Origin of the sequence: Acinetobacter sp. 22301, assembly GCF_052045285.1 — a bacterium.
GTDB classification, from domain to species: domain Bacteria; phylum Pseudomonadota; class Gammaproteobacteria; order Pseudomonadales; family Moraxellaceae; genus Acinetobacter; species Acinetobacter pittii.
In genome coordinates this window covers 115,344-173,014 of sequence record NZ_JBQEOR010000008.1, presented here as the reverse complement: position 1 = coordinate 173,014, position 57,671 = coordinate 115,344, and the positions used below count along the sequence as shown (strand labels likewise).

At 37.2% G+C, this 57,671-nt stretch carries 47 protein-coding genes and 1 riboswitch (2 of these 48 cut by a window edge); of the genes, 40 read left to right on the top strand and 7 right to left on the bottom strand.

All coding sequences use genetic code 11. The features are described 5' to 3' along the window. Window positions 1-313, bottom strand: partial view of an aromatic amino acid DMT transporter YddG gene (gene yddG, locus ACTJJH_RS13365; RefSeq protein ID WP_440601274.1) — the 5' end (the start) only. Its footprint begins 620 nt before the window's first position; the window shows 313 of its 933 coding nt (coding positions 1-313); the start codon lies at window positions 311-313; the stop codon falls past the left edge of the window. Window positions 314-515: 202 nt separating this feature from the next. Here yddG and ACTJJH_RS13360 point away from each other — a divergent pair, with 202 nt between their 5' ends. The 5 genes from ACTJJH_RS13360 to uca all read left to right on the top strand — a co-directional run bounded on the left by ACTJJH_RS13360 (window position 516) and on the right by uca (window position 8,194). Beyond that, entirely contained in the window at window positions 516-1,466 is a 951-nt protein-coding gene (locus ACTJJH_RS13360) for a 3-hydroxyacyl-CoA dehydrogenase NAD-binding domain-containing protein (RefSeq protein ID WP_440601273.1), read from the top strand. A 236-nt stretch (window positions 1,467-1,702) separates the two neighbouring features. Further along, window positions 1,703-2,866: a zinc-dependent alcohol dehydrogenase gene (locus ACTJJH_RS13355; RefSeq protein WP_017402877.1), complete on the top strand. Its 1,164-nt coding sequence runs from the start codon at window positions 1,703-1,705 to the stop codon at window positions 2,864-2,866. Between the two features lie 186 nt (window positions 2,867-3,052). Beyond that, a riboswitch (guanidine-I (ykkC/yxkD leader) is annotated at window positions 3,053-3,148 on the top strand. Window positions 3,149-3,176: 28 nt separating this feature from the next. Then, window positions 3,177-3,917, top strand: coding sequence for an urea amidolyase associated protein UAAP1 (locus ACTJJH_RS13350; protein WP_440601272.1), 741 nt, complete (start codon window positions 3,177-3,179; stop codon window positions 3,915-3,917). 15 nt (window positions 3,918-3,932) lie between these two features. Beyond that, window positions 3,933-4,586 carry an urea amidolyase associated protein UAAP2 gene (locus ACTJJH_RS13345; protein WP_000217380.1) on the top strand — a complete coding sequence of 218 codons (654 nt, stop codon included), beginning with the start codon at window positions 3,933-3,935 and terminating at the stop codon, window positions 4,584-4,586. 2 nt (window positions 4,587-4,588) lie between these two features. Then, a complete protein-coding gene (uca, locus tag ACTJJH_RS13340; protein WP_440601271.1) occupies window positions 4,589-8,194 on the top strand; it encodes an urea carboxylase in 3,606 nt (1,201 codons plus the stop codon). A 39-nt stretch (window positions 8,195-8,233) separates the two neighbouring features. On the opposite strand, the gene ACTJJH_RS13335 is transcribed toward uca, so the two are convergent. Further along, window positions 8,234-8,770: an NAD(P)H-dependent oxidoreductase gene (locus tag ACTJJH_RS13335; RefSeq protein ID WP_440601270.1), complete on the bottom strand. Its 537-nt coding sequence runs from the start codon at window positions 8,768-8,770 to the stop codon at window positions 8,234-8,236. A 92-nt stretch (window positions 8,771-8,862) separates the two neighbouring features. Between ACTJJH_RS13335 and ACTJJH_RS13330 the strand changes: the two genes are divergently transcribed. Next, window positions 8,863-9,234 (top strand): winged helix-turn-helix transcriptional regulator, encoded by a 372-nt coding sequence (locus ACTJJH_RS13330; protein WP_017481483.1) that lies wholly within the window; start codon window positions 8,863-8,865, stop codon window positions 9,232-9,234. Between the two features lie 10 nt (window positions 9,235-9,244). Here ACTJJH_RS13330 and ACTJJH_RS13325 read toward each other — a convergent pair whose 3' ends face one another. Next, the gene (locus ACTJJH_RS13325; protein WP_440601269.1) at window positions 9,245-11,104 is read right to left on the bottom strand and encodes an AAA family ATPase; all 1,860 of its coding nucleotides are present in this window, start codon (window positions 11,102-11,104) and stop codon (window positions 9,245-9,247) included. Between the two features lie 291 nt (window positions 11,105-11,395). On the opposite strand from ACTJJH_RS13325, the gene ACTJJH_RS13320 reads away from it, so the two are divergent. From ACTJJH_RS13320 to ACTJJH_RS13305, 4 genes are read left to right on the top strand one after another with little or no spacing between them, the layout of a single operon-like run. Next, entirely contained in the window at window positions 11,396-11,521 is a 126-nt protein-coding gene (locus tag ACTJJH_RS13320; RefSeq protein ID WP_033850399.1) for a hypothetical protein, read from the top strand. Between the two features lie 4 nt (window positions 11,522-11,525). Further along, a complete protein-coding gene (locus ACTJJH_RS13315) occupies window positions 11,526-11,960 on the top strand; it encodes a CopG family ribbon-helix-helix protein (protein WP_001118705.1) in 435 nt (144 codons plus the stop codon). A 12-nt stretch (window positions 11,961-11,972) separates the two neighbouring features. Then, window positions 11,973-13,784: an allophanate hydrolase gene (gene atzF, locus ACTJJH_RS13310; protein ID WP_440601268.1), complete on the top strand. Its 1,812-nt coding sequence runs from the start codon at window positions 11,973-11,975 to the stop codon at window positions 13,782-13,784. Continuing rightward, window positions 13,781-14,803, top strand: a complete 1,023-nt coding sequence (locus ACTJJH_RS13305; RefSeq protein ID WP_440601267.1) for an ABC transporter substrate-binding protein — start codon at window positions 13,781-13,783, stop codon at window positions 14,801-14,803. Before atzF ends, ACTJJH_RS13305 begins: the two co-directional genes overlap by 4 nt. A gap of 51 nt (window positions 14,804-14,854) precedes the next feature. On the opposite strand, the gene ACTJJH_RS13300 is transcribed toward ACTJJH_RS13305, so the two are convergent. The 4 genes from ACTJJH_RS13300 to ACTJJH_RS13285 all read right to left on the bottom strand — a co-directional run bounded on the left by ACTJJH_RS13300 (window position 14,855) and on the right by ACTJJH_RS13285 (window position 18,510). After that, window positions 14,855-15,736 carry an ABC transporter ATP-binding protein gene (locus ACTJJH_RS13300; RefSeq protein ID WP_001000088.1) on the bottom strand — a complete coding sequence of 294 codons (882 nt, stop codon included), beginning with the start codon at window positions 15,734-15,736 and terminating at the stop codon, window positions 14,855-14,857. Beyond that, window positions 15,736-16,680: an ABC transporter permease gene (locus ACTJJH_RS13295; RefSeq protein WP_440207063.1), complete on the bottom strand. Its 945-nt coding sequence runs from the start codon at window positions 16,678-16,680 to the stop codon at window positions 15,736-15,738. The genes ACTJJH_RS13300 and ACTJJH_RS13295 overlap by 1 nt, the downstream gene beginning before the upstream one ends. Window positions 16,681-16,775: 95 nt before the next feature. Beyond that, window positions 16,776-17,177 carry a hypothetical protein gene (locus ACTJJH_RS13290; protein ID WP_440207064.1) on the bottom strand — a complete coding sequence of 134 codons (402 nt, stop codon included), beginning with the start codon at window positions 17,175-17,177 and terminating at the stop codon, window positions 16,776-16,778. Further along, window positions 17,170-18,510: an MFS transporter gene (locus tag ACTJJH_RS13285; RefSeq protein ID WP_440601266.1), complete on the bottom strand. Its 1,341-nt coding sequence runs from the start codon at window positions 18,508-18,510 to the stop codon at window positions 17,170-17,172. The genes ACTJJH_RS13290 and ACTJJH_RS13285 overlap by 8 nt, the downstream gene beginning before the upstream one ends. A gap of 98 nt (window positions 18,511-18,608) precedes the next feature. Here ACTJJH_RS13285 and ACTJJH_RS13280 point away from each other — a divergent pair, with 98 nt between their 5' ends. From ACTJJH_RS13280 to ACTJJH_RS13135, 30 genes are all read left to right on the top strand, one after another. Next, window positions 18,609-19,505 (top strand): LysR family transcriptional regulator, encoded by an 897-nt coding sequence (locus tag ACTJJH_RS13280; protein WP_440601265.1) that lies wholly within the window; start codon window positions 18,609-18,611, stop codon window positions 19,503-19,505. Window positions 19,506-19,611: 106 nt separating this feature from the next. Then, window positions 19,612-22,443: a DUF2345 domain-containing protein gene (locus ACTJJH_RS13275; protein WP_440601264.1), complete on the top strand. Its 2,832-nt coding sequence runs from the start codon at window positions 19,612-19,614 to the stop codon at window positions 22,441-22,443. Further along, window positions 22,443-24,131, top strand: a complete 1,689-nt coding sequence (locus tag ACTJJH_RS13270) for a polymorphic toxin type 15 domain-containing protein (protein ID WP_202732639.1) — start codon at window positions 22,443-22,445, stop codon at window positions 24,129-24,131. The genes ACTJJH_RS13275 and ACTJJH_RS13270 overlap by 1 nt, the downstream gene beginning before the upstream one ends. Then, window positions 24,131-24,832 (top strand): GAD-like domain-containing protein, encoded by a 702-nt coding sequence (locus ACTJJH_RS13265; RefSeq protein ID WP_202732638.1) that lies wholly within the window; start codon window positions 24,131-24,133, stop codon window positions 24,830-24,832. The genes ACTJJH_RS13270 and ACTJJH_RS13265 overlap by 1 nt, the downstream gene beginning before the upstream one ends. 226 nt (window positions 24,833-25,058) lie before the next feature. After that, window positions 25,059-25,763, top strand: a complete 705-nt coding sequence (locus ACTJJH_RS13260; RefSeq protein ID WP_202732637.1) for a GAD-like domain-containing protein — start codon at window positions 25,059-25,061, stop codon at window positions 25,761-25,763. A gap of 273 nt (window positions 25,764-26,036) precedes the next feature. After that, window positions 26,037-27,020 carry a PoNe immunity protein domain-containing protein gene (locus ACTJJH_RS13255; protein ID WP_202732636.1) on the top strand — a complete coding sequence of 328 codons (984 nt, stop codon included), beginning with the start codon at window positions 26,037-26,039 and terminating at the stop codon, window positions 27,018-27,020. 270 nt (window positions 27,021-27,290) lie between these two features. Continuing rightward, a complete protein-coding gene (locus ACTJJH_RS13250) occupies window positions 27,291-27,881 on the top strand; it encodes a PoNe immunity protein domain-containing protein (RefSeq protein WP_250629476.1) in 591 nt (196 codons plus the stop codon). Window positions 27,882-28,095: 214 nt separating this feature from the next. Further along, on the top strand, window positions 28,096-30,723 hold the full coding sequence (locus tag ACTJJH_RS13245; RefSeq protein ID WP_440601263.1) for a type VI secretion system Vgr family protein: 2,628 nt from the start codon (window positions 28,096-28,098) through the stop codon (window positions 30,721-30,723). 1 nt (window position 30,724) lies between these two features. Further along, the gene (locus tag ACTJJH_RS13240; protein WP_440601262.1) at window positions 30,725-31,645 is read left to right on the top strand and encodes a hypothetical protein; all 921 of its coding nucleotides are present in this window, start codon (window positions 30,725-30,727) and stop codon (window positions 31,643-31,645) included. Beyond that, complete coding sequence (locus ACTJJH_RS13235; RefSeq protein WP_282497087.1) at window positions 31,638-34,391, top strand: T6SS effector BTH_I2691 family protein; 2,754 nt, start codon at window positions 31,638-31,640, stop codon at window positions 34,389-34,391. The genes ACTJJH_RS13240 and ACTJJH_RS13235 overlap by 8 nt, the downstream gene beginning before the upstream one ends. Window positions 34,392-34,401: 10 nt before the next feature. Continuing rightward, window positions 34,402-35,136, top strand: coding sequence for a putative type VI secretion system effector (locus ACTJJH_RS13230; RefSeq protein ID WP_081399337.1), 735 nt, complete (start codon window positions 34,402-34,404; stop codon window positions 35,134-35,136). Between the two features lie 51 nt (window positions 35,137-35,187). Then, entirely contained in the window at window positions 35,188-35,964 is a 777-nt protein-coding gene (locus tag ACTJJH_RS13225) for a putative type VI secretion system effector (protein WP_005304004.1), read from the top strand. Window positions 35,965-35,980: 16 nt separating this feature from the next. Further along, window positions 35,981-36,886 carry a tetratricopeptide repeat protein gene (locus ACTJJH_RS13220; protein WP_005304006.1) on the top strand — a complete coding sequence of 302 codons (906 nt, stop codon included), beginning with the start codon at window positions 35,981-35,983 and terminating at the stop codon, window positions 36,884-36,886. A gap of 689 nt (window positions 36,887-37,575) precedes the next feature. Then, window positions 37,576-38,265: a hypothetical protein gene (locus ACTJJH_RS13215; protein ID WP_416698022.1), complete on the top strand. Its 690-nt coding sequence runs from the start codon at window positions 37,576-37,578 to the stop codon at window positions 38,263-38,265. Between the two features lie 16 nt (window positions 38,266-38,281). After that, the gene (tssB, locus tag ACTJJH_RS13210) at window positions 38,282-38,785 is read left to right on the top strand and encodes a type VI secretion system contractile sheath small subunit (RefSeq protein WP_005041656.1); all 504 of its coding nucleotides are present in this window, start codon (window positions 38,282-38,284) and stop codon (window positions 38,783-38,785) included. Continuing rightward, a complete protein-coding gene (tssC, locus tag ACTJJH_RS13205) occupies window positions 38,778-40,259 on the top strand; it encodes a type VI secretion system contractile sheath large subunit (RefSeq protein ID WP_262729724.1) in 1,482 nt (493 codons plus the stop codon). The genes tssB and tssC overlap by 8 nt, the downstream gene beginning before the upstream one ends. A gap of 49 nt (window positions 40,260-40,308) precedes the next feature. Then, window positions 40,309-40,812, top strand: a complete 504-nt coding sequence (locus tag ACTJJH_RS13200; protein ID WP_000653195.1) for an Hcp family type VI secretion system effector — start codon at window positions 40,309-40,311, stop codon at window positions 40,810-40,812. 78 nt (window positions 40,813-40,890) lie between these two features. After that, window positions 40,891-41,367 carry a type VI secretion system baseplate subunit TssE gene (gene tssE, locus ACTJJH_RS13195; RefSeq protein ID WP_002048404.1) on the top strand — a complete coding sequence of 159 codons (477 nt, stop codon included), beginning with the start codon at window positions 40,891-40,893 and terminating at the stop codon, window positions 41,365-41,367. Between the two features lie 16 nt (window positions 41,368-41,383). Next, window positions 41,384-43,195, top strand: coding sequence for a type VI secretion system baseplate subunit TssF (gene tssF / locus ACTJJH_RS13190; RefSeq protein ID WP_440601261.1), 1,812 nt, complete (start codon window positions 41,384-41,386; stop codon window positions 43,193-43,195). Next, window positions 43,159-44,157 (top strand): type VI secretion system baseplate subunit TssG, encoded by a 999-nt coding sequence (gene tssG / locus ACTJJH_RS13185; protein ID WP_032003317.1) that lies wholly within the window; start codon window positions 43,159-43,161, stop codon window positions 44,155-44,157. The genes tssF and tssG overlap by 37 nt, the downstream gene beginning before the upstream one ends. Then, window positions 44,154-45,563: a hypothetical protein gene (locus ACTJJH_RS13180; RefSeq protein WP_262439731.1), complete on the top strand. Its 1,410-nt coding sequence runs from the start codon at window positions 44,154-44,156 to the stop codon at window positions 45,561-45,563. The genes tssG and ACTJJH_RS13180 overlap by 4 nt, the downstream gene beginning before the upstream one ends. Window positions 45,564-45,593: 30 nt before the next feature. Then, window positions 45,594-49,415, top strand: a complete 3,822-nt coding sequence (gene tssM, locus ACTJJH_RS13175) for a type VI secretion system membrane subunit TssM (protein ID WP_440601260.1) — start codon at window positions 45,594-45,596, stop codon at window positions 49,413-49,415. Window positions 49,416-49,452: 37 nt separating this feature from the next. Further along, window positions 49,453-50,412 (top strand): type VI secretion system-associated protein TagF, encoded by a 960-nt coding sequence (tagF, locus tag ACTJJH_RS13170; protein ID WP_014206363.1) that lies wholly within the window; start codon window positions 49,453-49,455, stop codon window positions 50,410-50,412. Between the two features lie 2 nt (window positions 50,413-50,414). Then, window positions 50,415-51,182 carry an OmpA family protein gene (locus tag ACTJJH_RS13165; RefSeq protein ID WP_017402891.1) on the top strand — a complete coding sequence of 256 codons (768 nt, stop codon included), beginning with the start codon at window positions 50,415-50,417 and terminating at the stop codon, window positions 51,180-51,182. Window positions 51,183-51,198: 16 nt separating this feature from the next. After that, window positions 51,199-51,462, top strand: coding sequence for a PAAR domain-containing protein (locus ACTJJH_RS13160; RefSeq protein WP_004793184.1), 264 nt, complete (start codon window positions 51,199-51,201; stop codon window positions 51,460-51,462). Window positions 51,463-51,610: 148 nt separating this feature from the next. Next, window positions 51,611-54,292, top strand: a complete 2,682-nt coding sequence (gene tssH / locus ACTJJH_RS13155) for a type VI secretion system ATPase TssH (protein ID WP_440601259.1) — start codon at window positions 51,611-51,613, stop codon at window positions 54,290-54,292. 22 nt (window positions 54,293-54,314) lie between these two features. Continuing rightward, window positions 54,315-55,409, top strand: coding sequence for a type VI secretion system protein TssA (tssA, locus tag ACTJJH_RS13150; protein ID WP_017481494.1), 1,095 nt, complete (start codon window positions 54,315-54,317; stop codon window positions 55,407-55,409). 16 nt (window positions 55,410-55,425) lie between these two features. Next, window positions 55,426-56,790: a type VI secretion system baseplate subunit TssK gene (gene tssK, locus ACTJJH_RS13145; RefSeq protein WP_005076735.1), complete on the top strand. Its 1,365-nt coding sequence runs from the start codon at window positions 55,426-55,428 to the stop codon at window positions 56,788-56,790. A gap of 17 nt (window positions 56,791-56,807) precedes the next feature. Beyond that, window positions 56,808-57,614: a type IVB secretion system protein IcmH/DotU gene (icmH, locus tag ACTJJH_RS13140; RefSeq protein WP_017481495.1), complete on the top strand. Its 807-nt coding sequence runs from the start codon at window positions 56,808-56,810 to the stop codon at window positions 57,612-57,614. Window positions 57,615-57,626: 12 nt separating this feature from the next. Next, window positions 57,627-57,671, top strand: the beginning of a protein-coding gene (locus ACTJJH_RS13135) for a hypothetical protein (protein ID WP_440601258.1). It continues 579 nt past the right edge of the window; the window shows 45 of its 624 coding nt (coding positions 1-45); the start codon lies at window positions 57,627-57,629; its stop codon lies off the right edge, out of view.

Below are 57,671 nucleotides of genomic sequence, written 5' to 3'. Positions count from 1 at the left end.
AACTCGGCCACAGATAGTTAACAATGCTGATTTCAATTGCTTGCCGTGCTGTCTGAGAATAAGCAATCGCAAATGAAAAGCACACCTCATAAGCCACGAATAGAATTGTGCCAAATATTAAGTATTTTTTAGAGATCTGCTTAAAATCTGGAACTTTGAAAATAGCAAGCAACAGTAGCGCACTTAAAGAATAAATAAAGGTAACACCTAGCTCAGGCCCAATGGCGGCACTGACTTGCTTCATCAGACCGACCAGAGATGCCCACATGAGAATGGCACTTAAACCAATCAATGTTGCTAGATTTTTTGACATAAATTCAGTAAATAACGTTTAAAAAATGGTAAAAGATGAAGCTATATAGATGAAAGGAATCAATTTTCAAGCTAAGGAATATAGGACAAATTATATAAAATATAAACAATTAAATTTATTGATTGGTTGAATCTGCTATGTTTATTTAGCATTCATATGAGTAAAGAAATTTCGGATAAAACAACATTTGTACGAGGAAAATATGGAAGTCATTAAAACGGTTGGTGTTGTTGGAGCGGGTGTAATAGGTGCAAGTTGGACGGCCTTATTTTTATATAAAGGATTTAAAGTTAAGGTCTATGACCCATATCCTATAGATGAAGCGGTCTTTAAAAAAAGAATTTCTGCAAATTTAAATGATTTATTGGCTTTAGACCAAAACGCGGAACACACATATTCTCAGCAAGATGTACTGCTTCATCTGGAAATTTTTAATCACTTAAAAGATGCAGTTTCAGATGTAGATTTTATTCAAGAAAATGCCCCTGAACGTCTCGATGTAAAACAACAGCTGTATCAAGAAATCACAGCATATTGTCCTGAACATACCATTATTGCTTCAAGTTCATCGGGCTTAAAAGTGTCTGATTTTCAAAAAGAGGCCAAACATCCTGAACGTATTTTATTAGGTCATCCTTTTAATCCGCCTCATCTTTTACCTTTGGTCGAGATCGTTGGCGGTAATTTGACAGCTCCTCAAATTTTAAAACAGGCTTCTGAGTTCTATAAACAACTGGGCAAAAATCCAATTGTTTTAAATAAAGAAGTAAAAGGGCATGTCGCAAACCGTTTGCAGGCTGCGCTATGGCGAGAAGCTTTTTCATTGGTTGAACAAGGTGTGTGCTCTGCCGAAGATGTCGATGTCGCGATTACCAGTGGGCCGGGTTTAAGATGGGCACTATTTGGCCCCTACATTAATATGCAGCTTGCCAACCAAAAGGGCTTTAAAGAAGCAATTCATCATTTAGGCCCACCAATGACAGAATGGTGGAATGATATGCATGCATTTCAACATTCAGATGAGACAACAGAGTTGTTGGAAGTAGAAACCAATCAGCTTTTAAATCAATATAAAGATATCGATTTATATCAAACCAGAGACAAAGGTCTGGTCGATATCTTAAAGCTTAGACAAGAACTTAAGTTAGATTAATTCAAACTCTTAAAGTAGAGCCAATCATTTTATTTCAGAGATGATTGGCTTTTTTGTTGGGGCAAATAATAAAAAACTCCCTAGCTGAAACAATCCTATATTCATTAAATGTTACTGAAATCTCTGTCGCGTTGCATTTGAACTATATGCCTTACGTGAAGAGTAAGAATCGTTGCAAACCGTAAAGAAAGCCTCCTCATAATCAAAGGACATCACAGAAAATAGAGGAATATAAAATGCGCGCTCTAACTTACCACGGTGCAGAAGATGTTCGAGTAGAAACAGTAGCAGACCCTATTATTCAAGAACCGGATGACATTATTTTACGAGTGACTGCCACAGCCATTTGTGGCTCTGATTTACATTTATATCGAGGCAAAATCCCTAGAACCGAACAGGGCGATATTTTTGGGCACGAATTTATGGGCGTGGTTGAAGAAGTCGGCCCAGCTGTCACCGCAGTCAAAAAGGGTGATCGAGTGATTGTTCCTTTTGTGATTGCCTGCGGCGAATGTTTCTTTTGCCAGCTAGACCTAACCGCTGCCTGCGAAACAACTAATACAGGGCGCGGCGCAATCATTAATAAAAAGCAGATTCCACCAGGTGCAGCTTTGTTTGGCTATAGCCATCTTTACGGCGGTGTACCGGGCGGGCAAGCGGAATATGTGCGTGTGCCAAAAGCCAATAAAGGCCCTTTTAAAGTGCCAACTTCACTGTCAGATGAAAAAGTACTTTTCTTGACTGATATTTTACCGACTGCTTGGCAAGCAGTGACCAATGCCCAAGTGAAACGTGGCTCAACCGTTGCAATTTATGGTGCTGGTCCAGTCGGACTGTTAAGCGCCGCTTGTGCCAAAATGCTTGGTGCGGAAAAGATATTTATGGTCGATCACAATGACTATCGATTGAACTATGCAGCGGCAACATACGGTGCTATTCCAGTTAATTTTGATGAAGTCGATGCGGCTGAATTTATTATTCAACATACCGACAATTACCGCGGTGTCGATGCTGTGATTGATGCGATTGGCTTCGAGGCAAAAGGCAGTGTGATTGAAACTGTCCTAACCAATTTAAAGCTTGAAGGCTCAAGCGGTGCAGCGCTTCGTCAATGTATTGCCGCAGTTCGTCGTGGAGGTGTGGTGAGTGTACCGGGTGTATATGCAGGCCCAATTCATGGTTTCTTATTTGGCGATGCTTTTGATAAAGGACTGACTTTTAAAATGGGCCAAACCCATGTGCATCAATATTTGCCGCAACTGTTAGAATTGATTGAGCGTGGCGAATTAACACCTGAAACGATTATTACCCATCGAATGAAATTAGAAGATGCCGCAGAGGGTTACCGCATTTTTAATGAAAGAGAAGAGGACTGCCGTAAGGTGATTCTGCTTCCTTAAACTCTCAATCTTATAATTTAGTTTTAAGCCTCTTAGTGAAAGGGGCTTTTTTATTTTGAAATGCACAACTTTTAGTGCAGCTTTTTATTTTTGAACTTAAATGCACCTAAACGGCTCAAGTTTAGTATTACTCTTAACCAGAAACGTAATACTAAGCTGGCATGTCCTTTGCATAGTCTTAAGCAATCAAAAGTGATCTAGGGTTCCGATACTTACAGTATGACTGGACCGAGAGTTCACGGTTCCTAGCGAACTACACGGAGGGATAAAAGCCCGGGAGGAAGTCTAAAACTATCCGACAGGAGTAGCTATGAACACTGCAAGTTATCATAACAATCAGGCGATTTGGACCGAACTTTTACCCGGCGGACATCACTGGTCGGGTCGTATTCAAAAAGGAACTATTCTTAGATTTACATCGCTTGGCGCTCAGGCAAATGTTTCTTTGTTTTCTGTAAATGCTGCCGATGTGCTTGAACGTTTTAACATGCCCGACAGTTTAAAAGGGCAACACACCGCCTATTTAAAAGCTTCCAATGTGCTCTATTCAGACCTTGGCCGTGTGATGGCTTCCATTGTTCATGATGACCATGGTTGGAATGACGCGCTTTGTGGCCCAAGCCGACCTGAGCAAATTGAAAAGCAATTCGGTACGCGTACATTTCAAGATGCCCGCAATGATATGTACCAAAACGGCTTAGACAGCTTACTCATTGAAATGTGTAAATACGGACTTGCCAGTCAAGACCTGAGTGCCGCTGTTAATCTATTTTCTAAAGTTGTGCCAGACGAAAACGGCGCTTTGTCTTATGTCAGTTCTGACAATACTGATCAAAGCATTGAACTGCGCTTTGAAATGGACTGTTTGCTATTTTTATCTGCTGCACCGCATGGTTTAGACACCAGCCTAATCTATCAACCTGCTGATATTCAACTCAGTCTATTTAAAGCCAACTCTCTAACAGACAACGATATTTGTCGTGATGCATGTTCGCAAAATCAGCGTGCCTTTCAAAACACAGCCCGCTACTACGCACTTAGCAATATTTAAATCAGGAGAAGCATCATGACAGTTTTACAATCATTTGAAAAAGCAGTTTTAAATGAAGTTTGTCCTGCGGGTGAAGCGTGGATGTGCGAGGTTAAAAAGGGCCAATATTTTCGAATTATTGATCTGGAGGGAAACCAAGCGGTCGATACTTTGTTTATGAGTGCCGAAAATCCAACTGAGCGTTATAGCGCAATGGATACCTTGGCCATCAATCAACAGATTTATTTAGAAAAGGGCACTAAGCTCTATAGTAACTTTGGCCGTCCAATTGCCGTTATTCATGATGATAACTGCGGGCGCCATGACACCATTGGCGGTGCCTGTTCTTGTGAAAGTAATACGGTTCGCTATGCACATGAAACGTACCCTATGCATAGTTGCCGTAACAATTTTATGTATGCCTTGGCAAAACATCCGATTGCAAAAAAGCATGGCTTAAATGTCCGTCATATTGGCCCAAATATTAACTTTTTTATGAATGTGCCTGTTACGCCAGACGGCCAGCTTAAATTTGATGATGGAATTTCAGGCCCGGGTAAATATGTCGAAGTTCGGGCGGAAATGGATTTAATTGTTTTAATTTCCAATTGTCCTCAGCTCAATAACCCATGTAATGCCTATAACCCAACCAAAATTCAATTGGTTGTCCGTGAAGCGGAAGGGGTGTAAGCATGTTTAAAAAAGTTCTGATTGCTAACCGCGGTGCAATTGCCTGTCGCGTCATTCGCACCCTTAAGAAACTCGGGATCGCTTCGGTTGCAGTTTACTCCGAAGCCGACCGTGATTCTTTACACGTGACTTTGGCCGATGAAGCTTTCTTGATTGGTCCTGCACCTACACATCAAAGTTATTTAAATATTGAAAAAATCCTTGAGGTTGCTAAACAGTCGGGAGCAGAAGCCATTCATCCTGGTTATGGTTTTTTGTCTGAAAATGCCGAGTTTTGTGATTTATGTGAAAGCCAAGGCATTGCCTTTATTGGGCCGACTTCAAGCCAAATGCTCGACTTTGGTTTAAAACATACCGCGCGTGAACTCGCTATTAAAAGCAATGTACCTTTACTTCCGGGTAGTTCACTACTTGCCGATGAAGCCGATGCCTTGTTTGAGGCAGCTCGTATTGGTTATCCAGTCATGCTAAAAAGTACCGCGGGCGGTGGTGGTATTGGTATGCGTCTGGTCTGGAATGAAACTGAATTAAAAAATGCCTACCAAACCGTATCTTATTTAGCGCAGGTCAATTTTAAAGATGCAGGTTTGTACTTAGAGAAATTTGTACAACATGCACGCCATATCGAAGTACAAATTTTTGGTGATGGGCAAGGGCAAGTTTTAGCCTTGGGTGAGCGTGATTGTTCGGTGCAACGCCGTAATCAGAAAGTGATTGAAGAAACACCCGCGCCACACTTAAATGAACAGCAACGTGACTACCTTCAAAAAGTTTCGATTCAACTCATGCAGTCGGTGAACTACCGTTCGGCGGGCACGGTTGAGTTTGTCATGGACACCGAAACCCAAGAATTTTATTTCTTAGAGGTCAACACGCGTTTGCAAGTCGAGCACGGCGTGACCGAGCAAGTGTTTGGTGTCGACTTAGTTGAATGGATGGTTACTTTGGCAAGCGGTGACTGGTCAGCACCAACAGAAAAGTTAGAGCCAACAGGGCACTCCATTCAAGTTCGTCTTTATGCCGAAGATCCAATTAAACAGTTCCAGCCAAGTGCTGGCATACTCACGCATGTTAAATTTGACCCACAAGCCCGAGTCGAAACATGGGTAGAAACAGGGTCAACGGTGTCGTCTTTTTATGACCCAATGATTGCCAAAATTATTGTAACTGCTGCAACACGGGACCAAGCCATAGAGGCAATGGGTGCTAGTCTTGCCAACACGCAAGTCGCAGGCATTGAAACCAATCTGGAATATTTACAAAACATTATTGCTTGCGATGTGTTTGCTTTAGGTACTCAAACCACTCGTTTTTTAAATACCTTTGAATGGAAAACTCAAAAAATTGAGGTGTTGCAGGCTGGCATTCAAACTGCCATTCAAGACGTAACAGGGCGATTAGGTTATTGGGATGTTGGTGTGCCGCCATCAGGTGCCATCGACCCACTCAGTTTAACTGTAGCAAACCTCCTTTTAGCCAATGAGCCAAATACCGCAGGGCTTGAATGCACCTTGCAAGGGCCAACTTTAAAGTTTCACTGCGATAGCCAAATTGTCATTACAGGCGGTGATATGCCGTCAACACTTGATGGTGAACTTGTGCCGATGTGGCAAACCATCAATGTGAAAAAAGGCCAAGTTTTAAAATGTGGCATCATTCGTTCAGGTTGTCGTAGCTATATAGGTGTGAAAGGTGGTTTCGATGTTCCTGAGTATTTAGGGTCACAGGCGACTTTCACTTTAGGGCAGTTTGGTGGCCATGCAGGCCGTAATTTATTAATTGGCGATATGCTGACGATTACTGAATATTCCGCTCAATCGACTACAGCTTTAGCTCAAGCGCAAATTCCTAGCTTTACCCAAAACTGGGAAATTGCCGTGATGTATGGCCCACATGGCGCACCAGATTTTTTCACCAAACAAGATATTGATACGTTCTTTTCTAATGAGTTTGAAATTCACTATAACTCAAGCCGGACAGGCATTCGCTTAATTGGGCCAAAACCTGAGTGGGCACGTGAAGACGGTGGCGAGGCAGGCTTACACCCATCCAATATTCACGACAACGCTTATGCGATTGGGGCAATTGATTTTACTGGCGATATGCCAATTATTTTGGGTCCGGATGGTCCGAGCTTAGGCGGCTTTGTCTGTCCTGCAGTAGTGATTCATTCCGAGCTTTGGAAAATCGGGCAGCTAAAAGCAGGTGATAAAGTTAAATTTGTACCTGTGAGTTACACGCAAGCAAAAGCACTTGATCAAAAATATCATCAAAGCTTAAACACGACCGATACAACTCAGATCGATTTTAACCCAGCCATTCAAGCAGAACCCGATACTTTAAAAGATGCGGTTTTGGCCACTTTAGAAGGTGAAGCTGACTTACCAAGCGTGACCTATCGACCAGCAGGAAATAGCTATTTATTGGTGGAATATGGTGAGTTAGTCCTCGACCTAAACTTACGCTTCCGTATTCATGCGCTCATGCAATGGGTCAAAGATCAAAACATTCGGGGCATTATCGACTTAACACCAGGCATTCGTTCACTGCAAATTCATTTTGATTCAATCCAGCTCGATCAAGTTGAACTTTTACAGAAATTTCAACAAGCAGAAGCCGAATTACCTGACATTCAAAATATGCAGGTGCCTTCACGGACGGTCTATTTGCCTTTGGCTTGGGAAGATTCTCAAACTCAACTTGCCACCGAGCGCTACACACAAATTGTTCGTCCAGATGCGCCGTGGTGCCCAGATAACGTCGAGTTTATCCGCCGTATTAATGGCTTAGCTTCTAAGCAAGCGGTTAAAGATGTGGTCTATAGCGCAAACTATTTGGTGATGGGTTTAGGCGATGTGTATTTAGGTGCACCCGTTGCGACGCCGCTCGATCCACGCCAACGTTTAGTCACCACAAAATATAACCCTGCGCGAACTTGGACACCAGAAAATGCGGTCGGCATTGGCGGGGCGTATATGTGTGTGTACGGTATGGAAGGGCCGGGCGGCTATCAATTCGTTGGTCGTACCACTCAAATGTGGAGTCGTTATCGTAAAAATGCCGACTTCGAAGAAGGTAAACCGTGGTTATTACGCTTTTTTGACCAAGTTAAGTTTTATGAAGTTTCTGAGACTGAACTTTTGCAAATGCGTGAAGACTTTAAGGCAGGCCGTCTACAACTTCGTATTGAAGATGGTGTGCTCAACTTAAAAGAATACAACGAATTTTTAAAAAAACATCAAGACAGCATTCAAGCCTTTAAAGACATGCAACAAGCCAATTTTGAGGCTGAGCGCCGCCGTTGGCACGAAGCGGGCTTGCAAGAATATATCTCTGAAAGCCTTGATGCGGTTGATGAAGGTGAAACCGTGGTGATCCCTGAAGGCGGTTGTGCAGTCGAATCACACATGCCAGGCTCAATCTGGAAAATCGAATGTGCATCGGGAGATATAGTTGAAGAAGGCGCAACCCTTGCGGTAATTGAGGCAATGAAAATTGAAATTCCGATTATTGCGCCGGAACGTATGAAGGTCGAAACCATTACCATTGAAAAAGGTCAAACCGTAAAAACAGGACAAGTGCTATTTACCTTAGCACCTGTCGCTTAAACCAAAAGAGAGCATCAATATTGATGCTCTCTTTTCATATTATGCTTCGGTCAAATGCTTTAATACTTTATGACCATGTTCAACCGCTTTTAACTTAATTGCAGACTCTGGATTGCCCGATAAAGGCGATACGTCATAAAGCAAAAATGTGCCGCTTAACTGCATTTGAGTATATTGAATTGAATGTTGAACCGCTTTTAAAAAGCTATCGATTAAGTTTTCTTGGTTGTTCACCATGTTTGCTTCTTTTTGCCCGACCGTCATACTAATAATGACTTTTTTATCTTTTAATTTGTCGCCCTGAGAGCCATAGGCAAACTGATAAGTAAAGACCTCATCAAACCATAATTTCAAAATTGCCGGCATATTAAACCAGAACATTGGATATTGCAGAATGATTGTATCATGGCGTAGCAACGCTTCTTGTTCAGCGCTGACGTCAATTTTATAGTCTGGATAAAGCTGGAAAATATCTCGGACTTCAAGGTCCGGATAGGTTTTTATAAGTTCATTCACTATCGTTTTATTTGCAATTGATTGAGCGTAGTAGGGATGGGCCAAAATAAGTAAAGCCATAATAATGCCTTGTAGCTATAAAAATCATAGTCACTATAATTTTTATAGTATGGGTGTACAATAACTATCAAAGTTGATAGGTGGCGTTAAAAATGGCAAATACTGAAAATAAATGTGAAATCACCATGAATGGAAAAACCTATCCATGTCATATCAGTATGGCTATGGATTTGGTGGGTGGAAAATGGAAAGGTGTTATTTTGTATTATCTAAAAGATGGGCCAAAACGTTTTAATGAAATCAATCAATTAATGCCCACCATCACAGAAATGACCTTAAGCCTTCAACTTAAACAATTAGAGCAAAGTGGCTTAATCTCTCGAACTGTTTATGGTGAAAAAGCACCGATTAAAGTGGTGTATGAAATGACCGAATTAGGCCAGTCTTTTAAACCTGTTTTAGAGTCTTTATCAGTATGGGCACATACGATGATTGGTTCTACTTATAGTCTAGAGAACAAATAAAAAAGACCGCTTATGCGGTCTTTTTAGAATCTTCATGCAAACTAAAATGTGTTTCGATACGGTTAATGAACTCTAGAAACTCATTGTTTCCATCTACATCTGTGCAACTTTCAATAATTTCCTCACAAGTGGTTGTGTGCCATAATTTCTCAATTAAATTAGTTTTTTTAACTGCAATATATTTTATTAATTCGGTATGTAATAAGACCTTCTGATCAGCATAATCATTAGGTGAAAAAACAACTTCTCCATTTGTTATGCGCGAAATAACATTTTTATGAAGATAATTTTCACATTCTCTTTTTTTCGTTAGATGGAAGACAACATGTGAATATCTTTTTTGAGTCTCTATATTCTTCTGATATTTATCACAGTTCTGCCCATCATTGTCTGAGTCAAAGAATACAGCCCATGGTTTTTGAAGCGTTTCAATTAATTTGTAATTTACCCAATGTTTTAAATTATCGCTGCCACCGCTTATTAATAACTGAATATCCCTCGCTGTAATATAATCTCTTTGAATAAGAGAATTTTCTGCGAATTTTGAAAAGATATGTTTTAGGAATACAACATCTGATACTCCCTCCACAAATATGTAACCTTTGCATTGTGTATCATTTATCGAGCCAAAAGGGTGTATTCCTAGATCATGACTAATCTTATCTAATATTTGGTTTGTATCTGCATGTTCTATGATGTGATTTTTATCAACTTTATTGATATAACGTAAGCTTGCCAGTGGTAATAAACCTGCTAATGCTGGTGTATGAGTTGTAACTAAAATCTGCGTTTTGGGAGATAGAGATAATTCTAATAATGCTTTGATAAGCATTTCTTGATAATTAGGATGTTGTGATGTTTCTGGTTCTTCAATTGCATATATTATTGACCTATTTCTAGCTTCTTTGAATTTTTTTTCAGCCTCAGCTCTGAAGAAATTTAATAAAATTAGTCTACGGACACCACTACCTCTTTTATTAACTGGTATTCCTAACTCTGATGTTAAAGTCATAGAAAAAATTGAATCCCATTTGGGATCTTTAGAAAAATTAGGTATCAAATCCTTGGCTAGGTTTGAATCCATTTCCCCAAGTTTATTTAACGTTCTCTTTGCTACATCTTCTACATTTGTCCGTATATATTCTTGTATTTCAGTTAACTTGGGCTGAATTTCAGAAAGAGCTGCTTTTATTGCTAATTTCATTGGATCTTGAACTTCGCTATCTTGATCGCTACTGTTTCTATCAGACTTAAATAATGCAAATATAGGTAAAAAACTTTTTATATTTTCCCATAAGTTTTTTGCATCTTCTTTGTTCAGTGAAATTTCTTTAGTTTGGAAAGTTAGAGCCTCGGAAGAAAAAAGAAACTTTCTTAAGCAGGTATTAGAGCGCTGGTCATCTACTTGAGTAATATCTAACCCTTTAGTTTTTATTAAGCTTTTTAACTCAGCATTTTTAAGTGTAATTAAACTATTTAGATCAGGATTTGATGGATAATTAGCGATAATTGAAACTTCGGTTGTGATTTTTTGATTTACACGGAAAGTTTTTTTGATCTCTAGAAATGAATCATTATTTAAAAGATATTCACTTTCTAAAGTAGTCTGAGAAGTGGCATCTAAACTTAAACTTTCAGGGAAGTCCTTAAATACACATGTGATAGAAGTATTTTGTTCTTCTGTAGCAAAGATGCACCGATCATTTTTCTCAAAACTTGAATTTTCAAAAAAAATATCTAAGGCTTCAAATATTGTGGACTTACCAGCATCATTTTTTCCTATAATTCCTGTTAAACATTCATCAATTAAAATTGTATGTTTTAAATGATAGCCCCTAAAGTTTTCCAAAACTATTGAAATTAATTCCATATGATTTTGACTTCATTATTTATTGTTAGATTAATCTAGCCTAAAATTTATACTATTTCTATCTAGTTAAATTATTTTATAAAAATTTTATACTTCTAAAATTATATATGCTGTTTAGCTTGATTTATTAATTTAGCCCCATCCCTGTGCATGGGGCTTTTTCTTGCCCAAAAATCACTCACAAATTTCTGCCAACTCTACCAAAACGACGCTTAAAAACTGGCACATTTTCTGCATTCCATATCAGTAATACAAAAACTGAATTTGGTAATACCAAACTAGAGGTGCGATATGAACGATGTAAAACCTGTGGTTCAACCAAAGCCAACTTTAAAAGCCCTTTTAGTCGAATTGCTTAGCGTACGTGCAGGCGTATATATCAAGCAAAACAATCAGCCGCCTAAAACAAAAGGATAAGACTGTGGCAAAACAAAAGTTGGCTCGGATCAGTATTACCGTACCTGAAACGACACTTAACGCACTCGATCAAAAAATTGTCGAGCAGAATTATGAAAGTCGCTCGCAAGCCATTGTCGACATGATTAATAAACACTTAATTGCGGAGCAGGCACAGGCCAATGAAGTCATGGTGGGCACATTAACGCTACTTTATGACGCTAGCCAAATGACCTTACGCAATCAATTGGTCGATTTACAGCAACAGTTTTTAGCACAGGTGATTAGTTCACTTCATATTCAGCTCGACCAACAAAAGATATTGCAAGTCATGTTAATGCAGGGCGCGAGTTCTGAGCTTAGACAAATTAGCCAGCAATTTATTGTGCTTAAAGGTGTGATTAAAGGGCATTTAGAACTGATGGATGCCGTTATGCCGCCTATACAGCAAAATGACTAAATGAGGAGTAGCGTGTTGAAAAATTTATGGACTATTCAAGACTGGAAAACAGCATATCAAAATGGGCAAATCCATCTTGAAGATTTGATTGGCTATGTTGCAGAAATTAAAAATGATGATCATGCATGGATTGAAATTGCATCGAACGAGCAGATTCAATCGCAAATTGATATTTTAAAAGACCAGAGTATTACCGATTTACCACTATACGGTGTGCCATTTGCAGTCAAAGACAACATTGATGTCGCTGGCTTTCACACGACTGCTGCCTGTAAAGAGATTCAATATTTAGCTAAGCAAGACGCTGCCGTAGTTGCCAAGCTAAAAAAAGCAGGGGCGATTGTGGTTGGAAAAACCAACCTCGATCAGTTTGCAACGGGGCTGGTTGGTGTTCGCTCTCCATACGGTCCAGTAAAAAATAGTTTTAACCCTGAATATATTAGTGGAGGTTCAAGCTCAGGTTCATCAGTGGTAGTTGCCAATGGCATTGTGCCTTTTAGTTTGGGGACAGACACGGCGGGGTCAGGGCGTGTTCCTGCGGGCCATAACAATATTGTGGGTCTTAAGCCGACAAAGGGCTGGTTTTCTACCACAGGTTTAATTCCTGCATGTCGAACCATTGATGTCATTTCTATTTTTGCGCTGCACATTGATGATGCTTGGACAGTTGCCAGTTTAATGCAGGGCTATGATGAAATAGATGAATATTCACGAATACATCCAGCCAATGTACCGACTCAATTTTCTAAACAAAAAATTGCTATTCCAGCTCAACTTGAGTTTTATGGAGACATTGAATCTGAAAAAGCCTTTTTAGTGGCAATTGAGCGCGTAAAAAAACTGGGCTATGACGTTGAGAGTATTGATTTCAGTGCATTCAATGAACTTGCTGCCGCACTATATAATGATGCTTGGGTAGCGGAAAGAACAGTCGCCGTTGAACGCATGACAACACGTGGAAAGGCTCATCCTGTTATTGCTCAAATTATTGCGCAGGCAGATAAATTCAAGGCAACAGATGCACTTCAAGCCGAATATAACCGTGCCGTACTGGCTCGAAAAATTAATTTGGCATTACAACCTTTTGATGCATTGATGGTTCCGACAGCACCAATCATTTATACCATTGCAGAAGTTGAAGCCGACCCATTGACTAAAAATGCACACATGGGGGCCTATACTAACTTTGTCAATTTTGCTGATCTTTCGGCTTTAGCTTTACCAAATGTACTCCGTGAAGACGGCCTACCAAGTGGGGTAACCTTTATTGCACCAGCTTGGCACGATCAGGCACTGGCCAATTTTGCTCAGCTCTGGCAAGCCGAAACATCACTGAGTTTAGGTAAATCAACTCAAAATTATCAAAAAAGTCTAGAGATCCAGTCGAATCATTCAGTGCAGTTAGCTGTTGTGGGAGCGCACTTAACAGGCATGCCACTTAATTTTCAGCTCACTAGCCGTAATGCCACTTTGCTTAAGAAAACTCAGACAGCAGACACATATAAACTCTTTGCTTTAAAAAATACCACACCACCAAAACCGGGGCTGCAATGCGATGCAGCAGGGACTTCAATTGAAGTCGAAGTGTGGGATGTTCCCTTAGCAAATTTTGGAGCGATTGTGGCTGAAGTGCCTGCACCACTTGGTATTGGGAACCTTAAACTAAAAGATGGAACATGGGTCAAAGGCTTTATTTGCGAAGCGTATGCCATTCAAGATGCAACCGATATTAGCCATTTTGGAGGCTGGCGAGCTTACATACTGTCACTCAATCAAACCGCTCAAAGTGTTGTTAGTAAAAATGTTGGGGAAGTTTCTATATGATTAAAAAAGCGTTTTTATCCGTATCTATTTTATCGGCAGTTATATTGGGTGGGTGTGACAATACCGCTAAAGTACCCGAGGCCAAACAAGACGCTCAGGGAGCCACCACTACAAAACCAATTACGATTGGCTATAGTGATTGGCCGGGCTGGGTGGCTTGGCAAGTGGCTATTGAGAAAGGCTGGTTAAAAGAAGCAGGGCTAAATGTAGAGTTTAAATGGTTTGATTATTCGACTTCTCTTTCAGCCTTTTCGGCAAATCAGCTCGACGCTGTGTTGGTCACCAATGGCGATAACTTGGTAACTGCTTCTGGCGGTACGCAAGGCATGATGATCATGGCAACGGATTATTCTGCGGGGAATGATGTCATCATTGCAAAAGAGGGTATTAACACCATTCAAGACTTAAAAGGAAAATCAATCGGTGTTGAAAAAGGCTTGGTTGACCATCTTTTATTGGCAACAGCTTTAACCGACTATAATATTAAAGCGAATGAGGTGAAGCTAGTAAACTCAGCCACTAACCAATTACCCCAAGTGTTTAATAGCCCTGATATTTCCGCGATTGCTGTTTGGCAACCTGTTGCAGGTCAGGCATTAAAAGCAGTGGCAGGCTCTAAAATTATCTACACCTCTAAAGACAAGCCAGGTTTAATTTACGACACCTTAACAGTCAACATGAGTCATTTAACTGCTCATCAAGAAGAATGGAAAAAAGTCATTCAGGTGTGGGATAAAACAGTTAAATATATTAATGACCCTGCAACTCATGCCGATGCGGTTAAAATTATGGCAAATCGTTCAGGGGTTGACCCAAAACAATATGAGTTGATGGTTAGCGGTACGCATTTATTAGATATCAATGCCAATAAAAAAGTATTTACTAAATCTGAAGGCTTTGACTCGATTTATGGCTCTAGCTATCACGTCAATAGATTTAATGTCGAAAACGGTATTTATAAAACTGAACAAAATGTAGATGGGCTGATTTATCCAACACTCATAGAACAACTTAAATAAACCCAATCAATAAAAAAGCCCAAGATGAACTTGGGCTTTTTAATGTCTTTCTTATTTTTCTGTACTGACCTGAGTCATACGCGGTATTTTCGGTAAGTCTTGTAAAGCAGGGTCAAGCTCATCTTCTTCGGCGTGAACTAAATAATCTACCCGTGAACGGAGCTGTTTAAACTCAGGTGTGCTCATCAAGTCGAGTGAGCGTGGACGCGGCAAATTAACTTCAATAATTTCCTTAATTTCACCTGGGTTGGCTTTAAGTGCCACAATTCGGTCTGCCAGTAAAATGGCTTCATCCATGTCATGGGTCACAAAAATAATGGTGATATCAATGTTTTGCCATAAATCCATCAAGTGCTTTTGCATTTTTTGACGGGTGTGTGGATCGAGTGCACCAAAAGGTTCATCCATGAGTAAAATTTTAGGTTGATTAACCAAAGCTCTAGCTATCGCAACACGCTGTTTCATGCCACCAGAAAGTTGGTGTGGATACTGATTTTCATATTTTTCTAAACCAATAATATTGATCCATTCACGTGCTTGAGCTTCGGCTGTCATTTGACTAGCGCCGCGCATTTGCGGACCAAACATCACGTTTTCTTTTACAGTTTTCCACGGAAAAAGGGTATAGCCCTGAAACACCATGCCGCGTTCAGGACATGGGCCTGTAATGCATTCGCCGTCTACTAAAACTTCTCCGCTATGGTATGGGTCTAAACCTGCAATAACACGGCTTAATGTCGATTTGCCGCAGCCAGAGGGGCCAATCACACAAATAAATTCTCTTTTATGAATTTTTAAATCGAGCTTATTTAAAACAGTGCGTTCGCTTTGACCATGCTTAAACACTTGGCTCAGTTGTTTAGCTTCTAAAATAACAGGACGTTCATAAATTTTTTGAAAGTATTCATGTGCGTTAAATGTTGAATCGTTCATTATTTTGCTCCTACTTTCCAAGTGAACATCCGCTCACCTAACTTCATTAATAGCCAATCACAGACCAGACCAATCACCCCAATAATCAAAATAGCTGCATAGACATTGTCAAAGTTTTGATAGCGTGCCTGTTGGGTAATAAACCATGTAATACCCGAGGTCGTACCAATCAATTCTGAAACAATTAAATAGGTCCAAGCCCAGCCCAGTAACACACGTAAGTCACGGTAAATATCAGGTAAGGCAGCAGGAATCACCACATGAAATAAACTTTTGAGCTTATTGGTGCCAAGCGTATAGCCAGCTTCAATTAAGCTTCGATCAACCATTCGGGTGGTATTGGCAATAATTAGAATTTGCTGAAAGAGAGTACCAATCACAATAATGGCAATTTTAGGTGCGTCATTAATCCCTAAAATTGCTACAGCAAGTGCGCCAAAGGCGGGAGCGGGTAAGTAACGGAAAAACTCGACAAAAGGTTCCGTCAATAGGGATATACGCTTAGAAAAACCACACAAAATACCCAGTGGAATCCCAATCAGCGAAGAGATAAAAAAGGCTGAAAAAACCAGTTTAATACTGTGCCATAAACTTTGATGAAACCACGGCGAATCAGGTTGTTCTGGTGGTGTGGTAAAGGCGGTGACCAAAGCCTTAGCGACTTCATGGGGAGCGGGTAAATAAATCGGATTGACTAAAATACCTTGTGGTGGTGCAGAATTTCGATTGACTGCATTTTGTGCTTCGAGATAGAACACATTTTTATCAATACGACTTCCCACTTGTAGGTAAGAAAGACTTCCCGAATTCGTGATTTGTACTTGAGGATGCCAAACAAAAGGTAAGTAACTGATTGCGCACCAAAGACATATTGGAATAACGAAAGAACAAATACTGAAAATCAGCTTGTTCTTTCGAGTAAATTCCTTTGCAACATAACCCATATCGAGAGCTCCCCATTATGATCAGTATTACGATTTTCATAAAACGTAATATTGTTAAGCAAAATAGGTGCCATCTTTAAGATACTCTAGATGAGTTAAGAAGATGAGGAAACTAAAGTTTCATGTAAATAAACCCAATAACATCTTTCGCCGTCTACTTTAATGCAGGCCGTCGAAGTGCGTAATGTTTCGGTTTCATCAGTTTGCTGATGTTCCTGATATTGCACCCAACAATAATTTTCAAATTCGTATAAAGCTGTACTCTTAATAATGTCGATTTTTAAAGAAGGTTTTTTTCCGATATTCTGACTAAATAAACTATTCACTTCTGCGAAACCAATGCTGTGACCTTGAACCGTTACCATCTTAAAATTTTGATAAAAGCTATCTAAAAGCGGGCTTAGACTTTGCTCTGCATTTTTTCCTGTAAATACATTTTCTATTAAAATATGTAGGTCAATGACACTTTGAATGGCCTGATCCATTTGTTTAGACATGGGTTTTCTCCTTTAAAACGGGAATGAGTGAAAGTAAGCAGAGCAAAGCTGCAATTAAAAAAGTATGTTGATAGCGAAGCAGGTCGCTTGAGCCAGACATCAAGTTATATATCGAAATGAGAACGACAGTACCAACACTAAATGAAACTTGTCGATTAATATTCCAGAGCACACTTCCTTGTAATAAATCTTGGCCTGAAAAATCAATCAGGGAGCTAATTTGGGCAATATTGGCACTTAGACCGCCACCCATACCCATCAATAAATAAGAAATCACTAAAAAGCTCAAAGGGCTAGTGTTTGAAATACAAAATAAAAGAAATATGCCAAGGCTATGTAGGGTTATTCCAATAATAAGAAGATACTTTTTTCCTAACCGTTGATAGAGCAGGCCACCACTAATCATGGCTGCGAGTGCCCCAGTTGCATAGAGCAACATGAATAAACCAGTTTGTTTTGCATTAAAGCCAAAGTTAAGCTGTAAATTAAAAATATTGAGTAAATTAACGCCAGTAAAAATACCCGGAACAGCGTAATAGACAATAAATGCATTACATAAATTTTTATTTTTTAATAACTGAAGATTAAGAACAGGATGGGAATTTTTTTTCGCATGTCGAATATAAAAAATAAGCATTCCGACTGAAATTAGAAAACTCGTTAGAGCGAATGAGGCGTTATGGTAATCACTATAAAATGAAAAGGAGAGTAATAAAGATAATAGGCTTATATTAAAAATAACCAAGCCTTTTATGTCTGGTTTTTCACTCGATACATTCTCTGTTTTTTTAATCCATAACCATGCTAGAGCCGCTGCCAGTAAAGAAAAAGGAAGGTTTGATAAAAATACCCATCGCCAATTTAATGAATCAATAATCACGCCCCCAATCGCAGGTGAAAAAGCTGGCGCAATTAAAGCAATTGCCATAATTAATGTAGAAATGCGTTGGCGTTCTTGGTTCGGGAATAATGCATATACGAGAGCTTGCCCGACTGGAATTAATAAGCCTCCAGCTACGCCTTGAATAAATCGCCAAAAAATTAAGCTATAAATCGATTCACTAAAGCCAATAAAGCAAATGCTTATCGAAAATAACAGCATCGAATAACACAATAACTTTTGGTTCCCAAGTTTGGTGGCTAACCATAAACTCAGGGGCATAATTAAAATGAGGCCGAGAATATACGCGTTTGTTACCCAAGCGACCATGGATTGGCTAACTGAAAATGACGATGCAATATTGGGTAATGCAATTGCAGACATAAAAATGTTGATGCAATCAATAAAGAACCCAAGTAAAAACACTGTTGCTATTTTATATCGATAAGACATACCTACCTCCGTGCAGGCAGGGTAAGATCCAGCTCTTTTATTGTCGATGCAAGCGAAGTAAAATCATTGTTTGATAATTTTAAACAATTGGCTTAATTGTGCAAAAAAACCTCAAGCAAATTACCAGTTTTTTACAAGTCGTTGATTCTGGTTCTTTTACCAAGGCTGCTGAAATTTTAGGCTTAAGCCGATCAATGGTGAGTATTGATATAAAACAATTAGAAAAGCAGCTCAATACAAGCCTGTTAATTCGCAACACCCGTAATATTGCATTAACTGAAATCGGTCAGCATTTTTATGAGGATTTTAAACAAATCCAACTTCAGATTGATGAGGCATTTGAACGAAGCCAACACTTAGGTACAAGCATTACAGGCACTTTAAGGTTTTCGTCTACCAATGAGTTTGGCCAACGTTTCATTTTGCCTTTACTGCCTGAGTTTTGTCGGCTTTACCCACATTTACGTTTACAGTATTCGTTTAATTCATCTCTCGATGATTTAGTGACTGAAAAATTAGATCTGGTTATTCGACTAGGGAATTTAAAAAACTCATCTCTAAAAACTCGAAAAATTGGAGAATATCCAATTTATCTTGTAGCTACTCGGCAGTTTATAAAAGACTATCCTATAGAAAATATATCTGATTTAGCGAATGTTCCTTGGATTGGCCACACTTTATTAAATTGGCAAGATTCACAATATATTTTGCAAAACACTTTAGGGGAGCAATATTCATTACCTTTTATTCGAAGTCAGTATGAATCAAACTCGGTGACTGCAATTCATCAAATGACTCTTTCATCTTTAGGTGTAGCGATTTGTCCTGCATGGTTAGTTGATGAAGATATTCAACAAAATCGCCTAATTCGGTTATTTCCTGATTTTTCGTTACCGCTACAAAGTATTCAATTACTTTATCCTCATACCTCTAATTTACCGGCCAAAACGAGAGCATTTATAGATTATTTAATAGCCAATCTTTCTTTCAGTTAAACTAAAAAATATGTAAGTCATGGAAGATAAGCTAATTTATATAAATAGACAATTCTGTCTGTTTTTTATAAAATATCGATGATTATGACTCAGTTTTATAATAACGATGTCCCATAAAATATTTCAAATTTTAGATAGTTTAGGTTTGGTCGCACAGAATCGTGTACTTCATGTGCAATTTTCCAACCCATCATTAAACAATCAAGTCTTCTTACAACGCATTGAAGGCGAGCATACGCTCAACCAAGGTAGCGTTGCTGAGTTACTGTGTCTGTCGACAAACGCGCATATTGCATTAAAACAATTTATTGGCTGTCAGGTTGCTGTCGATCAGGTGACGGATGCAGGCCAATTTTTTAGAACTACAGGCATTATTACCGAAGCGAGCCAAGGGCAAAGTGATGGCTCACTGACTATTTATAATTTAACCTTAAAAGATCCAATTGCACTCTGGCATAAACGCCGCAATAGCCGAGTGTTTATGAGTAAAAGCGTGCGGGATATTAGCGAAATTCTGTTTAAAGAATGGCAGGGGAAAAGCCCGTTATTTGCCTCAAGCTTAACACTTGATACATCTGGCTTAACCAAAGATTACGATGTGCGTCCATTTGTAATGCAGTCAAATGAAAGCGATTATGACTTTTTAACCCGTTTGTGGCGTAGTGAAGGCATTAACTGGTTGGTCGATGAATCGCAACTTTTGGTCGCTGATCCGAATGCTTCTATCCAGCCACAAGTCTTACGTTTAATTGATGATAACCAAAACTATCAAGCTCTTGAACGACGTAGCCTCCGCTACCAGCGCAGCAGTGCTACAGAACAGTTTGATACCATTACCCAAGTCAAGGCAGAGCGCCGCTTACAGCCGACTTCGGTTCATGTGCAACGCTGGCAAGCTGATGCGCTGCAACAAGAAGAAGGTAGTGGCAGCGTACAAGGCACACAAAAGCACAGTGAACACTATGACAATGCCAGCCTAAACCTTGAAGATGCATGGCACGTTAGCCCCGCTTGGATGCAGGACTTAAACGGTGAAGATCAAGCGACCGCTTCTGGTAATAGCCAGATTGAACAGCTGAACCAGCACATTAATGCTTACCATCACCTGAGTTCTAAACAGTTTACGGTTTTAGGTAACTTCCGTGATGCACAGGTCGGTTACTGGTTTGAACTCAATGATCACCCAGAACTCGACCAACATGACAGTGCTGATAAAGAATTCTTAATTTTACGCAAGCACTACTATAACCAGAATAATTTACCGAAAGAATTACAACAGCAACTTGAGCGTCTGTTGCCAAAAGACAAGCTCAAGGCAGCCCAACTCGATAACCAAAACTCTGAGCAACGTCACTTTGCTGAACTCAATGTCGTTCGACGTAACATTAAAGCTGTCCCTGAATATAGCCCACTAGAACACCGACCAGCTGCTCACCCGCAGCGCGCTAGAGTGGTGGGGCTGGAAGGTGAAAGCATCCACGTTGATCAGTGGGGCCGCATTAAAGTCCGTTTCCTGTTTACCCGAACTGATGACCATAGCCATGACGGTGGTGCGGGAAGTAACGACAATGACACCGACTCCGCTTGGGTCGATGTGCTGACCCCGTGGGCAGGTGCGGGTTATGGCGCGCGCTTCTTACCTCGCGTAGGCGAGATCGTAGTGATCGATTTCTTTGACGGCAACATTGACCGTCCATTTGTGGTGGGCCGTATTCATGAAGCTGAACGCTACCCAACGCAGTTCGACCAGAAAGGCCAGCTACCTGATACTAAAAAACTCAGTGGCATCCGCTCAGAAGAAGTCGATGGCAAAGGCTTTAACCAGCTACGTTTTGATGACACCACAGGCCAGATCAGTGCCCAGCTGCAAAGTAGTCATGCCGCAAGCCAGCTCAACTTGGGTAACTTAAGCCATCCAAAAGACAAGGCGGAAAGTGATGGTCGTGGGGAAGGCTTCGAACTCAGAACTGATCAGTGGGGCGCGGTAAGAGCGGGTAGCGGCTTACTCGTTAGTACCCATAAACAGGACCAAGCCCAAGGTGTACACCTAGATGCAAATGAGGCCAAACAACAAATAGAAGGCGGCCTTAGCAATGCCAAGGCACTCAGTGAAGTTGCTAAAAATCAGCAAACTGATCCATTGGAAATGCTGGAGAACCTAAAAACGTTCATAGAGCAAATTGAAGCAAAAGATCAAGACAAAGCTGCTGCTTTTAAGCAAGCCTTGATGATATTAACTGCACCCAACAGTATTGCTCTAGCCAGTAACGAGGACATTCACCTCAGCGCAGATGGTCAGTTAAGTCAAACTGTTGGTGATAGCATTAATCTTTCTACCCAAAAGAACCTAATTGCACATGCCCAAAATAAAATTAGCCTTTTTGCAGCTCAAGAAGGTGCAAGACTTTATGCAGGCAAAGGTAAGGTCGAGATACAAGCACAAGGTGACGGAGCAGATTTAATTGCCCGTAAAGCTGTTCAGATTATTTCAACAGAAGACAAAATTGAAATTAGTGCTTCTAAAGAAATCGTTATTACGGCAGGTGGGTCTCAAATCAAGATTAATGGCTCGGGAATTTTCCCTGTCACTGGTGGCAAGTTTGAGGTAAAAGCTGGGCAGCATGTGTTTATGGGGGGAGGGAGCGTTCAGCCTAGCTTACCATCATTACCTGTTTTTGAACCCCAGCCGCAGGATTTATTTTTAGAATATTTTCATGCTGATGGTACGCCCGCAAAAGGTTCTAATTATACGGTAACACTCTCTGATGGTTCTAAAAGAACTGGATTTTTAGATGAAAAAGGGCAAGCTTTTATTCGAGATGTTCCTGTTGGAAAGGCACAAGTTCTTTATGAAACTGTATTTAGTGAAAATGAGAAATCAGATGCGGTTGATGACAGTTGGTTTTCTAACTTTATTCAAACCAAAGGTGTTAAGTAATGGTTGAGCAAAATAAAACACCTGAAACAGGAAATGAACAGTTTTGGCAAGGTTTAAGTGGTAAATCAGGATATATTCAACAAGAATTTATCCAATCTTCTGAGTTTCTAAGTCTTGCATTAGGTGAGTCTGAATATGGCGTAGCGAGACATGCACCTTTAGAAAAAAAAGATCAAACCCAATATGCTTATGTATCTAGTCATTTTTCAATTGAAGCATTACCTGAATCTGCAGGTTTTTTAGATAAGTTTCAACATGCGATACAACTTGCATTTGCTGTAAAAGTACAAACAGATATTAATCTTGCAAATAATATTAATAAGATAATTGGTGAAAATATAGACGATATTCAATATATTTTTGGATTTATTAGTGGCGATTTTAATAAAGATCCTACAGTTGCCCAAGTGATTGTGGGTGGCCTCATCAGTATGATCCCTGTTGCCGATCAGATATGTGATATCCGGGATTTATTGGCCAGTGTTATTATTTTATCAGATGAAAAAGAAAGAACACCTGAAAACTGGATGAGTTTAGCCTTAGTAGGAATTGGTGTAATTCCATTTTTTGGTTCAGTTTTTAAAACGATTGCCAAGTTGATTACTAGTAAAGTTATTAAAACAAAAGATGAGTTATTTAAGGCAATTGAGCAGTTGGAATCTTATTGTCGAAAGCTTGGTTATAAACCATTTTGGGGAGATAACCCTGAAAGGTGGCTGAAAACCAAACCTTGGATAGAAATAGGTACAAATGCAAAACTAGTCCTTAATCAATATCTTGCAAAACTACAATCACTTTTACAAATGTATGGTAGTCGTAATACTGCTAAAATGACTGGGTTTGATGCTCTGGCAGATAAATACGCGGCTGCACTTAAAAGTATCATGGCTCAGGTTGGACGATATATTGATGACCTTTGTCGTCAGGTTGAGAATGCTTGTCATGAGATTATGGGACAACCAAAACTGAGTGTTGCAGGTGGACATGGCAATGGGATGGATATCCATATTGGTGGGAGTCCAAGTCAACCGACTCGAGCTAGCCATACACAGCCATCTAATAAAATTGCTTTTGCCAAGATGAAAGAGCATAAGGTCGGATGTTTTGAGCCAGTAAATACTCCTAAAGCTCGAGCCAATGCCCGTAAAAATATTGATTTAGGACATCCGCCACAAGCCAAGCGTGAAAATTGGTCAGAAGATCAATATTTAAAATGGGAAACCGATCGCCAGTTAGAAATGCAACAGAATGCTTTAAATAGTATGACGGCAAAAGATTATGAGAAAGGTCGGGAGCTTTTTAAACAAAATGGTCGAGGGAATGGTTTGGATCAGATTCAAGCTAGGCAAAAATATGAAAAAGATTTAGCTGATTCAAAATTTGAAGAAAACTTAGAAACAATGGATCCTCTAAGTGCACGCAAAAAAGCTGATCAGGATTCAAAAGATATCATGTCTACTATGGCTGCACTTCATAATCCAGATCAGATATCGGCAGGAATTATGAGTAATGCTCCTATGGATATAGGTTTAAAGAATGTGAATTCATCAATTGGTAGTGGTTGGGGCAATAAAGCGACTGGAGAAACCATAAGTCGTGTAGGATCTATTGATAATGCTGTCAAAGGGATTGATCCAAGTGAGAAAGATGCAACTAAACTCAATGTCAAATTAGAGAGATGTAAATAATGGAAGTGAGTTCAAAAAAATTAGTCGATGAATTTATTGATTTTTTTAATATACATTTTTCAAGTATAAGAAAAGGAAAGCAACCAACGGCTGAATTTATTGCTCAATATGAGCATACTTTTCCTGAATATCTATTTTATATTTGGGATAAGTTAGGTTTTGCATCATTTGAAAATGGAGGGTTTTGGTTAGTTAATCCAGTGGATTATGAAGATATTTTAGAACTTTGTCTCAAAGATACTGACTTTCCTGAATATGATGATTTTTATGTTATAGCTCATAGTGCTTTCGGTGAATTATATGCTGTAGGAAAAAATACGAGGTCAAAATTAACAATAGATATTGTGAATTTGAGAATTTATCCAAATATAAAAGAAAATATAGATGATCAGGAAATAAATTTTTTAAGATCACTTTTATCCACTATTACAATGAAAGGGACAAAAAAAGCAATTGATATTTATGATAAAAATGAAAATCTACTTTTTGATCGCTGTTTAACAAATCTAGGTGAGCTTAAAGAGAATGAAATCTATGCCTTTGAACCACCAGCAGTATTAGGTGGGCCACAAGTTATTGAGAATATGAAAAAAGTAGATTTATTCCAATACATTCCTTTTGTAGCTCAACTAGATAAGTTTCAAGTGATGTTGGATATTTCCAAAGAGGTTGATCGTTTAGGGATTAAGCCAAATCATTAAAAAGTAGTAAGTTATAAATTTTTTGAGTGGGAGTTTAACTCCTACTTTTTTATTGATCAAAAATAGCAATTAACAATATCTTTTGATTCATTAGGCGTAGTTGTGGCAATAAAGCAATTGGTGAATCTATAAGCCATGTAGGATCTATTAATGATGCTGTTAAAGGAATTGATCCAAGTGTGAAAGATGCAACTAAACTTAATGTGAAATTAGAGAGATATAAATAATGTTGCCGATTAGCCAACAGGAAGCGATACAAAAGTACTTTGATTACTTTAATGTTAAGTTTTCTAAGATTGAAATAGGTAAAAAACCAACGCCTGAATTCATTGCTCAGCATCAACATACTTTTCCTGAATATCTATTTTATATTTGGGAAAAACTTGGTTTTGCATCGTTTGAAAATGGCGGCTTTTGGCTAGTCAATCCAGTAGATTATGAAGATATTTTAGAGCTTTCCTTAAAAGATACTGATTTTACGCAACATGATGATTTTTATGTAATAGCAAGAACTGCTTTTGGAAAATTATTAGTAACTAGTAAAGAAACAGATTCGAACTTGACCATTGATATTATTAATATGATGATTTTTCCAAGTATTAATGAAAACAGAAATTTTAGCGAAGAAGATCATATGAGTTCTTTTTTATCAACAATTTTAATTAAAGGAAAAAAAGAATCAATTGATGCTTATGATAAAAATAGCAAATTACTTTTTGATCGCTGTTTAACAAATCTAGGTGAGCTTAAAGAGAATGAAATCTATGCCTTTGAACCACCAGCAGTATTAGGTGGGCCACAAGTTATTGAGAATATGAAAAAAGTAGATTTATTCCAATACATTCCTTTTGTAGCTCAGCTAGATAAGTTTCAAGTCATGTTGGATATTGCCAAAGAGGTTGATCGTTTGGGTATCAAACCGAAAGGTTAATTTTGCCTAACAAACTATATGCTATGAGAGTAATTAGAAAAGGGAGCTAGGCTCCTTTTCCTATATATAAATTCTTCAAATAAAATTTGATAGCAGCCTTACATAATCCTGATCAAATTACCAGAGGGATTGAAAGTAATGCAGCAATGGATACCCATTGAACTTTTGGGGAGCTGCAAAGATTGATGAAGCTTTAAACAATCGAGTTACTCGAGCGAACATTAAAATGATCATACCAAATAAAATTAATTTATTAAAAATGAGAGCTAAGTAGTGTCAGACTCCACAGACCAACGTAGGCAGCAATTTCTAACTGAAGATTATTATTTAAAAACTAAAGAATACAATGAGGAAGGAATTTCTCTATATCTAGAAAGTGATGCATTTGAAGATGATCAATATAATTGTGGTGAAGCAAGTCGTTGGACTGCAATTACAGATATATATACTTCTTTATTGTATCTTACATATACTGCTGGACATTCTATACAAGAACTTATCCCCGTATTTGAAAAAGTTATCGATGGTTATGAAAAGCAATCAGAAGCATTGGCTCTTTTTCATAAATCAGAAAAACCTTCTGTTATTACTAGCCAAAATGAAACTTTAAATGTATTAAGCCTTGCTTTTTTACTACATCGCAATGATCTTTTTCTCCGTGTTCATTCTTTAGTTAATGGTGAGGGAGATAGTCATACAGGCGAAGATGAAATTATTAATAAATTTTTTAAGTTAAATGATTCTACTCATCCAACTATAAATGAAGGAAATTTGTTTTCCTTAAGTTACGCTAAATTATGTGATGTGATTGACAATGTTTTAGTAAAAAGTGATAAAAAACATTCAGTCGAGCTTTTGGATGAATACTTATCAAATTGGTATCAAATGAATAGAAATGAAATTTGGTATAATAGTCACTTGGATTTAGAAAATAAAAGTTCCTATGTAGGTTATTGGGCATTTGAAGCAGCTGCATTAGTTTATTTACTTGATTTAGATGATAGTTCTTTATATAAACATCTATTTTATCCTAAAGATATTGTACAGTGGGCTCGTAATCAAACAAAAATAAAAGCATTAAATGATGATGTAATACAAATAAAATTAAGAGGGGGGGAGAAATGTACAAGAACTGGTTATTGGCAAACACCTGCACAGCCAAATTTACGCCGGTATTTTGTTCAGGATGAAGTTCTTCCCACACTTATTGAAATGGACTGGGGTGAGGTATATTGGTATTGGGATGGTGAGAATTAATTGAATGCCAAATAAGGCATTCTTATCTACAATAGCTGCAAGATATTAATTTGATCTATTTATCTAGACTATACTGCTGGAAGATCTATTGATCACTTACGTGTAGATTTTGAGAGTGTTATAAATTTATTTAATATTTTATCTGAAAAGCAAAGAACTTATTATAAAGATCCAAATTTTAGTGTCTTTGATTTAGAGTTGCTTAATGATTATTGCTTATATATTTGGTTAATTAGTCTTTTTTATTTATTAAAAAGAAATGACTTATTGATGCGTGTTGCCAAATTAGTAGATGGGGAGTCTCAAGAAAATGGAGGTAAAGACTGGATCGTTGAAGAATTTTTAGCTTTTTCTGATGATAATCGTTTTGACTGTTCTGATGTTCTTTTCCCCCAGCCTTACTTTGAGCTTTCAAATGCTTTTGTAAACCAAGATAATAAGGCTTCTATGAAGCATTTACATAAATTTTTAAAGAAATGGTATAAAGATTTAGCAGGTGCACCTTGGCATGACACCCATAAAGCTGATGGTGGATATTATGGGTATTGGTCTTTTGAAGCTGCTTGTTCCGTTATTTTATTGGAAATAAATGATGATAAAGAATTATACGATTATCTTTATTATCCTAAAGATTTAATTGCTTTCTATCATTCATTCAATCCAACAGCAGGAGAAGAAAATTTATTAAATAATTATAATAGAGTAGCGATTAAAGCAGGTGAGAAGGCTCCTCAATCGGGTTATTGGTTTACAGTAGCTAGTAATAATTCTCGACAATACTTTAATGCTGGAGAGATTCTTCCAGAAATTAAAAAACAAGACTGGGGAGAGGTTTACTGGCAGTTTGAAACAGAAGAATAAAAATTAAAATATATAAGTAAAAAAACTCCATTATTTAATGGGGTTTTATATAAGTAATGTATTCTAATTACTCTCTTTATTAAAATAAATTATCTACGACTAAAAGATAGCTTTATTCGTGTATTCATATGGTTAAGTTTTTCTTTATAAAATAGACAGATGTTTCTGTATTTTATAAAATAATGCCAATCCTGACAAAGTTTTCATAAAAAAGATGTTATCTCATATACATAGAATCCTAGAAGATTTGGGTATCAGCTCGCAAAAACGCGTGCTTCATGTTCAGTTTTCTAATCCATCGTTGAATACTAAAGTCTTTTTACAAAGTATTGAAGGGCAGCATCAGCTAAATAAAGGACTGACTGCCGATTTATTTTGTCTTTCTACCAATGCCCAAATTTCATTAAAACAATTTATTGGTTGTCAGGTTGCAGTCGATCAAGTCACTGATCAGGGGCAATTATTTAGAACTACAGGAATTATTACAGAAGCCAGTCAGGGGCAGAGTGATGGTTCATTAACATTGTATAAGTTGGGATTACAAGACCCGACCGCGCTATGGCATAAACGCCGAAATAGCCGTGTATTTATGAATAAAAGTGTACGGGACATTACTGAAATTCTATTTACTGAGTGGCAGAACAAAAGCCCGTTGTTTGCTTCTGCCTTAACTTTGGATTTAAAAAACCTAAGCCAAGACTACGATGTTCGACCTTTTATCATGCAAAGTAACGAAACGGATTATGAGTTTTTAACTCGACTTTGGCGTAGTGAAGGCATTAACTGGTTGGTTGATGAAGCTCAGCTTTGGGTCGCTGATAGCTCGAATGAAATTCAACCGCAAAAATTACGTTTAATTGATAATAATGAATCATATTTAGCATTAGACCGAAGAAATATCCGTTATCACCGCAGTAGCGCAGTTGAACAACAAGACAGTATGACGAGTCTTGTGCCAACTCGAAGCTTGCAATCTACAGCCGTGCATGTACAACGCTGGCAGGCTGATGCTTTAAGTCAAGAAGAAGGCATGGGCAGTGTTCAGTCAAAGCATAGTCATAGTGCTAATCAGGATAATGCGAGTTTAAGTCTAGAACATGCATGGCATGTCAGCCCTGCTTGGATGCAAGATTTAAAAGGTGAAGATGAAGCTACCGCATCGGGTCACCAGCAGCTAGAAAAACTCAATCAAAATCTATCTGATTACTATTCATTTCAATCAAAATACTTTCATGCACAAACCACGGTACGTGATGCGCAAGTTGGCTATTGGTTTGAATTGAATGAACATCCAGAAATAGATACGCATAGCGGATCAGACAAAGAATTTCTGATTATTGGGAAAAGCTTCTATTTACAAAATAATTTGCCTAAAGATTTGCGACAGCAAATCAAACAACTTTTTAGTCAAAGCCAATGGCAAAACAATCAATCAGGGCTAAATGACCAGACTGAGCGTCAGGGTAATGAGCTCATCTTGTCGCGTAGAAATATTAAAACTGTTCCTGAGTATAACCCATTAGAGCACCGACCAGCAGCTTACCCGCAGCGCGCTAGAGTAGTGGGTTTAGAGGGCGAAAGTATCCATGTCGACCAGTGGGGACGCATTAAGGTTCGTTTCCTATTTACCCGAACTGATGACCATAGCCATGATGGTGGAGCAGGAAGTAACGATAATGACACCGACTCGGCTTGGGTCGATGTATTAACCCCATGGGCAGGTGAGGGTTATGGCGCACGTTTCTTGCCTCGCGTGGGCGAGATCGTGGTGATTGACTTCTTTGATGGCAACATTGATCGTCCATTTGTGGTGGGCCGTATTCATGAGGCTGAACGTTACCCAACGCAATTCGACCAAAAAGGCCAGTTACCCGACACTAAAAAACTCAGCGGTATCCGCTCAGAAGAAGTCGATGATAAAGGCTTTAATCAGCTACGTTTTGATGACACGACAGGGCAAATCAGTGCCCAGCTACAAAGTAGCCATGCTGCAAGTCAGCTAAACTTGGGTAACTTAAGCCATCCTAAAGACAAGTCAGAGAGTGAAGGTCGTGGTGAGGGTTTTGAACTCAGAACTGATCAATGGGGCGCAGTAAGAGCAGGCAGTGGCTTACTTGTTAGTACCCACAAGCAGGACCAAGCTCAAGGTGTACACCTTGATGCAAGCGAGGCTAAGCAACAAATCGAAGGCGGTCTCAATAATGCTAAGTCACTCAGCGAAGTTGCTAAAAATCAGCAAACTGATCCCTTAGATATGCTTGAGAATATTCAGACTTTCCTAGAAGTTCTTAAACAAGAAGATCCTAAAAAAGCTGCTGAGTTTCAATCAGCAGTGATGCTGCTGGCATCTCCAAAAAGTATTGCTGTAAGTAGTAATGAAGATATACATCTCAGTGCAAATGGTCAGCTCACTCAAAGTGCTGGAGATAGTATTAATATTAGTACACAAAAGAATATAGTAAGTCATGCGAGCCAAAAGATTAGTCTATTTGCCGCTCAGGAGGGTGCTCGACTTTTTGCGGGCCAAGGCAAAGTAGAAATTCAGGCGCAAGGTGATGCCTTAGATGTCATTGCTCGAAAAGGCGTACAAATTACTTCAACTGAAGACACGGTTTTTATTACTAGCCCAACTGAAATTAATCTGACTGTAAGTGGATCTCAAGTTAAGTTGAATGGTTCGGGTATTTTCCCTGTTACGGGCGGTAAGCTTGAGGTGAAAGCAGGGCAGCATTTGTTTATGGGAGGATCATCAATAAATCCACCTGCATTAGATTTACCAGACTGTTCTGCTAAACAGACTCAAGCTGCTCAAAATGGATCAGCAAAAGTGATATTAGACTAAGATGAAGCTTTTATTTTCTAAAGATGAATTAAATTCTAAAAAGTTAAGTAATTTAATCTCAAACCTATTTGAACAAAATGGTCATATTAGTTTTTTATGTGATGAGACTTTATTGAATGGATTTTTTGATGAGTTTATCGAAAAGTTAAAAGATTATGAATTGGAACCAATAGAGATTGCAGCTGGCGCTAAAAAAAATAGCCGTCCAGCTCTTTTCTTTATAAAAATAAAAGTGAAAGAAGATCTAGCAAATTCATTAGACTTTATTACTCATACATTATTAATGAATTTAGATCAAAATGAGGATGGTTATTTTATTCATGGATTTAGCAAAATTGTTGATCTAAAAATTGCAGTTCAAACTTTTAAAAAACTTGTTATTGCAAAAGATACAAACAATAAATTTATTTTTCGTTGGTATGATCCACGAGTGTTGGTTTACTTGCCCGCAATAATTGATAAGAAAAGCGAACGAATTGAATCATTTTTAGAGAATTGGCATTTTGTTTTTTTTAACGGTTTGTATGAGGTGAAAATTCAGGAAAAAAGGTCGCTTTTTCCTCTTACTTTTACAAATGCTGAGTCAGCAAAACTAGATTTAATTGAGTTGTCGAATACGGTGATTAAACAATCTCTTATATATGACGAGAAGTTGTTGATTCGTCAGGATGTGATATTGGATTCACTTCATCACGCAATAACACATTATGGAATTTTACATGTAACGGATCTTATTGCTTATGGAATGTATTCCGTTATTTTGCATAGAAATTTTATAAAAAGTCGTTTGATTTCAGCCATACTTGATCATTATTGGGTTGATAGAAGTGAGGCCAACTCATTTACCAAAGCAATGGACTATTTAGAAGAAAATCAATATTCACAAGTTATAAGAGAATGTAAAGAGAGCTACCATGGCTAATGATAAACCGACTTTTGCGAAACAAATGAAAAAATTTGGGACGCCAGCACAACAAGAGCAGAAAGTAGTTCAAAAGTTAGGCGTTAGTCCAAATCCAAGCAAAATTAGTCAGCAGGCTGCTGCATCGACGACTCAGAATAATAAAATACCAGTCACTCAGATGTCTAAAAAGGAATGTACTAACTTTTGTCGCCCTACAGGTATAAATATATTACCTCTTAAATATTCGGTAGCTCGTTTAGGAGTAAAACCATTACCGGCACAATTAGGGGCCAATGTTACTAATGTTTCACTTAAGGAATATAAATATACAGTTCGAATGATTAATTCAGGATATATTTACTTACTCATAAAAAGAAAATCAGGGAAAAAAGAGTGGGTTGCGTATATTACTAATAAGAAGGGGTTTCATCAGGAGTTTGCTATAGGGGGTAAAGCTCCAATTGTTGCTCAAGATTTTGCATGCAATAAAGCTGGACATAGTGCTAACGCTTCTTTAATTACCATTCCTTCTATAAATAATGATGATGCCCAGACGGTCTATTTGCTTCATGCTCACGCTCCACTCACCAAAAAAATGAGAGAACAATTTGAAAAAAATGCTGATCAGTATGCGACTTCAGGCTACTGGCAAAAAATTGATGTAACAAAAGGAGCTGTCCAGCAACATTGTCTTTCTAGTGCCCAGTTAAGTGCTGTTGCATTGCCATTAGAATCATATGGTTCTGCTCGTTGGGGAGCAATAAACAAGAAATTTAGTGAGAAACCGAAAGAGCATATTGGTGTTGCGCTTTATGATCCGATTGGAATTACTTCTAAATTAAATGAAGATCGTAATATATTAAGCTTTAAAGAGATTGATAGTTTCTTAAAAGAAAATAAAGACGGCTTTAGCAACGAACATAAGCTTCAAACTATGACTTTGATTGATAATATGAAGCAAAACTTAGTTGCAAACTCTATTCAGGCAAAGTTCAAAATTATTGATTCAAATGAACAGCAAAGGAAGAAAATTACAGAACCTTATCTTCAAGCAGCGATTCAAAGAGCTGAACGTATGGGTGATAAAAAGGGACTTGAGAATCTTAAAAATTTCGAAAAAAATGCGCCTGCAAAAGCTGCAGCCGAACTTGAAAAACAGAGAGCAGAGGCTGTTAAACAAGCGACTGTGGATGGCGATCATGCATGGAAAAAGTATCAAGCACAGTTAGATCTGAATGGCTTGGAAAAGTTCCGTAAGGATGTCGATAAGAAATCGGAAGAGAGTTATGCTGCTGCGGCTCGCTATGTAGATGATCATTATAACTGGCTGGTTTCTTCTAATCTTTTAAAAGGTCTGTTCTATTTTGACCAGAGTGAGGAATTGAAACAGGGTAAAACACCGAAAGAAAGCAATGGCTTTATTTTTCATGCGGTTATTATGGACTTAATGTATGGAATGAATTTATTGCAAAAAGGGAAAGATTTACTTAATAAATGGATATGTGAAAAAAAAGTTTTGGATAAAAACCTATTCTTGAGAGCCTATTGTTTTAATAACAAAGTCTTGATGGATGAGTATGCCAAGATATTTGAAAGTCCAAGTTCAGCAAAAGACTTACTGGATTATAGTAAACAGAGTTTTAGTATGTTTACCGCAGCCGATGCTGCCTTTGATAGTTGGTTGGGTAGTATTGAGGGGAAAAAATTTATCTCGGCAAATGATTTTAAATGGCCAGATAAACTGTTCTACTGGATATCTTTGATGCTGAATACGGCTCTAAAAGAGTTTGGTGATATACGTTTAAGAACAATAAATATTAGTACAATTACTATAATGGCGCGTGAAGGTGCTCAACGTCATACAGCTCAATTGTTATATTTAAGATCAGGAAATTTGGCTCAACAAATCCCATTGATGAGATTGATGTATAACCTAGAATTTAGAGCTGCTGCAATTTCGTCTTTACCGCAAAGTGGTATGACTTATACTTATCGAAATACTAGGGCGATAGAAATTAAAAACTCAGTATCCTTAGCAGTTAAAGGGCAACCTGATATTACCAAAAATCGAATACTTGCTATCGTAGGTGTTTTTGAGTTACTGAATTTTTATTTCCAATATGATGCTTGGAAATCTGATATTAAAGATAAGCCAGAGCTATCCGTACAATTAGTAGGTTCGATGTTCTCGGTATCTGCTGTTGCATTTGATATGTTAGGTGAGAGTTGGAGCCGTAGAACTGCCACAGGTGCAGCGGCCTCTGCAGCAGCATTTAGATTAACTGCTGGAAGTCTTGGAACTTTAGGTGGAATAACTGGTTTATATGTAGATTCAAAAACCTTAAAAGAGACGAACTCACTTGTTATCCAAACAATGTTATTTACCAGAATTTTGATCAACTTAGGCTTGTCAATTGGACAGGCAGGTGTATTAGCTAGTGCTATTTTACAACATAGCAAAAATGCAGTAATTAAAAGAGTTTTAACTAAATTCACAGCGAATGCTCTAGTCGCATTTTTAATGAGTGCTCGAGTAATTGCTGGATTGAATCTTATAACATTAGGCTTAATTAGCGCAGAAATTTTACTTAAAAAATATGTTTTGGATGATGCAATGGAAGATTGGTGTCAAAAAACAGCTTTTAAATTAGCATCTGACCCTAAAAAAGAGTCAATATTTAAATCTACATCTAGAAATGAAAAAAAATTCCAAACTGCAGATGAAGAATATGAAGAGTTTATGAAAGCGATAGTGAGCGTTTAAAATGTATGAGATGTTAAAATTTGAAGGTCGCATTCAAAGATTAGAGATTTATGATGACTCTTTAAGTGCATTTGGAAAGTCTGGTGATGCTCAAATTGCATCTTCAGCGATTTTGAGTGGTGTGGCAGAAAATGTTTCATTGTCTGCACAAACTGTATTTCTCGCTTCACGTAGTCGTTTACATGTCAAATCAGTTGTTATGGAAATCGATGGTAAAGTTTGCGTAGGGCAATTCCATCGTGCGTTATTTGAACATAATGAATATGTCATTTGTGTCGTAAGACGTCTTGAAAAAAATTTGTATGAACTTTATTCAGTATTGAGCCCTAAAACAGGCTTACTTCATATGCAGGTTGGGATGGGAGCTTCTGTTAAAGCTCATCAGACTTCTATAGCTAAAGGTAGAAATGTTTGGTACGCAATAACAATTTTATTAGGATCTTTAATTTATTTTTGGGCAAGAGGTTTTAATCAGGTTGATATATTAATTTTTTTAGGAGTGGCTATTTTATTTTATTTTATTTTATTTTTTATTATTAAAAATGCATCCAACTCATTAAAACATTTTTCAGAAAAGTCAGAACAAATTTTTAGTTTGTATGGCTTTAAAGATCCGCAAGAGGTTTTTTTATTGCCAAGTCGTTATTTGAGTGAAAAAGATCATTTGTTACTAGAATCCGTATATGAATATAGAAAAGTTATTGAAAGTGATCCATATCCAGAAAGCTATATAGAGCAAAAATAAAAGAATGGGGCCAATAACTAAAGGCTAAAAGGTTATTTAAAGGTAAAGATTTTGAAATTACATCTTCAACTGGTTCAGGGCCCAATCCATTCTCTAGATAAAGCCAAATCTAAAATACCTGTAAATCAGGATGTGGGCGACATCGCAGCAGGTACCGCTTTTGCAGGTGTACTTGCTGGAAGCAGCTCCTTACTTACAAGCTCACCTATTTTATTAATGGCTGGAAAAGCAAAAGATGGTATAACTTTTATAGGTGAAATAGATAAGTATCCATTAGTAGGGCAATTTACGACAGCACGTTTTGAAGAAAATGACGAATTGATTGCTGTAATTAGCGAAAAAACTATTGATGGACGTCATCAAGTTTATGCAATTGTTGATCCTAAATCAGGTCTATTGTATATGATCTATGAAATGGGTCGTTCAGTAAAAATGGGATATAGAGCTATTATGATGCAGACTTGTTTTTTTAGTGCTCTGTCATTTGGCTTGTTCATGGTGATACTTATATTTAGTTTTATCTCTTCTTCTGATTATTCTGGTGAGAGTATAATATTCTTCTTTGAGGCAGTGCTTATAACATTTTTTATTTCAGTTTCATTTTCTGCATTCATAAATTATTTTAGTTTTCGAAAATCATATGAGAATTTTGGCAATTTATCTGAACAAATATTTGAAAAATTAGGTTTTGAAAATCCTAAAGAGCAGGATTTTTATAATGATTTTTTAACTGATAATGGTGTTCAGATTAGTGTAATGAAGTATAGAAAAAATTTAAAAGGCCAAGATCCTTATCCAGAAGATTATTTTGATAAGAAAAATTTTTGAAGTAAAAGGTTAATTAATGAAGCTTAGATTGTTTGTCATTACCTTAATATTATTCACATCTGCATGCACTCAAGACAAAGAAGAACACACTCACGGAACTTTGACTAAAGATTATAAAGATGTGTCTGAATACAAGTCTAAACATGATCTGGAAAAGGCTGTGAAGGCAAATGATGCAGAGGCTATTTTTGTATTAGCATCTATGTATGCCACAGGCGAAGGTGAAAAATTTGATCAAAAGAAAGCATTGGAACTATTTGAAAAATCTGCACAACTAGGCTCCTCAAATGCCATGCTTCAATTAGGACTGATTTATCGAAATGGCAATGAAGTTGTTAAAAAAGATGATCAAAAAGCTTTAATTTGGTTTGAAGAAGGAGCTAAAAAGGGAAATCCTTCCGCAATTCACAATGTTGGGTTGGCCTATTACAAAGGTTTAAATGTAAAACAGGATAGAGCAAAAGCTTTTACATATTTTATTCGATCTGCTGAATTAGGACTCATACAATCCCAGACGGTAGTTGCTGCTCAATTATATGTAGGTGATGGTGTCGAGAAAGACATCAAAACATCTTTTAAGTGGTTATTAAAAGCTGCTGAACAGGGAGATCTTGAGTCACAAAACAATGTAGGCTTGGCTTATGAGCGAGGTGATGGTGTAGAGCAAGATCCGCTTCAATCACTTGTCTGGTTTAAACGCGCTGCTGATCATGGACATGCGTTAGCGCAATATAATACTGCTCTTAAGTATTATAATGGTGCAGGTATGAAACAGAATTTAGATGAATCAATACGATATGCAGAAATGGCTGTACGCAATGGAAATAAATCTGGAGCAGAGTTGTTATTTAATATTTATTCGGATGATAGTAGTTCAAAATTTAGTCCTGAAAAAGCTAATTATTGGAAGTCTAAAATATAAATTTATACTTAAATAAAAGTTCTTTTGAGTGGAAAGGTCTTTTTATTTTTCTCTAACTTAAAACTCGCAATATTCTTTAAAACTATAACGCCAAATAGTTTATTTTTCTTGATATTGAGTGTGGTTTTGAACTATCTAAGAACTTGACCTTAAGAGAAAGATGGTTATTCATAAAACTAGGGGGTATTGGTTCTACTGTTCTCACTAAGTGAAATGAAAAATATACTAAATAGACCGATTAGTCTTGACAATTTTATTTTTATTAATTTTGAGTTTCCACTTTCATAAATTTGAAATGTATCTTTTACAATCATTTAGTTTGTTTATCTTTTAAATCAACTAAAATCTTTTTAAGAAAATGTTTCGTAAATCTTAACTAAGTGATATTTATGATAATTTTTAGTTTAGTTTTAATTTTTATTTAATTGTTTAAATTCAACAACTTGTTTTTAATTACAAAAAATAACAATATTATGTTTTTATAAGAATAACTTTATTAAGCTATATTTTATAAGCATCTTAACTATTTACTTTTAGTTTAAGTTGATATGATTTTTATATAAAATATGTTTGTTTATATGATAAACTGTGCCTAAATTTTTTGAATATAAGGTTTTTAGACTGATTTTTTAATGTTTTAAGAATATTAACTTTTCGGTAAAGCCTTGAATAAATAAGAAAACAGAGGAATGAAAGTTGTGTTGAAACGAAGTATTTTGATACTTTTTCTGACTGGAAACATTATCGGTCTATCATATGCTCAAGCAGCAGAACTAGAGCCTGTAAAACTTAAAAAAAGTTGTATTAAGAAGAACCCTCTAGCAGAAGGTCAAAATGATCCTGAGCTATTGAATATTTTTAAACAAGTTTGTGATAGCGATAATGCAACTCAAAAAAATGATTTATTAGCTAAAGCTGCTATGCGGTTTTATCAAACCAATCAACCAGTTAAAGCATTGAATTTAGCAAGTCAATTGCAAAGTCAAAATATACGCGGTTCATTAATAACAGATGTCTTGTTTTTATCTGGTGTGAGCATTGCAAATAATTCTTTGCAGCAAATGCGTACTCAGGAAATGAGATATTTAAGCAATGATGTGACTTATCCTCCTGCAAAGCAGTTAATTGAAAATATTCATACTGCTATGCCTGCCCCGGACCCATCGAGTTTTAAAGCGAGTTCAGAAAGTAGCTCAGCTGATAATGAAAAAAGAAGTTATAAAAAACAGTATGTAACACGTAATAAAGCGAGTGCTTCTAGAACGTCAAATAAACGAGTATCAAGCCCAGCAAAGACGACTACAGTAAAACCTAAAACTGCACCTGCAGCCACTGTTAATAAATCAAAAAGTTCGCCTTTTGACCCTTTAATTAAATAATCCGGAATAGAATCTTATGGCTAAGAGAGAGAGCGTACAAAAGAAGCTTCAGCGAATTCGACCTCCACGTGTTCAGCTTACATATGATGTCGAAATTGGTGATGCAAAAGAAGCGAAAGAACTACCATTCGTTGTGGGTGTGATGGGTGATTTTTCGGCTGCATCTGAGCTTGAGCGTACAAAATTAAAAGATAAAAAGTTCATTAATGTTGATTTAGATAATATTGATGAAGTTATGGAGTCATTGTCTCCAAGAGCTGCTTTCCAAGTAGATAATACATTGACAGAAGAGGGCGGTAAGATCGCTGTTGATTTAACATTTAAGTCAATGGAAGATTTTCGTCCAGAAAATGTGGTTCAACAGGTTGATCCATTAAAGAAACTTGTGGAAGCTCGTGAGCGTTTAACTGACTTAAGAAACAAAATTTCTAACAGTGAACGTTTAGAAGATTTACTTGATGAAGTTCTTAAAAATACAGATCAGATTCGTAAATTAAGTGCGGAGGCTGATCATGAATAATACTCAATCTGCAGCAATGCCAGTTGTTGAAAATGAACAAGTTACACTTTTAGACTCGATTGTTGAAGAAAGCCGTATTGCCCGAAATGAAGAAGAACATTCGCGTGCAAAAAGCTTAATCGGTGAGCTTGCTAAAGAAGTAATGGCAGGCACAATTACAGTTTCTGAAAATATGACTTTATCAATTGATAAGCGTATTGCAGAAATTGATGCACTGATTTCAAGTCAATTAAGTCAGATCATGCACAATGAGCAATTCCAAAAAATTGAGTCAACTTGGCGTGGTCTTTATTATTTCTGTCAAGAGACACCATCTAACCCTCTTATTAAAATTCGTATGTTGAATACGACTAAGAAAGAGTTAGTAAAAGATTTCCAAGGTGCTACGGACTTTGATCAAAGCACCTTGTTTAAGAAAATCTATGAGGAAGAATACGGATCTTTTGGTGGTGCACCATATTCAGCGCTCATTGGTGATTTTGAATTTGACCGTACGCCTTCTGACATGTATTTGCTTGAGCAAATTTCGCATGTTGCTGCAGCTGCTCATGCGCCATTTATTTCGGCCGCTAGCCCAAGCATTCTTGGTCTAGAGTCATTTACTGATATTGACCGTCCTAGAGATGTTTCAAAAATCTTTGAAACAGCTGAATATGTTCAATGGCGTTCATTCCGTGATAGTGAAGATGCTCGTTATGTTGCTTTAACATTGCCACATGTGCTTGGTCGTCTTCCTTATCATCCAAAGGAAGGAACAGCTACTGAAGGCTTCAACTTTGCTGAAGATGTTTCAGGCGCAAACCACAATGAATATTTGTGGATGAATGCTGCTTATGCTTTCGGTACTCGTTTAACAAATGCATTTGATATGCATGGTTGGTGTGCTGCAATTCGTGGTGTTGAAGGTGGTGGTTTAGTCGAGGGCTTGCCTGTACACACTTTTAAAACACAAGATGGTGAAGTGGTATTTAAATGCCCAACAGAAATTGCAATCACTGATCGTCGTGAAAAAGAATTAAGCGATTTAGGCTTTATTCCTTTAGTTCACTGTAAAAACACTGATTACGCTGCTTTCTTTGGCGCGCAATCAACTCAAAAACCTAAAAAATATGACAATGATACAGCAAATGCTAACTCTGCTTTATCGAGTCAAATTCAGTACATCATGGCTGTTTCACGCATTGCTCATTATTTAAAAGCAATGATGAGAGATAAAGTGGGTAGCTTTGCTTCTGCTGGAAATGTTGAAGCATTCTTAAATGAGTGGTTGTCACAGTATGTATTACTTGACGATGGCGCTTCTCAAGAAGCAAAAGCTCAATACCCTCTACGTGAAGCGTCTGTAAAAGTTGTAGAAGATCCTGCTCAACCAGGTCACTACAAATCTGTGGTTTTCTTGCGACCACACTTCCAGCTGGACGAGTTGTCAGTTTCTTTACGACTTGTCACTGAGTTACCTCAGTCCTCAAATTAATAAAGGTCAGCGAAAGAATAACTTTAAATTACAAATAGGAAAGTTCTAAATGAAAGATATATACGTTGAGTTTCGCGGTAAATACAAAGTTGATGGAGAGTCTCGTGACTCTGAGCACAAAGGCTGGTTAGAAGTTAACTCTTGGTCTCATAACATTCGTCAACCTAAATCTGCTACTTCAAGTAGTGTTGGTGGTCATACTGCTGAACGTGTTGAACATTCAGATATGGTTTTTGTTAAAGATCTAGATGCAACTAGCCCGAAATTATGGGAAGCATGTTCAGCTGGTTATACATTTGATGAAGTACAAATTGACTTCTACCGTGCAAATGGTGATAAGCGCATCAAGTACTTACAAATCAAATTGAAGCATGTTCTAGTTTCTAGTGTAACTCCAACAGTTAATGAAGAAGGTGTTCCAACAGAAGCGTTTGGTTTGAAATACGCAGCTGTTGAATGGACTTACAATCAACAAGATATTAACGGTACTGCTAAAGGTGCTGTTACTAAGAAATGGTCACTTTCTAACAATACTGCTTCTTACGCAGCGTAATTGTTTAAGTGAATATTTGGTGGAGGCTGACTTAAAGTTAGCCTCTGCTGTCTTTAAGCATGCTTGTTGTGAACTCGAATGAATTTAGATCGGCTTTATCCATATGGATTTCGTTCAACTTTGTTTGACCGCTTAATTCCGGAAAGTGAAGATTATGCAAAAGGTCTTTCTATTCAGCAATTAAGAGAATCGGTAGCAAAAGATTTAGAAGACTTACTTAACAGTCGAGTCGCTAAATTGGATCATGTAGTTGATGATTACCCGCTAGTTAAAAAATCTATACTTCAGTTCGGTATTATTGATTTTGTGGGGCTTTCTACAGCCAATCCGCTAGATCGTGACAAGATTTGCCAATCTATTGAACAGTCAATTGCAGCTCATGAACCTCGTTTAAGACAAATACGGGTAGAGATGTTGTTGGATGGGCACAATATGGGGGCATTGTGTTTAAGCATTCAGGCGTATCTAAATATTCATCCACTGTATGAACCTGTCGTTTTTGATGCATTGTTAAAACCGACAACGCAGCAATATGTAATTTCAGCGAGAACCTAGGCATAGTGGGTGTGTTGTGATAGAAGAGCTTTTACCTTTTTACGAAAAACAACTACAGGAATTTGGTCAGCAATCTCGTGAATTTGCTCAAAAATATCCGAAAATTGCTCAGCGTTTATCTTTAAATCAAGAGCAGATTGATGACCCGCATATCGAACGTCTTATACAGGCATTTTCATTAATTTCTGCTCGTATTGATAAGAAACTTGCTGATAGTTATGACGTATTTACACGTTCTTTATTTGAGGTGATGTTCCCTCAATACTTACGTCATTTTCCGGCTTGTTCAGTAATAAGTTTTGAAGATATAAATAAAATAAAGCAGCTCACAGAAGCGCATATTGTTCCTGCTCACACAGTCTTGAAGTCACGTAGCTTTAAAGGGGTGCAGTGTGAATTTAATACTACCCAAGAAGTCAAATTACTCCCTATAAATTTACAAGCGCTAGAGTTTAAAAGCACACCTAGTGCACACATGCATTTAAGTCAAAATGCGACTTTAACTTTTAAGTTCGAAATTTTTAATCATGCTCATATATGTTTAATAAATGAAAAACTACCTATTTATTTAGATGCAATTTCTAATTTTCCACTTCAAGTACTAGACAGTATTTTTAAGAAGGGAACAACTTTTGCCATTAAAATAGGGCAGAAAATTGTTGAACTGGATAAAAATCCATTTGAGTTAACAGGTTTTTCCGAGCAAGAAAGTCTATTGCCACTCGATCAGCATACTCATCATGCTTATCGTTTGCTGATGGAGTATTTTTGTTTTCCTGAAAAATTTAATTATCTAAAACTCGATTTAGGTTTTTTAAAGCGCTTATCTCTAGAAGATAATAATTTTGAACTGCTTATACATTTTAAATTAAATTTAAATGATCAAGCTGTAGTGCGAAATTATTCTGAATTAAATGTCGCTAATTTTAAATTGTTTACTACACCAGTTATTAATTTATTTGAAAAATACGCTGAACCACAAAAAATTGTACATAAGCAATTAGAATATCCGCTGATTACAGATGCTCATCATCCTGAGTTTTATCAGGTGTATTCAATTACTGAAATGAATATGGTTCGTGAAAAAACGAGTCAAGAAGAAAGCTATGTTCCGGTGCTGCCTTTTTTTGCCATGAGTCATTATCATGCTGACACAGCACGTTTTTTCTATGCAGTGAATTATCAAAAGCTGCAGCCCAATTTTGTCGAAATGGGTTATTCAATTATTTCTAAAAATTTAAATCCTTCGTCAACACGTTCGGATTTTATTAGCACAAAACTATTATGCTCAAATCGTGACTTACCGCATGAAGCATTAGGGCAATCTAATAATATATTAAACCTTAATGATAGTAGTCTGGCTCGCCGCGCTATTGTTTTAAAAAGACCTACAAAACCTTATCAATTTGGTCAAAGCCAGAGTGAGCAGTGGCGTGTTATTTCACACCTTTCATTAAATAGTTTAGCTTTAATGAAAGGTGATGCGGTATCTCATATTAAAGAGTTACTTGCTTTATATAACTTACCTTTATCAAAAGAAAATTATCTAATTATTGAATCAATCAAACATCTGGAATTTTCACTTACTCACAAACTTGTAGATGGAAAGCCATTTCCAATGTTTGTAAGAGGAGTAAAGGCAGAGTTACAAATTGATTCATCCGTATTTAGAGGCCATAGCCTATACATTTTTAGTCAGTTATTAAGTCGTGTTTTTAATTTAAAGGTTCAAATTAATAGTTTTGTTGATTTGGTTGTTAAGGATTATTCATCTCAGCAGGAGTTATACCAATGCAGTCAGAACGTTGGTGGCAAGACTCTTCTGTAACAGCTGAGCTCTTTACAAAGCCAAAGTCTTTTGAGTTTATCCAAGCAACACGGCTATTAAGGCACGATTCAAGTCGTACAGTTAGTTCATCCTGGAGTGATCATTTTAAGTTTGAAACATCCTTTAATTTAAATTTTCCTGCTACAGAGATTGAAAATTTAGAATTAACGGACGAGCGGATCTATATCACGAATTTAATTGTTGGTCTTACGGGCATACAAGGTGCTTTACCTTATACGTATACGAATAAGATTAAGCAAGCTCCGCGTCAGCAACGAGCTGAAACTAAAGAGTTTCTAAGTTTATTTAATCATAAGCTTACCGCTCAATATGTAGATTCTAGTATTACTTATAATCTGCCGATTAGATATGAGATAGAACATAAAAATGACTATTTAGATATTCTGCATGCTTTGAATGGTTATGTGCGTTCGCAGCATCAACAAGCTGATCTTGATGAATATTTTGCAGAATTCTCAGGATTAATGCAGGGGCAAAATAATACAGTTCATGCATTAAAAACGATGCTGTCATGTATTTTTAAACATGAAATTACGATTAAAGAATTTGTACAAGAATCCTTTAAGTTAGCGAGTGATCAGTTAACAACTTTAGGTGGAAGTCAGCCGAGTCTACTTGGTGTTAATACTTTTTGTGGGGAAACCATTCAGCAAATTGATGGAAAAATTGAAATTCAAATTGGACCATTAAAACGTCAGCAATATCTCAGTTTCTTACCAAATCAAGAGTTAAGCTTAAAGCTTAAAAAACTTGTAGAAACGTGGTGTAGTCCAACTTTATCAATAGATTTACGGCTTATCTTGGATGAATCAGAAATACAACCTATTTGTCTCACTCATAAGAATCAGAGTGGGTTAGGCCAGGGTTCTTTTCTCATATCACGACAACCTAAAGTACATAGTCATGAAACCTGCTATAGCCTTATTGGAGAGACAATATGATTAAAAAAATATTACTCTCATTCATTGCTATTTTTTCAGTAGTTAGTGGAATTATTATTTTCTACTGGCGTGATGTTCAATATAATCCTGATAAAGGAGATTTTTTCCTTTATTTCTTAGTTTTACCAGCAATAATTACATTGGTGATTTTATCACCGTGGTTAATTTATAGCGCTTATACAACGTATAAAGACAAAAAAGAGCAAGCAATAAATCAAGATAAAGATGACGTTAACTCAAAACAAACTGCGGTAACTGATCAACCATTAGAACAGCTAGATTTCAATATTTATTCTGCTTTTGCTTTACATGCTTTTGGTGAGAACGAAAGCATTATTGAGCAGCTACAAAACTTTAAAAGTCCAGAGCTGGATAATCAATTGTTAAATTCTTACGGATTACCTCTTTTATCTTACCGTATTAAAGATTTTGATGAAGAGAATCATGAGGAGAGTGATTACTCATCTCCACGACAAGTTCGTATGATGTCATTAATAAGACAGCAACTCGAACAAAATATAGAAAATCTATATCTTCTAGCTGAGCATTTAAAGCGTTCAACTTTATTTTATGAGTCGCAGCAAGCCCTTGAATATCATATGCATCCGGCATGGGTAAATCCTGAGTCTGAATATGACGATGTAGAAATGCCGATCGTAGAAGTTTATCGCTTAAATCGCTTAAATCTACACATCCTTCTTTCGGAGGATTTATTACATATCTGGAATGATGACCACAGTAATGAATTAATTTTAGAATTTTTTACTGAAATTGGTATTCCTGCTCAAAAGCTTCATATTGAATATCATTTTTTTGGAGAGCAACTGGCTTACCAAGAGTTAATGCATTTATTAAAGGGTATCCATAAAAGAGAGCATGAGATGTTCTTTTTGGTTGTGGCTGATTCGGAAATTGATCAAGATCTAATTGATGAAAAATCTTGGATGATTAAAGATTATATTCCTGCTGAATTTGCAGCAAGCTGTTTGCTCGCAGATCCTTTATTAAAAATTCAAGAATTAGAACCGACTAAAGCACTGAAAGTGGTAGTGGGTCAACAAGATACAGCGAAGCTTTTTAATAATTTTGAATTTAATGATTTACCTCAGCATGAAGGTGATGAGCCTTATGTACTGATATTGTCAGATCAAACCGATGTAAAAGTTTCGAAGAAATTGCAGCAACACTTTCTTCAAACGCCTGTAGAACCGCATCACTATATTTATGTGAAATCGTCATTAGGGCATACCCAACATTTAGCTGATATTTACGGCTTTATGCTGAGCATGCATTTCCCTGAACATATCATTCCTTTTGTCTTTGGAGAAAATACGGTGTCAGCACATACGTTTGTGCAGAGTATCACTGAAAACTCAGAAGATGATGCGATGGTGTTGAATAACTAATTTAAACTTTGGACTTAGAACGAGAATAGAATGCATACAATTTTAGGCTACTTGTGGCAGTACATCACGAATCCTAAAGCAATTATCGCCTTGTCATTGTTCGTGGCATTGATGTCTTCATATACTTCAATTCCTCGTCATATATTCTGGGCTTTAGCAACTGCCTATGCTTTGGGTCTTATTGTTTATGGTATCTATTGGCTTATTCAACGAAGAAAGCATGCTGCTCAAGGTGAAGAGTTAGCTGAGGCAATCGAAAAAGATAACCAAGCTGAATATGGCAAAAATAAAGATAAAGAAGAGCTTCAGCTAGTTAGCCAACAAATGAAAGAATCAATTCAACTGATTCGTAAATCTAAGTTGGGTGATAAAAAAGGCAATGCTGCATTATATGAGCTTCCTTGGTATATGGTTATTGGTAACCCAGCCGCAGGTAAAAGTTCAGCTATTTATAACTCTGGTTTAAAGTTTCCTTTTGAAGAAACGCATCAGAAAATGGTATCAGCTGGCTTAAGTGGTACTCGAAATTGTGACTGGTTCTTCTCTACAGAAGGTATTTTGCTCGATACAGCGGGTCGTTATTCTGTTTATAGCGAAGATCATTCCGAGTGGTTAGGTTTCTTAAATATTTTAAAAAAGAACCGTTCTAAAGCACCAGTTAATGGTTTGATTCTAATTGTTAGTATTGCTGAGCTAATTAGTCAAAGTCCTGAAAATTCATTAAAGCTTGCTAAAAATTTACGTGCTCGTATTCAAGATCTAACTGAACGTTTAGAAGTGGTAGTACCTGTTTATTTAGTCTTTTCAAAGATGGATTTGATTGCAGGTTTTACTGAGTTTTTTGAATTTTATGAAGCTCAAGAATATAACCAAGCTTGGGGAGCAACGCTTCCATATGAGCAAAATTCTTCTCATAACGCAGTAGATTTGTTCGAAAAACATTACACCATTCTTTACGATGGTCTAAAAGGGGTAAGTTCGACTCATTTAAGTCGCCGTCATTCGCAAAATATCTCACCAAGCGTAATGACTTTCCCATTAGAATTTAAAACACTAAAACCAGCTTTAAAAAGCTTTATTGGTACACTTTTTGAAGATAACCCATATCAATTTCAACCTGTTTTCCGTGGGTTTTACTTCACCAGTGCTTTGCAGGAAGGTGTAATTGAAAGTCCAATGACTGAACAAATTGCACAAGAATTCCAGTTGACTCAAATTGCTCAAAATGATTTAAAAGACCACTCAAAAATTACTCCTAACCATGGCTATTTCTTAAATGGTCTATTTTCAGATGTTATTTTAAAAGATAAAGATCTCGTTAAGCAGCATGTAAATACGGGCAGAAAACGTCAACGTTACATTGCATTTATTGGTGCTTTAGCGGGTGTTTCAATTATTTTGGGTGTATGGGTTTGGTCTTATCGTAATAACCAGCAATTAATTGGTGAAGTTCAAGCAGATTTAAATAAAGTCGTTCAATTAGAAAGAGCCTCTGGTCAGCAACTGTCTACCCAATTAGAAGCTTTGCTGATTCTTCAAAGACGTTTACAGCAGTTAGATGAGTTTGATGAAAATAGACCACTTAAGTTTAGTTTTGGTTTATATCAGGGCAATGAGCTTCGTGAAAAGTTAAAAGCTGAATATTTAAAAGGTGTTAAGCAGATTGTGTTAACACCAACACAGCAAAATATTGCTCAATATTTGCAACGTGTAAAAAATAATGAAGCAACATTAAAAGCAAACCACACGAATGTTGAGATCAAGCAAACTGCTCAATCTCAACAATATTTGGAACCTTCAGATACCAACCCTCAAGATGCTTATAATGCATTAAAAGCTTATTTAATGATGAGCAATCCGCAATATATGGATGCTAGTCATCTAAGCGATCAGGTTACGCGTTTCTGGCGTTCTTGGTTAGATGCAAATAAAGGCCAAATGCCGCGTGCAGATATGATTCAAGAAGCTGAACAGATCTTATCGTATGCAATGACCTTAGCAAATGATAAACAATTCCCAGTTTTAGAAGCAGATTCGCAAATTGTTGATCAAACTCGTCAAGTGCTGCTCTCTGTTGTTCGAGGGATGCCAGCGCGTGATCGTGTTTATAACGAAATAAAAATGCGTGCTGCGGTACGTTTCCCAGCACTGACTGTAAGTCAGATTGTGGGTGAGGCAAATAAAAATATTGTATTGGGTAGTTATGCATTACCAGGCGTATTTACCCAAAAAGCTTGGAATGACTATGTAGAAAAAGCAATTGAGGAAGCTGCAGATAAGCCAACAGACAGTAAAGACTGGGTGTTAAATAGTCGACAATCTGATGATTTAACTTTCTCGGGTAGTCCAGAGCAAATTAGAAAGCAGCTAACAGCGCTTTATAAGCAAGAATACATTGCTGAATGGAGAAAATTCTTAAGTGGTATTCACTATGCTAAAGCTGGCCAATTTGCTCAGCAAGTAAAAAATATTGATGTTTTAGGTGAACCGCAAAACTCTCCAATTAGAACATTAATTGAAAGAGTTGCAGTCGAAACAAATTGGGATAATCCGGTTGTTCAAGCTGAGCTTGCAGCTCCACAAAAAGGATTTATTGCATGGTTTAAACGTAAAGTTTTAAATCATGATGACAAGCAAGTTGCTAATCAAGTGGCAAACAATGCCCAAGGTGCTATTTCTCAAGAATATCAAATGTTCTACCAGTTGGTTCGCAAACGTGATGATCAACAAGGTAAGTCATTGCTTGATGAATATATGACAAATTTAGCACTCGTTCGTAGTAAGTTTAATGAGCTTAAAAATGCGGGTGAAATTGGACCTAATGCGATGACATTAGTCAAGCAAACCCTTAATGAGCAAACGTCTGTATTTAACCAAACTCAAAAAATTGTAGATGAAAAAATGGCGGTTGGTTTCAATGAAATTGATCAGCGTTTACTGCAAAAATTAGTAGTTAGCCCACTTACGCAAGCTTTTGAGAGTTTAATTACACCGACACAAGACGAAATTAATAAATTATGGGTAATGCAAGCCTATCAACCATTTACAGCAAATCTTGCTAAGAAATATCCATTTAACTCATCAGCTTCTTTACAAGCAACAAGTAGTGAAATTGGTCAAATCTTGGGTGAGAACGGTAGTATTTCTCGCTTTGTAAAAGAAAGTCTTGATCCATTTGTGATTCGTCGTGGCTATACGTTAACGTCTAAAACTTGGAAAGATTTAGGCATTAGTTTAAATCCTCAATTCGTTATGAATTTCCAAAGATATGTTGCACCAGCCAATGGTATGGCGACAGGTGAGTTGAATGCTCAAGCGCAAGCTGCTCCAGCGACTAACCAATCTAACTTCCAGTTTTACCCAATTCCAAATCCACAATTGCTTTCATATACCGTTGATATTGATGGTCAGCGTATGACTTATGAAAACGATGTTCAGCAATGGGTTAACTTCATTTGGCCAAACCAAGGCAGTATTCCAGGTGCTCGTATTACCGCTGTAGATTTACAAGGCCAAACCCACACGATTTTTGATGAGCCAGGTGAGTACGGTATTAACCGTTTAATTGATAGTGCTCAACGTAAGGAACAAAATGGCGGATTTGAAATGCTTTGGCGTAGTAAAACTGATCCATCATTATTTGTAAAAATGAATTTCCGTCTAATTAGCAGTAATTCAGGCAGTATCGGTTCAAGCCGTGGTTATGCAGGTATGCAACTGGTTGATAAAGTGACTGCTGATAAAGCTGCTCGTGTGGTATCTGCTCAGCAAGCACCAGCTCAAGCTGCTCCAGCAAGAACTGAAAATCCTGTTTCTGCACTTGCTCAGCCTTCTGCGGGAGTTAAACCATGACATGGAAAATAACCTCTATGCGAAAGGAGGAGCAATAATGCAAACATTAAAAACAACTCCTTTGTATTACGGCAAAAGTCCTGCACGAGGCGACTTTTTAAAAACAAAAGGTCAGAATGCTCTAATACAGTTGCTTGATCAGTGGATTACTGAAGCATTGGAATATGCAATGCAATCAGGCAGCTTTAAAGAAGCTTATAACACATTACCTTCACTGGATTTCTTTATTGCGAATCCCAAAGAAAATATGTTTTTAGCGGCGAACCTTCTCGCAAGTGAAGATAGTTCAGGTAGATCTTTTCCAATGGTACTGAGCCATTTATTAGAAATTGATTTACCGTATGATAATTTGTTGTATGCGCCCTATAGCTATAAACATGTACTCGTTGATTTATTTCAAAACAATCGTGCTTTAAAAGGAATTAAAGATTCAGATCTGTTACTTGGAAAATTAGGTCACTTACAAAATCAAATTCAGGTTTTAACTGAACGTGAATGTGTAGGTTTCTATGAAAATCATACGATGCACTCATTTGCACAGTTAATGAAGTTAAGTATTTATGAATTAGCTCAAAGTATGATTGGTTTGGGGTTATTGCTACAGCCAATTTTACAAAATGGAACCAGTAGATTAAATAAAGTTTTAATTTTACCTATTAACAATCCTGCTTACAGTTATGAAATAGCAGCATTTTGGGTCAGTATTATTTGCCGTTTTTTAAAAGAACATAATACTGAGGTGCTGATAGGTTTGCTACATCGAGAGCAACCCGTATTATTCTTCGGTTTTCAAGGAGCTGATATTTTAGCCCTTAGCGATATTTTTACTCAGAATATGGATAGTAAACACTGGGTTTCTTTAATAGAAGCACAATGGATTGATACTTATTTGGAGCAGAATGCTGGTTTAGCTACGCTAGAACAATCATTATGCCAACGCCAACTAAGTTTAAATCAAGGTTTAAAACTATTTAGACAGACTTTTTTGGGTGAATAATAATGAATCAACGATATCAAAGTAAACTTTCACAGCTCATAAAAGGCTGTTGTATCTATGCAATTGCTAACTATGCTTTAGCTCAGCCCATTGTCGTAGAAGGTGTGGTTCCTAACGAAGCGAGTAAACAGGCCATCTTATTAAAAATGCAATCTGTTTATGGTGCTGATCAGGTTGTAGATAAAATACAAGTGAGACCCGTAGCTGCTCCTAATGGTTGGAGTGACTCGGTAACTCGAGTGATTACGCCTGATCTTAAAAAGGTTTCACAAGGCAAATTAAGCGTAAATGGTACTCGGTTTGAGTTGAGTGGAAAAATGCTGAACCCAGCAGATATTCAGCCTACAATTCAATCTTTTCAAGGATTAGTGCAGCCACCGTACCAACTGTATTCACAGTTATCAGTCAATCAGGCTGAGCAGAAAATCATTGATGATGCACTTAAAAATCGAATTATTGAATTTGAATCTGGTAGTGCGGTTTTAACTGATGCGGGTCAAAAAATTCTTGACGAGATGGCTATTGCTTTAAATAAAGTTGGCGGTAAGAAGGTGAAAATTATTGGTCACACTGATAGTTCTGGTGATGCGACTAAAAACTTAAAACTTAGCCAAGACCGCGCATTAGCAGTTAAAAACTATTTGATTAGTAAGAGTATTCCTGCCGACCATTTATCTACAGAAGGTTTAGGTTCATCTAAGCCAGTTGCAGATAACACTTCTCCAGAAGGAAGAAAGAAAAACCGTCGGATTGAGTTTACTGTTCTATAAATATAAGGAGAAGAACATGGCTAGCCCTTACATTACGATTGGATGCCCAACAACTGGTGGAGGGCAAGTCATTTCAGGAAACAGTACATTTTTAATTGATGGAATTGCAATTGCCTGTGTAGGAGATAAGGCTACTTGTCCGTTACACAAAACGGTTTCTACGATTGTATCGGGAGACCCAAATATGCTTGTCATGGGAAAATCCGCAGCACGTGTAAATGATTCATTATCATGTGGCTGTAAATTATTACCAAAACAGAGTTTAGTTAATCAAGGATAAGGATAGAGATATTTTTATATAGATATAAATATCTACTAAAACATATTAACGCTTGAAATGATGAGTAGTTTGTCTGATAAAGCTGAATTTTGTTAATATACAGGCATTATGATTTTAAGCATTAAATTATTTAAAAATATTGAGAGTAATGATGAGTAATTTAAAAATTTTAATTACAAAACTTTCTGCAGTTGCACGAACTGCTTTGGAAAAATCGGCTAATGCTTGTGTTATTCAACAAAATTACGAAATTGAAATTGAGCATCTATTTTTAGAATTACTTAATCAATCTTTAGAGAATGATTTAAAAATTTTATTAAAGAAATATAAAATTTCATCTGAAGCTTTAGCTGATGATTTAAAAGAAACAATTTCTCAATTACCAAAAGGTAATACCCGAACTCCTATTTTTGCTAAATCTATTGTTCGTTTGTTTGAACAAGCTTGGTTATTAGCTTCGGCTGAACAAAATCCCGTTATTCGTAGTGGTCATTTATTAGTTGCATTATTAACTGCGCCTGATTTATATCAAATTGCAACAAGAGCTTCGAGTTTATTTGACCTTTTACCGATTGATTCAATGAAACACAAGTTTCTTGAAATTTGTGAGAAGAGTGTTGAACAACAAGATGAAACAAAAACACCACCTGATGAGGTGGATTCAACAGAGGCGACTGTAGCAAATACCAAAGTAGCTAAAACACCTGCACTTGATCAATATACGATTAATCTCACTGAAAAAGCGAAAAAAGGCGGTATAGATCCAGTTATTGGCCGTGAATATGAAATTCGCTTAATGCTCGATATTTTAATGCGTAGACGCCAAAACAATCCGATCTTAACCGGAGAGCCAGGTGTTGGTAAAACAGCTGTAGTGGAAGGTTTGGCTTTAAAAATTGCTCAAGGTTTAGTACCAAATGCCCTAAAAAATGTTCATTTGCATGTGTTAGATATGGGGCTGTTACAAGCAGGTGCAAGTGTTAAAGGCGAGTTTGAAAATCGTTTAAAACAGGTTATCCAAGAAGTTCAAGCTTCTACTCATCCTATTATTTTATTTATAGATGAAGCGCATACTTTAATTGGTGCAGGTGGACAAGCAGGGCAAAATGATGCTGCAAATCTTTTAAAACCAGCACTTGCACGTGGTGAGTTGCGTACGATTGCTGCGACAACTTGGGCAGAATATAAACAATATTTTGAAAAAGATGCTGCATTGAGCCGACGTTTTCAGGTTGTAAAAGTAGAAGAGCCGACCGAAGAAGTTGCGGTAGATATGTTGCGTGCGATGATTCCTGTCATGCAGCAGCATTTTAAATTGCAAATTGATGATGAGGCGATCGTTACTGCGGTTCATTCTTCACATCGATATATTAGTGGACGCCAACTTCCAGATAAAGCAATTAGTGTGCTTGATACGGCTGCAGCACGTGTTGCGTTGACCCAAAATGCTCAACCTGTAAAGCTTGATCAGTTAAAGGCCCAAGAACATAACTTAAAGCTTGAACAGCAAATTTTAGAAAATGAACATCGTCAGATTCCAATTCATCATGAACGCTTGGAAGCTTTAAAAGCTAATTTAGAATCTTTGCAAAAAGAGATCCAAGAAACCGAAGAGCAGTGGCAAAAAGAATTAGAACTTGTCCATAAAATTCAAGAGTTAGAAGCACAGAATCATGCTAATGAGTCTGAAGCTTTCGATCAGATTAATCTACGGCGTAAAGATCTTGCTGATATTCAAGGTCAGCAACCCTTAGTATTTGAAAGAGTAAACTCTCAAATCATTAATGAAATTATTTCTGATTGGACAGGTATTCCTGTTGGAAAAATGGTTAATGATGAAATTAAACAGATATTAACGCTTGAAGATAAATTGGGCGAGCGTGTAATGGGGCAAGATTATGCACTCACACAATTAGTTCAAGGCATTAAAACTTCAAAAGCAAAACTTGAAGATCCTAATAAGCCACAAGGTGTATTTCTTTTAGTGGGACCGAGTGGTGTAGGTAAAACTGAAACTGCATTAACTTTGGCAAATGAGTTATATGGTGGTGAGCAGCATTTAATCACTATTAATATGTCTGAATATCAAGAAGCGCATACGGTATCTTCATTGAAAGGTGCGCCTCCAGGATATGTCGGATATGGCCAAGGTGGGGTTTTAACAGAAGCTGTACGCCGTAACCCGTACAGTGTTGTGTTGCTTGATGAAATTGAAAAAGCTCATAGCGATGTTCAGGAACTGTTCTATCAAGTATTCGATAAAGGTACTTTAGAAGATGGTGAAGGACGAGTAATTGACTTTAAAAACACGACTATTTTGTTAACTTCAAATGCTGGTTCAAGTGCCATTATGCAGGCTTGCTTAAATAGACCTGTAGAAGAGTGGCCTACAGCTGAAGAGTTGATTGAGCACTTAAAACCAAGTTTATATAAACAATTTAAGCCTGCATTTTTAGGCCGAATGAGAGTTGTACCTTATTTCCCACTGCATGATGATCTACTTGTACGAATTATTAAACATAAGTTAGGCAAAATCACAGCAAGAATTGAGAAACAATACGGAACACAAGTCCAGTATTCTGATGATTTGGTAGAGCTCCTCTTAAGCCGTTGTACAGAAGTCGATAGTGGTGCGCGCAACGTTGATAATATTTTAAATTCTACAGTGTTACCTGCATTAGCTACAGAAATTTTGGTGGCTTTAGCAGAGCAAAAACTACCTAAAATTATCATGATTGATGCTAAAGATAACGAAATTCAATATGTACTAGACCCAGTTGTAAAAGCTGCTAAAAAAAGGACTAGTAAAAAATTGAAGTCAGAAGTTTAAAATTGAATAGAGCTAAAATTAGATGAATATTGATATTTCTGAACTACTCGAACCCATTAGTGATAGTTTGCCTTGTGGTGATGACTTTTCGTTTTCTAATGAATTTCATGAAATTAAAAAAGCCAAGACACAAGATGATTTATTACTAGATCAAGGTGATTGGGTTGCTGAGCGCAAACAAGCCGATTGGGACTTTGTAGCAAAGAACACGAGTGTTTTGCTAAAAGATAAAACGAAAGATATTCGTCTATTAACTTGGCTCTTAGAGGCTTGGACTCATCTTTATGGTTTTGAAGGTATGGCTAAAGGTTTAACTTTAAGCCATACCATGCTGAATCAATACTGGCAGGAAATTCACCCTGTTATTGAAGATGATGACTTAGATCAACGCATTGGTTTATTACAGGGTTTAATTAATCAGCTTCCGATGTTGTTAAAGAAAGTTTCTTTAACCAATACAGCTCCTTATTATAATTTGCTTGATTACGATAATTTTCTATATCACGAAAATGTTCGCCGTAAACAAACTGAAGAGTATGACAGCCAGTCAGGACCATCTGAATTAGAACAATTCGACCAAGCCATTTTTAATACTTCTAAAACTTTTCAATATTCTAATTATCAAGATTTTAGTTCAGTCTTAACCGAGTGGGATGTTTTAAAACAGACTCTTGATCATTTAATGGGATTAGATTCGCCGAGTTTTGCTGCTATTGATTCGGCATTTGAGACCATTCACAGCACATTACGTAAGATTTATAAAGCAGAAGCTTTTGGTACTGGGCTTACGCCAATCCAAGAACAGGCTACTGTTATCACGAGTTCATCTATGGAAAATCAAGGGCCTGTACAAGTTGTTTCAGATCAGCCAGCTTTTCAGCCTCAAGCACAAACGCACTTGGCTAACCGTGAACAAGCAATGAAAGTATTGCAAGAGATCGCAGATTACTTCCAAGCAAATGAACCTCATAGTCCTGTGAGCTATATGCTTCAAAAAACGATTAAATGGAGTCAAATGCCATTACACGAGTGGTTAGCGCAAGTTATTAAAGATGAGCATCCATTACAAATGGTTCAGGAAATGTTAGGTGTGCAGCCTAAAAATGAATATGAATAAAGATTGGTAAAGACATATGTTTAAAGCTGAAAAAGTCCTGTGGGGCGAAGGTTTATTTTTAAGACCTCAACATTTCCAAATTCAAGATACGTATCATGAACAACGCCTAAATCATACGGTTCGCGCAGTTGTACCTTTTTCATATGGTATTCAGAAGCTAAGTTTCGATGAAGCTCAATTGAGTACACATATTCTTGCTCTTGAGTCTGTAGAGATGATCTGGCAAGACGGTGAAATTTATCAGGCACCGGCATATGATCTATTGCCTGAACCAATTTTATTAGATGATCTTAATTTACGTGGTGAGATGCTAATCTATTTAGCATTGCCGCTTTTACAAGCAAATAAGCAAAATCTAATTGATCAAAACCAAGCGCAGAAGGGTAGATATCAATCTCACCTTGTTGAAACGCATGATTTGTTTACTAATGCTACAGAAGCAGATATTAGTTTGCTACGCCGACGTGCTGTTTTTAAATTATTAGATGTACATAGTAATCCAGACCATAATCTAGATGGTTTCTTATATCTGCCGATTGGAAAGATTAAGCGACAAAGCTCTGGCGCTTTTGAAATTGATCGGAAGTTTATTCCGCCAATTTTACACGTGGATGCCTCTGAATCACTCATTTCAAACTTAAAAAGAACACTGAATGTGATTAAGGCAAAAATTAAGACGATTCAAACCAATAACCGAGAAAATGAACAGAAGTTAATTGAATTCCGTTCAGGTGATATCGTTTCATTCTGGTTAGTAAATGCCTTAAACACAGCTCATGCTGGCCTGAATCATTTTGTGCAATATCCACAAATCCATCCAGAACGTTTGTTCTTCGAATTGTTACGTTTAGCAGGTTCTTTATTAACCTTCTCGACGGCTTATGATGTTGATCAGTTGCCTGCCTATAAACACCATAATTTACAAGAAAGTTTTTCGCAGTTAGACACGATTCTACGTGATTTACTCGATACGATTATTTCGAGTCGTTACATCAGTATTGCACTTAAAGAAATCCGCCCTTCATATTGGGTGGGAAGTCTTGAGACCGATAAGATTACTCGAGATACTCGACTTTATATTGCAGTATCAAGTAGTGCAATGCAGACACATGAGTTGATCCAGATCGTACCTTTACGATTCAAGATTGGTAGCACTTTAGATGTAGAGCAACGTGTAGTTGCTGCATTACCTGCAATTCCATTGCATCACTTGATTCAGGTTCCAACAGCGATCCCAGTACGTTCTGGTGTGAGCTATTTTGAAGTTGAACCGCATCATGAATTATACCAGCGCATGTTAGATTCAGAGACGATTTGTATTTATGTTCCGGCTGGCTTCCAAGATATCAGTATTGAACTGATTGCTGTTATGAACGCTTAAGGGTAAAGGAGAGAAAAATGTCACAATCCACTGGTGCTCCTTCTTTATTTGACGATGGGCAAATTGGAACGGGTGGGAACAATAATAGCCAGTCTCAGGCAAAGCTACAGGCAATCAATCTTATTGATTTATTGCATGATGGCTTTTATTTGGTTTTTTTGATTCGAAATCAGTATGTGCCGGCAGACGCTCAGCAGTTTCGTGAAAAAATCTTAAATTTACTCAATCAATTTGAGCAGCAAGCTAAAAAGTTGCAATTTTCAGCTGATGATATTCATGATGCTAAATATGCATTTTGTGCTTTGATTGATGAAACTATCGTAACGCAACAAGACCCAAGCTATTTTAATTTACAAAATGCTTGGTTAATTAGCCCATTGCAATTGAGCTTGTTTGGTTCTCAGTTAGCTGGGTATCGTTTCTTTGAAATTTTGGAGCAATTGCGAAGTCGTGGAAAAGAACGTCTAGCTGCGTTAGAGGTATTTCATTACTGCCTTTTGCTCGGTTTTCAGGGTAAGTACCGAATTGAATCTATTGAAAGTCTCAACCACCTAGTATCAAGAGTGGGTGATGAAATTGACTATTTAAAAGGGAAAAAAGTTGCGTTTTCGCCGTTCTCGGCAATTCCCGATCAAATACGAAATATTATTCATCGCGAAGTACCTTTCTTTTGGATTTTGATCTTTTTATTGATTTTTGCATTACTTACCTTTGCGGGTTTAAGATTTATGCTGAACAATCAAAATGATAAAGCATTATCTAACTATCAAAATGTGATTTCTGCTCCTCAAGAGCAAGCACATATTACAGTTTATTTACCTTGATGATGGAACGAAATGGCTCAGGAAAAACCAACTTCTATTCGAGTTTTACAATCGAAT

What these genes read in the sequence shown, in the direction of transcription:
- ACTJJH_RS13360 (WP_440601273.1), top strand. Translation starts at nt 516, where the DNA reads ATGGAAGTCATTAAAACGGTTGGTGTTGTTGGAGCGGGTGTAATAGGT.
- ACTJJH_RS13355 (WP_017402877.1), top strand. Translation starts at nt 1,703, where the DNA reads ATGCGCGCTCTAACTTACCACGGTGCAGAAGATGTTCGAGTAGAAACA.
- ACTJJH_RS13350 (WP_440601272.1), top strand. Translation starts at nt 3,177, where the DNA reads ATGAACACTGCAAGTTATCATAACAATCAGGCGATTTGGACCGAACTT.
- ACTJJH_RS13345 (WP_000217380.1), top strand. Translation starts at nt 3,933, where the DNA reads ATGACAGTTTTACAATCATTTGAAAAAGCAGTTTTAAATGAAGTTTGT.
- uca (WP_440601271.1), top strand. Translation starts at nt 4,589, where the DNA reads ATGTTTAAAAAAGTTCTGATTGCTAACCGCGGTGCAATTGCCTGTCGC.
- ACTJJH_RS13335 (WP_440601270.1), bottom strand. Translation starts at nt 8,770, where the DNA reads ATGGCTTTACTTATTTTGGCCCATCCCTACTACGCTCAATCAATTGCA.
- ACTJJH_RS13330 (WP_017481483.1), top strand. Translation starts at nt 8,863, where the DNA reads ATGGCAAATACTGAAAATAAATGTGAAATCACCATGAATGGAAAAACC.
- ACTJJH_RS13325 (WP_440601269.1), bottom strand. Translation starts at nt 11,104, where the DNA reads ATGGAATTAATTTCAATAGTTTTGGAAAACTTTAGGGGCTATCATTTA.
- ACTJJH_RS13320 (WP_033850399.1), top strand. Translation starts at nt 11,396, where the DNA reads ATGAACGATGTAAAACCTGTGGTTCAACCAAAGCCAACTTTAAAAGCC.
- ACTJJH_RS13305 (WP_440601267.1), top strand. Translation starts at nt 13,781, where the DNA reads ATGATTAAAAAAGCGTTTTTATCCGTATCTATTTTATCGGCAGTTATA.
- ACTJJH_RS13300 (WP_001000088.1), bottom strand. Translation starts at nt 15,736, where the DNA reads ATGAACGATTCAACATTTAACGCACATGAATACTTTCAAAAAATTTAT.
- ACTJJH_RS13295 (WP_440207063.1), bottom strand. Translation starts at nt 16,680, where the DNA reads ATGGGTTATGTTGCAAAGGAATTTACTCGAAAGAACAAGCTGATTTTC.
- ACTJJH_RS13290 (WP_440207064.1), bottom strand. Translation starts at nt 17,177, where the DNA reads ATGTCTAAACAAATGGATCAGGCCATTCAAAGTGTCATTGACCTACAT.
- ACTJJH_RS13285 (WP_440601266.1), bottom strand. Translation starts at nt 18,510, where the DNA reads ATGTCTTATCGATATAAAATAGCAACAGTGTTTTTACTTGGGTTCTTT.
- ACTJJH_RS13275 (WP_440601264.1), top strand. Translation starts at nt 19,612, where the DNA reads ATGTCCCATAAAATATTTCAAATTTTAGATAGTTTAGGTTTGGTCGCA.
- ACTJJH_RS13270 (WP_202732639.1), top strand. Translation starts at nt 22,443, where the DNA reads ATGGTTGAGCAAAATAAAACACCTGAAACAGGAAATGAACAGTTTTGG.
- ACTJJH_RS13265 (WP_202732638.1), top strand. Translation starts at nt 24,131, where the DNA reads ATGGAAGTGAGTTCAAAAAAATTAGTCGATGAATTTATTGATTTTTTT.
- ACTJJH_RS13260 (WP_202732637.1), top strand. Translation starts at nt 25,059, where the DNA reads ATGTTGCCGATTAGCCAACAGGAAGCGATACAAAAGTACTTTGATTAC.
- ACTJJH_RS13250 (WP_250629476.1), top strand. Translation starts at nt 27,291, where the DNA reads ATGCGTGTTGCCAAATTAGTAGATGGGGAGTCTCAAGAAAATGGAGGT.
- ACTJJH_RS13245 (WP_440601263.1), top strand. Translation starts at nt 28,096, where the DNA reads ATGTTATCTCATATACATAGAATCCTAGAAGATTTGGGTATCAGCTCG.
- ACTJJH_RS13240 (WP_440601262.1), top strand. Translation starts at nt 30,725, where the DNA reads ATGAAGCTTTTATTTTCTAAAGATGAATTAAATTCTAAAAAGTTAAGT.
- ACTJJH_RS13235 (WP_282497087.1), top strand. Translation starts at nt 31,638, where the DNA reads ATGGCTAATGATAAACCGACTTTTGCGAAACAAATGAAAAAATTTGGG.
- ACTJJH_RS13230 (WP_081399337.1), top strand. Translation starts at nt 34,402, where the DNA reads ATGTTAAAATTTGAAGGTCGCATTCAAAGATTAGAGATTTATGATGAC.
- ACTJJH_RS13220 (WP_005304006.1), top strand. Translation starts at nt 35,981, where the DNA reads ATGAAGCTTAGATTGTTTGTCATTACCTTAATATTATTCACATCTGCA.
- ACTJJH_RS13215 (WP_416698022.1), top strand. Translation starts at nt 37,576, where the DNA reads ATGAAAGTTGTGTTGAAACGAAGTATTTTGATACTTTTTCTGACTGGA.
- tssB (WP_005041656.1), top strand. Translation starts at nt 38,282, where the DNA reads ATGGCTAAGAGAGAGAGCGTACAAAAGAAGCTTCAGCGAATTCGACCT.
- tssC (WP_262729724.1), top strand. Translation starts at nt 38,778, where the DNA reads ATGAATAATACTCAATCTGCAGCAATGCCAGTTGTTGAAAATGAACAA.
- ACTJJH_RS13200 (WP_000653195.1), top strand. Translation starts at nt 40,309, where the DNA reads ATGAAAGATATATACGTTGAGTTTCGCGGTAAATACAAAGTTGATGGA.
- tssE (WP_002048404.1), top strand. Translation starts at nt 40,891, where the DNA reads ATGAATTTAGATCGGCTTTATCCATATGGATTTCGTTCAACTTTGTTT.
- tssG (WP_032003317.1), top strand. Translation starts at nt 43,159, where the DNA reads ATGCAGTCAGAACGTTGGTGGCAAGACTCTTCTGTAACAGCTGAGCTC.
- ACTJJH_RS13180 (WP_262439731.1), top strand. Translation starts at nt 44,154, where the DNA reads ATGATTAAAAAAATATTACTCTCATTCATTGCTATTTTTTCAGTAGTT.
- tssM (WP_440601260.1), top strand. Translation starts at nt 45,594, where the DNA reads ATGCATACAATTTTAGGCTACTTGTGGCAGTACATCACGAATCCTAAA.
- tagF (WP_014206363.1), top strand. Translation starts at nt 49,453, where the DNA reads ATGCAAACATTAAAAACAACTCCTTTGTATTACGGCAAAAGTCCTGCA.
- ACTJJH_RS13165 (WP_017402891.1), top strand. Translation starts at nt 50,415, where the DNA reads ATGAATCAACGATATCAAAGTAAACTTTCACAGCTCATAAAAGGCTGT.
- ACTJJH_RS13160 (WP_004793184.1), top strand. Translation starts at nt 51,199, where the DNA reads ATGGCTAGCCCTTACATTACGATTGGATGCCCAACAACTGGTGGAGGG.
- tssH (WP_440601259.1), top strand. Translation starts at nt 51,611, where the DNA reads ATGATGAGTAATTTAAAAATTTTAATTACAAAACTTTCTGCAGTTGCA.
- tssA (WP_017481494.1), top strand. Translation starts at nt 54,315, where the DNA reads ATGAATATTGATATTTCTGAACTACTCGAACCCATTAGTGATAGTTTG.
- tssK (WP_005076735.1), top strand. Translation starts at nt 55,426, where the DNA reads ATGTTTAAAGCTGAAAAAGTCCTGTGGGGCGAAGGTTTATTTTTAAGA.
- icmH (WP_017481495.1), top strand. Translation starts at nt 56,808, where the DNA reads ATGTCACAATCCACTGGTGCTCCTTCTTTATTTGACGATGGGCAAATT.